Source organism: Salinisphaera sp. RV14 (genome assembly GCF_052044135.1).
Taxonomy (GTDB): domain Bacteria; phylum Pseudomonadota; class Gammaproteobacteria; order Nevskiales; family Salinisphaeraceae; genus Salinisphaera.
Window position 1 is genome coordinate 1 of sequence record NZ_JBQDYF010000005.1, and the last position, 57,671, is coordinate 57,671.

The 57,671-nt window shown below is 63.6% G+C and carries 48 protein-coding genes and 1 pseudogene (1 of these 49 running past the window's edge); 24 read left to right on the plus strand and 25 right to left on the minus strand.

From position 1 onward, the window contains the following. The 5 genes and pseudogenes from ACS8Y6_RS06800 to ACS8Y6_RS06820 all read right to left on the minus strand — a co-directional run. Positions 1 to 259, minus strand: a pseudogene (locus tag ACS8Y6_RS06800) (aldehyde dehydrogenase (NADP(+))); the annotation flags it as partial. A 151-nt stretch (positions 260 to 410) separates the two neighbouring features. After that, on the minus strand, positions 411 to 1,214 hold the full coding sequence (locus tag ACS8Y6_RS06805; protein WP_440855255.1) for an NAD-dependent epimerase/dehydratase family protein: 804 nt from the start codon (positions 1,212 to 1,214) through the stop codon (positions 411 to 413). A gap of 19 nt (positions 1,215 to 1,233) precedes the next feature. Next, positions 1,234 to 2,514, minus strand: coding sequence for a TRAP transporter large permease (locus tag ACS8Y6_RS06810; protein WP_440855332.1), 1,281 nt, complete (start codon positions 2,512 to 2,514; stop codon positions 1,234 to 1,236). After that, complete coding sequence (locus ACS8Y6_RS06815; RefSeq protein WP_440855256.1) at positions 2,514 to 3,113, minus strand: TRAP transporter small permease; 600 nt, start codon at positions 3,111 to 3,113, stop codon at positions 2,514 to 2,516. Before ACS8Y6_RS06815 ends, ACS8Y6_RS06810 begins: the two co-directional genes overlap by 1 nt. Before the next feature lie 9 nt (positions 3,114 to 3,122). After that, positions 3,123 to 4,115 carry a TRAP transporter substrate-binding protein gene (locus ACS8Y6_RS06820; RefSeq protein WP_440855257.1) on the minus strand — a complete coding sequence of 331 codons (993 nt, stop codon included), beginning with the start codon at positions 4,113 to 4,115 and terminating at the stop codon, positions 3,123 to 3,125. A 165-nt stretch (positions 4,116 to 4,280) separates the two neighbouring features. Here ACS8Y6_RS06820 and ACS8Y6_RS06825 point away from each other — a divergent pair, with 165 nt between their 5' ends. The 4 genes from ACS8Y6_RS06825 to ACS8Y6_RS06840 all read left to right on the plus strand — a co-directional run bounded on the left by ACS8Y6_RS06825 (position 4,281) and on the right by ACS8Y6_RS06840 (position 8,040). Continuing rightward, positions 4,281 to 5,042, plus strand: a complete 762-nt coding sequence (locus tag ACS8Y6_RS06825; protein WP_440855258.1) for a FadR/GntR family transcriptional regulator — start codon at positions 4,281 to 4,283, stop codon at positions 5,040 to 5,042. 90 nt (positions 5,043 to 5,132) lie between these two features. Then, the gene (gene kdgD, locus ACS8Y6_RS06830; RefSeq protein WP_440851680.1) at positions 5,133 to 6,035 is read left to right on the plus strand and encodes a 5-dehydro-4-deoxyglucarate dehydratase; all 903 of its coding nucleotides are present in this window, start codon (positions 5,133 to 5,135) and stop codon (positions 6,033 to 6,035) included. Then, positions 6,035 to 7,174 carry a mandelate racemase/muconate lactonizing enzyme family protein gene (locus tag ACS8Y6_RS06835; protein ID WP_440855259.1) on the plus strand — a complete coding sequence of 380 codons (1,140 nt, stop codon included), beginning with the start codon at positions 6,035 to 6,037 and terminating at the stop codon, positions 7,172 to 7,174. The genes kdgD and ACS8Y6_RS06835 overlap by 1 nt, the downstream gene beginning before the upstream one ends. Beyond that, entirely contained in the window at positions 7,174 to 8,040 is an 867-nt protein-coding gene (locus tag ACS8Y6_RS06840) for an amidohydrolase family protein (protein WP_440855260.1), read from the plus strand. The genes ACS8Y6_RS06835 and ACS8Y6_RS06840 overlap by 1 nt, the downstream gene beginning before the upstream one ends. Positions 8,041 to 8,046: 6 nt before the next feature. Here the strand turns inward: ACS8Y6_RS06840 and pyrF are convergent, their stop codons facing one another. The 6 genes from pyrF to ACS8Y6_RS06870 form a co-directional block, all read right to left on the minus strand. Beyond that, entirely contained in the window at positions 8,047 to 8,769 is a 723-nt protein-coding gene (gene pyrF / locus ACS8Y6_RS06845) for an orotidine-5'-phosphate decarboxylase (RefSeq protein WP_440855261.1), read from the minus strand. A 538-nt stretch (positions 8,770 to 9,307) separates the two neighbouring features. Beyond that, positions 9,308 to 10,567: an ABC transporter substrate-binding protein gene (locus ACS8Y6_RS06850; RefSeq protein ID WP_440855262.1), complete on the minus strand. Its 1,260-nt coding sequence runs from the start codon at positions 10,565 to 10,567 to the stop codon at positions 9,308 to 9,310. A 271-nt stretch (positions 10,568 to 10,838) separates the two neighbouring features. Continuing rightward, positions 10,839 to 12,311, minus strand: a complete 1,473-nt coding sequence (locus ACS8Y6_RS06855; RefSeq protein ID WP_440855263.1) for an ATP-binding cassette domain-containing protein — start codon at positions 12,309 to 12,311, stop codon at positions 10,839 to 10,841. Beyond that, positions 12,308 to 13,237: a branched-chain amino acid ABC transporter permease gene (locus tag ACS8Y6_RS06860; protein WP_440855264.1), complete on the minus strand. Its 930-nt coding sequence runs from the start codon at positions 13,235 to 13,237 to the stop codon at positions 12,308 to 12,310. The genes ACS8Y6_RS06855 and ACS8Y6_RS06860 overlap by 4 nt, the downstream gene beginning before the upstream one ends. A gap of 198 nt (positions 13,238 to 13,435) precedes the next feature. Further along, the gene (locus ACS8Y6_RS06865) at positions 13,436 to 14,350 is read right to left on the minus strand and encodes a branched-chain amino acid ABC transporter permease (protein WP_440849984.1); all 915 of its coding nucleotides are present in this window, start codon (positions 14,348 to 14,350) and stop codon (positions 13,436 to 13,438) included. Between the two features lie 153 nt (positions 14,351 to 14,503). Next, positions 14,504 to 15,676, minus strand: coding sequence for an ABC transporter substrate-binding protein (locus tag ACS8Y6_RS06870; protein WP_440849985.1), 1,173 nt, complete (start codon positions 15,674 to 15,676; stop codon positions 14,504 to 14,506). A gap of 541 nt (positions 15,677 to 16,217) precedes the next feature. Here ACS8Y6_RS06870 and ACS8Y6_RS06875 point away from each other — a divergent pair. The 3 genes from ACS8Y6_RS06875 to ACS8Y6_RS06885 all read left to right on the plus strand — a co-directional run bounded on the left by ACS8Y6_RS06875 (position 16,218) and on the right by ACS8Y6_RS06885 (position 19,026). Beyond that, positions 16,218 to 16,532 carry a hypothetical protein gene (locus ACS8Y6_RS06875; protein WP_440855265.1) on the plus strand — a complete coding sequence of 105 codons (315 nt, stop codon included), beginning with the start codon at positions 16,218 to 16,220 and terminating at the stop codon, positions 16,530 to 16,532. Positions 16,533 to 16,536: 4 nt separating this feature from the next. Continuing rightward, complete coding sequence (locus tag ACS8Y6_RS06880) at positions 16,537 to 17,304, plus strand: SDR family NAD(P)-dependent oxidoreductase (protein ID WP_440855266.1); 768 nt, start codon at positions 16,537 to 16,539, stop codon at positions 17,302 to 17,304. Between the two features lie 84 nt (positions 17,305 to 17,388). Beyond that, positions 17,389 to 19,026 carry an AMP-binding protein gene (locus ACS8Y6_RS06885; protein ID WP_440849988.1) on the plus strand — a complete coding sequence of 546 codons (1,638 nt, stop codon included), beginning with the start codon at positions 17,389 to 17,391 and terminating at the stop codon, positions 19,024 to 19,026. 327 nt (positions 19,027 to 19,353) lie between these two features. On the opposite strand, the gene ACS8Y6_RS06890 is transcribed toward ACS8Y6_RS06885, so the two are convergent. From ACS8Y6_RS06890 to pilM, 11 genes are all read right to left on the minus strand, one after another. Continuing rightward, a complete protein-coding gene (locus tag ACS8Y6_RS06890) occupies positions 19,354 to 19,485 on the minus strand; it encodes a hypothetical protein (protein ID WP_440855267.1) in 132 nt (43 codons plus the stop codon). 238 nt (positions 19,486 to 19,723) lie between these two features. Continuing rightward, positions 19,724 to 21,130 carry an FAD-dependent oxidoreductase gene (locus ACS8Y6_RS06895; protein WP_440855268.1) on the minus strand — a complete coding sequence of 469 codons (1,407 nt, stop codon included), beginning with the start codon at positions 21,128 to 21,130 and terminating at the stop codon, positions 19,724 to 19,726. Positions 21,131 to 21,182: 52 nt separating this feature from the next. Further along, positions 21,183 to 25,640 (minus strand): glutamate synthase large subunit, encoded by a 4,458-nt coding sequence (gene gltB, locus ACS8Y6_RS06900; RefSeq protein ID WP_440849990.1) that lies wholly within the window; start codon positions 25,638 to 25,640, stop codon positions 21,183 to 21,185. Positions 25,641 to 25,877: 237 nt separating this feature from the next. After that, positions 25,878 to 26,981: a 3-dehydroquinate synthase gene (gene aroB, locus ACS8Y6_RS06905; RefSeq protein ID WP_440855269.1), complete on the minus strand. Its 1,104-nt coding sequence runs from the start codon at positions 26,979 to 26,981 to the stop codon at positions 25,878 to 25,880. Further along, on the minus strand, positions 26,974 to 27,537 hold the full coding sequence (locus ACS8Y6_RS06910; protein WP_440855270.1) for an RDD family protein: 564 nt from the start codon (positions 27,535 to 27,537) through the stop codon (positions 26,974 to 26,976). The genes aroB and ACS8Y6_RS06910 overlap by 8 nt, the downstream gene beginning before the upstream one ends. After that, entirely contained in the window at positions 27,537 to 28,067 is a 531-nt protein-coding gene (gene aroK, locus ACS8Y6_RS06915) for a shikimate kinase AroK (protein WP_440849993.1), read from the minus strand. Before aroK ends, ACS8Y6_RS06910 begins: the two co-directional genes overlap by 1 nt. Before the next feature lie 535 nt (positions 28,068 to 28,602). Beyond that, positions 28,603 to 30,807: a type IV pilus secretin PilQ gene (pilQ, locus tag ACS8Y6_RS06920; protein WP_440855271.1), complete on the minus strand. Its 2,205-nt coding sequence runs from the start codon at positions 30,805 to 30,807 to the stop codon at positions 28,603 to 28,605. Positions 30,808 to 30,838: 31 nt separating this feature from the next. After that, a complete protein-coding gene (locus ACS8Y6_RS06925) occupies positions 30,839 to 31,369 on the minus strand; it encodes a pilus assembly protein PilP (RefSeq protein ID WP_440855272.1) in 531 nt (176 codons plus the stop codon). After that, positions 31,366 to 32,037 (minus strand): type 4a pilus biogenesis protein PilO, encoded by a 672-nt coding sequence (locus ACS8Y6_RS06930; protein ID WP_440849996.1) that lies wholly within the window; start codon positions 32,035 to 32,037, stop codon positions 31,366 to 31,368. The genes ACS8Y6_RS06925 and ACS8Y6_RS06930 overlap by 4 nt, the downstream gene beginning before the upstream one ends. Beyond that, complete coding sequence (locus ACS8Y6_RS06935) at positions 32,034 to 32,654, minus strand: PilN domain-containing protein (RefSeq protein WP_440849997.1); 621 nt, start codon at positions 32,652 to 32,654, stop codon at positions 32,034 to 32,036. Before ACS8Y6_RS06935 ends, ACS8Y6_RS06930 begins: the two co-directional genes overlap by 4 nt. Beyond that, the gene (gene pilM / locus ACS8Y6_RS06940) at positions 32,651 to 33,730 is read right to left on the minus strand and encodes a type IV pilus assembly protein PilM (RefSeq protein WP_440849998.1); all 1,080 of its coding nucleotides are present in this window, start codon (positions 33,728 to 33,730) and stop codon (positions 32,651 to 32,653) included. Before pilM ends, ACS8Y6_RS06935 begins: the two co-directional genes overlap by 4 nt. Before the next feature lie 368 nt (positions 33,731 to 34,098). Here pilM and ACS8Y6_RS06945 point away from each other — a divergent pair, with 368 nt between their 5' ends. The 14 genes from ACS8Y6_RS06945 to ACS8Y6_RS07010 all read left to right on the plus strand — a co-directional run bounded on the left by ACS8Y6_RS06945 (position 34,099) and on the right by ACS8Y6_RS07010 (position 51,065). Further along, complete coding sequence (locus ACS8Y6_RS06945; protein WP_440849999.1) at positions 34,099 to 36,486, plus strand: penicillin-binding protein 1A; 2,388 nt, start codon at positions 34,099 to 34,101, stop codon at positions 36,484 to 36,486. Between the two features lie 61 nt (positions 36,487 to 36,547). Further along, complete coding sequence (locus tag ACS8Y6_RS06950; RefSeq protein WP_440850000.1) at positions 36,548 to 37,180, plus strand: hypothetical protein; 633 nt, start codon at positions 36,548 to 36,550, stop codon at positions 37,178 to 37,180. Positions 37,181 to 37,679: 499 nt separating this feature from the next. Continuing rightward, positions 37,680 to 38,399 carry a GntR family transcriptional regulator gene (locus ACS8Y6_RS06955; protein WP_440850001.1) on the plus strand — a complete coding sequence of 240 codons (720 nt, stop codon included), beginning with the start codon at positions 37,680 to 37,682 and terminating at the stop codon, positions 38,397 to 38,399. 79 nt (positions 38,400 to 38,478) lie between these two features. After that, positions 38,479 to 39,471, plus strand: coding sequence for an ABC transporter substrate-binding protein (locus tag ACS8Y6_RS06960; protein WP_440850002.1), 993 nt, complete (start codon positions 38,479 to 38,481; stop codon positions 39,469 to 39,471). 5 nt (positions 39,472 to 39,476) lie between these two features. Beyond that, complete coding sequence (locus ACS8Y6_RS06965) at positions 39,477 to 40,364, plus strand: ABC transporter permease (RefSeq protein ID WP_440850003.1); 888 nt, start codon at positions 39,477 to 39,479, stop codon at positions 40,362 to 40,364. 29 nt (positions 40,365 to 40,393) lie between these two features. Then, positions 40,394 to 41,260: an ABC transporter ATP-binding protein gene (locus tag ACS8Y6_RS06970; RefSeq protein ID WP_440850004.1), complete on the plus strand. Its 867-nt coding sequence runs from the start codon at positions 40,394 to 40,396 to the stop codon at positions 41,258 to 41,260. Positions 41,261 to 41,346: 86 nt separating this feature from the next. Then, the gene (locus ACS8Y6_RS06975) at positions 41,347 to 42,345 is read left to right on the plus strand and encodes an ABC transporter substrate-binding protein (RefSeq protein ID WP_440850005.1); all 999 of its coding nucleotides are present in this window, start codon (positions 41,347 to 41,349) and stop codon (positions 42,343 to 42,345) included. A 21-nt stretch (positions 42,346 to 42,366) separates the two neighbouring features. Then, positions 42,367 to 43,041 (plus strand): cysteine hydrolase family protein, encoded by a 675-nt coding sequence (locus ACS8Y6_RS06980; protein WP_440850006.1) that lies wholly within the window; start codon positions 42,367 to 42,369, stop codon positions 43,039 to 43,041. Then, positions 43,041 to 43,772 carry an urea amidolyase associated protein UAAP1 gene (locus tag ACS8Y6_RS06985; RefSeq protein ID WP_440855273.1) on the plus strand — a complete coding sequence of 244 codons (732 nt, stop codon included), beginning with the start codon at positions 43,041 to 43,043 and terminating at the stop codon, positions 43,770 to 43,772. Before ACS8Y6_RS06980 ends, ACS8Y6_RS06985 begins: the two co-directional genes overlap by 1 nt. Positions 43,773 to 43,793: 21 nt before the next feature. After that, entirely contained in the window at positions 43,794 to 44,432 is a 639-nt protein-coding gene (locus ACS8Y6_RS06990) for an urea amidolyase associated protein UAAP2 (protein ID WP_440850008.1), read from the plus strand. Between the two features lie 246 nt (positions 44,433 to 44,678). Continuing rightward, on the plus strand, positions 44,679 to 48,296 hold the full coding sequence (gene uca / locus ACS8Y6_RS06995; protein WP_440855274.1) for an urea carboxylase: 3,618 nt from the start codon (positions 44,679 to 44,681) through the stop codon (positions 48,294 to 48,296). Further along, on the plus strand, positions 48,293 to 50,125 hold the full coding sequence (gene atzF / locus ACS8Y6_RS07000; RefSeq protein ID WP_440850010.1) for an allophanate hydrolase: 1,833 nt from the start codon (positions 48,293 to 48,295) through the stop codon (positions 50,123 to 50,125). The genes uca and atzF overlap by 4 nt, the downstream gene beginning before the upstream one ends. Further along, positions 50,125 to 50,385, plus strand: coding sequence for a hypothetical protein (locus ACS8Y6_RS07005; RefSeq protein ID WP_440850011.1), 261 nt, complete (start codon positions 50,125 to 50,127; stop codon positions 50,383 to 50,385). The genes atzF and ACS8Y6_RS07005 overlap by 1 nt, the downstream gene beginning before the upstream one ends. Beyond that, complete coding sequence (locus ACS8Y6_RS07010; protein ID WP_440850012.1) at positions 50,382 to 51,065, plus strand: hypothetical protein; 684 nt, start codon at positions 50,382 to 50,384, stop codon at positions 51,063 to 51,065. Before ACS8Y6_RS07005 ends, ACS8Y6_RS07010 begins: the two co-directional genes overlap by 4 nt. Before the next feature lie 111 nt (positions 51,066 to 51,176). On the opposite strand, the gene ACS8Y6_RS07015 is transcribed toward ACS8Y6_RS07010, so the two are convergent. Then, positions 51,177 to 51,959: an N-acyl homoserine lactonase family protein gene (locus ACS8Y6_RS07015; protein WP_440850013.1), complete on the minus strand. Its 783-nt coding sequence runs from the start codon at positions 51,957 to 51,959 to the stop codon at positions 51,177 to 51,179. A 518-nt stretch (positions 51,960 to 52,477) separates the two neighbouring features. On the opposite strand from ACS8Y6_RS07015, the gene ACS8Y6_RS07020 reads away from it, so the two are divergent. After that, positions 52,478 to 52,927, plus strand: a complete 450-nt coding sequence (locus ACS8Y6_RS07020) for a universal stress protein (RefSeq protein WP_440850014.1) — start codon at positions 52,478 to 52,480, stop codon at positions 52,925 to 52,927. A 28-nt stretch (positions 52,928 to 52,955) separates the two neighbouring features. Here the strand turns inward: ACS8Y6_RS07020 and cysQ are convergent, their stop codons facing one another. After that, positions 52,956 to 53,756, minus strand: coding sequence for a 3'(2'),5'-bisphosphate nucleotidase CysQ (gene cysQ, locus ACS8Y6_RS07025; RefSeq protein WP_440850015.1), 801 nt, complete (start codon positions 53,754 to 53,756; stop codon positions 52,956 to 52,958). A gap of 77 nt (positions 53,757 to 53,833) precedes the next feature. Continuing rightward, positions 53,834 to 55,150 (minus strand): DEAD/DEAH box helicase, encoded by a 1,317-nt coding sequence (locus tag ACS8Y6_RS07030; protein WP_440850016.1) that lies wholly within the window; start codon positions 55,148 to 55,150, stop codon positions 53,834 to 53,836. 603 nt (positions 55,151 to 55,753) lie between these two features. Here ACS8Y6_RS07030 and trxA point away from each other — a divergent pair. Further along, entirely contained in the window at positions 55,754 to 56,080 is a 327-nt protein-coding gene (gene trxA, locus ACS8Y6_RS07035; RefSeq protein ID WP_109992352.1) for a thioredoxin TrxA, read from the plus strand. Between the two features lie 453 nt (positions 56,081 to 56,533). Continuing rightward, positions 56,534 to 57,671 carry the 5' portion of a transcription termination factor Rho gene (rho, locus tag ACS8Y6_RS07040; RefSeq protein ID WP_440850040.1) on the plus strand. The gene runs 77 nt beyond the window's last position, so only the first 1,138 of its 1,215 coding nucleotides appear in the window; it begins with the start codon at positions 56,534 to 56,536; its stop codon lies off the right edge, out of view.

Below are 57,671 nucleotides of genomic sequence, written 5' to 3' on the forward strand. Positions count from 1 at the left end.
GAATGACCGTATCGCCGAGCGCTTCGATCTCGTCGGCACAGGCTTCGAGAAACGCTGCGCGGGTTTCCGGATCGGTGGTGGAGAAGGTATCGAAGGCGTCGTGCGCGGCTTCGGCAGCGGCGCTGACTTCCACGGATGTCGCTTCGAAGAAGTCCTGCTTGTAGGGGGTGTTGTCCTCGGCGGCCTTGCTCGACATCGGGGTCGAGCCGGCGGCCACGCGCGAGCCTTTGATGAACTGTTGGCCGGTGATCTCGGGCATGGAGAGCTCCTTTCTAGATCAAGACAATTAAGAACAGCGAAGACATTCCATCTGTCGCCATGGCGCGCCTTCGCTCCTTTGAGCCGTTAGCGGGTTGATGGTGACGATCACCATGTAATACAAGCGCTGGGCGTGTGTATGTTCAACACAATCAGTGGGTGTCTTCCGGATGGCCGGCGGCTGCGAAATCGCCACCCTGATAGACCACGGCAGGGTCGTCCGGATCTTGTGGGGCCGCCTCGGCAAGCACCGTATCCCGCCACCGGGCGGCGCTATGGCGTGGTCGCCAGCCCAGGAAATCCGCGGCCGAGTTGTCCCACCAGCGCTCGTCGTTGTCGGAGGCGCCATAGACGATGGTGTTGCCGAGCCGCGGGGCAGTGAAGGCGCGTTCGCACAGGTCCGCGAGATCCTCGGGCGCCAGCCAGGTCGCGAGCATGCGGGGGTTCTTCGGCTGCTCGAAACACGATCCGATCCGGATCGACAGACATTCCTGGCCGAACTTGTCGAAATACAGGCGGGCCAGGTTCTCGCCGAACGCCTTGGAGACGCCATAGAGCGAATCCGGCCGGGGCAGGCTTTGTGCGTCGAGTTTGTCTTCGCGCTTGTAGTAGCCGACCACATGATTGGAGCTGGCAAACACGATGCGCGGCCGGCCATGGGCACGGGCGGCTTCGAACAGGTTGTAGCCGCCCATGATGTTGGCATCGAGGATCTGGTCGAACGGCTTTTCGACCGAGATGCCGCCGAGATGGATGATGCCGTCGCAGCCGGCGATCAGTTCATCCACTGCCGCGCGGTCTGCCAGGTCACAGGCGGTAAAACTCTCGTGCTCGGCAATATCGTCGATGCCTTGACGGTCCGACAGCACCACATGGGTCGCGAACCGCGAAACGAGCGGCCGCAGAGCGGTGCCCACACCGCCGGCCGCGCCCGTCAACAGAAGCCGTTGCAGCATGGCTTGCTCCTTAGCGATTTCAATTCAGAAGATGCGGCAGCGTCATGGATATCGGTGCGATATAAGTCGTGAGCATGAGCGCTGCGAGGATGGCCAGATAGAATGGCCAGATCGTTTTGGCGGCTTGCTCGATGGGGATATCACCGATTGCACAGCCGACAAACAGGCAGGCGCCGACCGGTGGGGTGCACAGGCCGAGCCCCAGGTTCATCATCATCACCACGCCGAACTGGATCGGATCCATGCCGATATCGGTGACCACCGGGAGGAATATGGGGGTGCAGATGAGGATGAGCGCGGCCATGTCCATGATCATGCCCAGCACCAGCAGCATGAGGTTGAGCAACAGCAGGATCACATAAGGATTGCTCGACACCGAGGTCAGAAACGTCGCGAGATTGTCCGGTACGCGATATAGCGCCAGCAGATAGGCGAACGCCGAGGCGCAGCCGACCAGAATCATTACCAGCGAGGTTGTGCGCACTGCCTGGGCGACTGCTGTTTTAAACGCGCTCCAGGTCAGCTCGCGATATACGAGCAGCGTGACGACCAGCGCATAGATGGCGCCGAAAGCGCCGGATTCGGTCACCGTGAGTACGCCCGACAGCACGCCGCCGACGATGATCACTGCCGTGAGTAGACCCGGCAGCGACACGATGAAGCTCGTTAACAGCACCATCCAGCCGGGGAAAGGCTCCGAACCGTAGCCGCGCTTGACCGCAACCGCGTAGGCGGCCACCGCCAGGCACAGACACATCAGAATGCCCGGCACGATGCCGGCGATGAACAGCTTGCCCACTGATATGCCGCCGCCGGCGGCCACCACATAGAGCAGCATGTTGTGGCTTGGCGGGATCACTACGCCGGCGGTGGACGACGTCACCGTCACGTTGACCGCGTAGTCGGCGTCGTAGCCTTTTTCCTTCATCACTGGCATCAGGATCGAGCCGAGCGCCGAGGTATCGGCCACGGCCGAACCGGAAATACCGCCGAACAGCATCGAGGAGACGACGTCCACCATGCCGAGCCCACCGCGCATGCGGCCTACGGCGGCGGCTGCAAAGCGGACCAGCCGGTTGGCGATGCCGCCGTGCAGCATGAGTTCGCCAGCGAAGATAAAAAACGGTATTGCCAGCAACGAGAAACTCGCAATGCCCGACAGAATGCGCTGGAACGCGACGAACAGGGGTAGCCCTTCGTAGAGGAAGGTCGCGATAGAAGCAAGTCCGAGCGCGAAGGCTACGGGCGCGCCGGCGATCAAGCCGACAAAGAAAAGCCCGAAGAGAATGATCAGTCCCATCAGCGTGTCGCTCCCGGCCCGGCGAACAGGCGTTCGATGAAGTCGAAGATAGTGAACGCGACGATCAGGATGCCGCAGAGCACCAGCGGCGCGGCGCGCCACGCCGCCGTGACGCCGAGCATCGGCAGCTCGTGATTGGCATTCGTGAGCGTAAGAACCCAGCCCTGCCAGGCCATGATGGCGCCGAAGGCGATAACCATGAGGTCCGCCAGCACGTGCAAGGTATGTCGGGGCCAGTAAGGAAGCCCCTTGCGCACGAAGTCGATGCTCAGATGCGTGTGTCGATGCACGCCGGCCGCCGTGCCGAGGCAGACGATGTAGATGATCAGCAGCAATGAGAGCTGTTCGATCCAGGTCGGCGTGTTGTTGAGTATATAGCGTCCGTAAACCAGCCAGCCGAAACTGCCCACGATGAACACCAGGCCCATGCCGGCTGCCAGCATGCAGAGCCAGGCGATGCCGTCGAGAACCCGACGTACCGCCGCCAATACGGGCGGCGTGGGCGAATCCGGCGGCGACTTGCCGGCCGGCGGTTGCCGAATGCCGGCCGCCCTGGCGGCCGGCATATCGTGTTCATCAGTCGCGGGTAGCACGCTCATGGCCATCGTTCACTGCGTATTGCGAATCTTCTGCACCAGGCTCTTCTGCGCCGGGTGCGCCTTGTAGAACTTGGCGTAGACCGGCTTCATGGCGTCCTGGAACGGCTTAAGGTTCTTGATCTGGTTGATCCTGGCGCCGTGGTTCGCGACGTATTTCTTGGCTTCGTGCGAATCCTTGGCCCAGAGTCGGCGCTGTTCCTTGGCGGCCGCGATCGCGGCCTGGCGCACGATCTTCTGATCCTTGGCCGATAGCGCGTCCCAACTGGCCTTGGAGATACACAGACACTCCGGGACGATCAGGTGGTCGTCTTCCGAGTAATACTTCGCCACTTCGTAATGGTTGGTCTCCTTGTAGGACGGATAGTTGTTCTCGGCGCCATCGATCACCCCGTTCTTGAGCGCCTGGTAGACATCGCTGAACGGCATCGGCGTGGCGTTGCCGCCGAGGGCCGCAACCATGTCCACGTACAAGTCGTTGTCTTGTACGCGGATCTTCATGCCCTTCAGATCGGACGGCTTTCGGATCGGGTGTTTCGAGTTGTAGAAACTGCGTGCGCCGGAATCGAACCAGGACAGCACCACCAGGCCTTTTCTCTTCATGGCGGCGGCGAACCGGTCGCCGATCGGGCCATCCATGACGTGGTGCATCTGCTGCACACTGTTAAACAGGTAGGGTAGGGAGAGTACGTCGGTCTTGGGTACGTACTGGCCCATCGGACTCATGTTGAAGTTCGCGAAATTGATTGCGCCATTGCTGACCTGCTGAATGGCATCGGTTTGATCGCCCAGCACGGCGTTGTTGTATACCGTGGCCTGGATGTCGCCGTGTGTTTTCTTGGTGATTGTTTGGGCGAACTGCTTGAGCGCCACCGAGTTGGGATAGCCGGGGCTGTGGATGTTCCATCCGCGCCAGGTGGTGGCGGAGGCCGACGCGGCCAGCGATAGGCCAGCCACCAGACCGGCTGCGAGCAGAGTTCGGTGGGTGAGTGTACTCATTGTCATTATGCGGCTCCTTCCTCGGTGCGTGCCGATCACGGTTGTTGTAAGATGACAGAGCTACGGTGATCATACAATTAAGACGTTGGTCGAAAAGGCATGGTTTGCTGCGGATGGCTGGGCGGGAAAATCTGACAGTGGGACCGGCTCGAGCACCAAGGGGTGAATGACGTGAGTAATCCAGAAATCAGCGCGGATACGCCAAAAAAACGTGCGGCTGCACCATCGAAAAAGAAGAAGAACCGACGCAATCTCGTCGCCGAAGTCAGTGGTCGTCTGCGCGAGTTCATCGTTGGTGGCGACCTGCGGCCGGGCGACAAGCTGCCCAGCGAAGCGGGCCTGACGCGCGAATACAGCGTGAGCCGCACGGTGGTGCGGGAAGCTATCGCTTCACTGCGCGCCGATGGGCTGGTCGATGTCCGCCATGGCGTGGGCGTTTTCGTGCGCGAGCCCACCGAGCAGGGGCCTGGCTTCAAACCGGTGGATCGGGCGCGAATATCCTCGATGATCGAAGTGCTGGAATTGCGTTCGGCCATCGAGATCGAGGCCGCGGCGCTGGCCGCCGAGCGCCGCTCGCCGGCTCAGGAAGAGATTCTGTTCGAACGCTTCGACGATCTGAACCGTCTCATCGAAGCGGATCAGCCCACCGTCGCGGCCGATATGGCGCTGCACCTGGCGGTGGCGGACGCCACCAACAATCCGCGTTTTCGCGAATTTCTTACCCTCATGGGGGAGCATCTGATACCGCGTTCGGCGTTGCCCGAAAATGTCGAGGCTGCTGCGCCCGAGGGCTACATGGAGCAGATCCAGGCCGAGCATCTCGCCCTCATTCGGGCGGTGTCGGAACGCGATATCGACAGCGCCCGCGAAGCCATGCGGGCGCACCTCAAGGGTAGCCAGAATCGCTATCGGCGCCTGATTCGTGGCGCTTAGACCATGTGGTAATATCTCTTCAATTATGAGATAAGATGAGTTAGGGTCGGCGGTATCCACCACGCAATCGGAGCGGTACCGCCGAATCTTATGCAGCCCATTGAACTGAAGTCCGCGCTGGCCTCCGGCCTGCTTTCCTTCCCGGTCACGCCTTTCGATGCCGACGGCGACTTCGCGCCCGGGCCCTATGCCGAGCATATCGGCTGGTTGTCCGGCTTCGACGCGGCGACCCTGTTTGCCGCCGGAGGCACCGGGGAGTTCTTCTCGCTCGCGCCTGAGGAAATCCCGCAGATCGTGCGCGAGGCCAAGGCCGCGGCCGGTGACACGCCCATCGTGTCCGGCTGCGGCTATGGCACGCGCATGGCCGTATCGATTGCGCGCGAGGTCGAGGCCGCCGGAGCCGATGGTATTCTACTGTTGCCGCATTATCTGATCGGGGTCAGTCAGGCGGGCTTGATGGCGCATATCCAGACGATCTGCGAAGCCGTGGATGTCGGCGTGATCGTCTACAATCGCGGCAACTCGATCCTGCAGGCCGATACGCTCGAAGCCTTGTGCGAGCGCTGCCCGAATCTCATCGGGTTCAAGGATGGCTCCGGTGATATCGGTCTGGTCCGCGAGATCACGGCGCGACTCGGCGACCGGCTCACGTATCTGGGTGGCATGCCGACGGCGGAACTGTTCGCCGAGGCCTATCTGGGCGCCGGGGTCACGACCTATTCCTCGGCCGTGTTCAACTTTGTGCCGGAGCTGGCTCAGCGCTTCTACAACGCGCTGCGTGCCGGCGATCATGCGCAGACGACCGCCATCCTCAACGATTTCTTCTACCCCTTCGCTGCGATCCGCGACCGCAACGTGGGCTATGCGGTGTCGGCGATCAAGGCTGGCGTGCGCCGGGCTGGGTTCGATGCCGGACCCGTGCGGCCGCCGTTGACCGATCTCACCGAAGAGGAGAGCGAGATGATGGCTTCGCTCATTCGGAGTGCCGGCTGATGCGTGTCTCGGAGGTCCGCACGCACGGCCTGGATCACGGGCTGGCCGAACCATTCGAGAGCGCTTCCGGGCGCTTCGAGCGGCGCCAGCACTGTCTCGTCGAAGTGATCTGCGACGATGGTACGATCGGCTGGGGTGAGTGTCTCGGCCCGCCACGGGTGAACGCGGCGGCGGTCGAGGCATACGCCGCGTTGCTGATTGGGCGCGATCCGCTGGCTACCGACGTGCGTTGGCTGGAGCTTTATCACGCGCTGCGCGATCAGGGGCAGCGTGGCGTGACCGTGACCGCGCTGTCGGGCATCGATATCGCGCTCTGGGACATCAAGGGCAAGCACTTCGGCGTGCCGGTGTCCACGTTGATGGGCGGTCGTTTCCGCGACACGGTCCAGGCCTATGCCACAGGCGGCTTTCGTCCGGACGGCCCGGATCGCACCGCGGCCACCGCCGCGGAAACGGCACGTTATGTCGCGGAAGGCTTCGCTGCGGTCAAGATCAAGATCGGGTTTGGCTACGACGAGGATATGGCGACGATCGCCGCGGTACGCGAGGCGATCGGATCGGAGACCCGGCTGATGATCGACGCCAACCACGGTTACGATGCACTCGAGGCGATCGAAGTCGGGCGAGCTGCGGCGCGCTTCGACATCGACTGGTTCGAGGAGCCGGTGATCCCGGAAGAACCGGCGGTGTACGCCCGGGTGCGCGCAGCGCAGCCTTTGCCGTTGGCCGGCGGTGAAACCTGGCACGGTCGCCACGGCATGCGCCAGGCGCTGGAAGCCGGGGCGGTCGATATCCTGCAGCCGGATGTCTGCGGCACCGGCGGTTTCAGCGAAATGCGTCGTATCGTCGACATGGCCGGCCTGTATGGCGTGCGTGTCGTCCCGCACGTCTGGGGCAGCGGCATCGCACTGGCCGCCAGCCTGCATTGCCTGGCGACCATCCCGTTCGCGCCCCCGCGACCCAGCCCCCGGGCGCCGATACTGGAATTCGACCGCACCCCGAATCCGATTCGTCAGGCGGTCCTGCGCGCGCCGATCGAGCACGAGCAGGGGTGGGTTCGCGTGCCGGAGGGGCCCGGTCTTGGCATCGAGATCGATCGTGATGCGTTGACGCGCTATGTCCGGGCGGACGCCGATTGATGCGCGATATCCCGGTTAACACGCGCCCTCTCGATGGCCCGGCACCCCGGATCGATGTGCCCGAAGGCGCAACCGACTGTCACATCCATGTCTATCTCGAGGGTTACGCGTCGCAGCCCGGCGGGCCGCCGATCGCCGAACTGGCCACGCCCGACGATTATGCCGTGGTCCAGCGCCGCCTGGGCCTGGAACGGGTCGTCATCACCCAGTCCAATGCTTACCAGTTCGATAACGGCGCGACGATCGCGGGTCTGAAAGCCGTCGGCGCCGAAACCGCGCGCGGTGTGGTGGTCGTCGGGCCGGACACGACCGATGCCGAGCTGGCCGAATACCATGCACTCGGCGTGCGCGGGGCCCGTATCATGAATCTGCCGGGCGGTGCTGTGGGTATCGACGGCATGGCCGAAGTCGAAGCCCGTATCCGCGGATGGGGTTGGCATTTGATGGTGCAGTTCGACGGCCGCGAGATCGAGCGCCACCGGCCGGCGCTGGAAGCGACCCAGGTCGACTACATCATCGACCACACCGGCAAGTTCCTGGCGCCGGTATCGGCCGATGATCCACGCGTGGATACTCTGCTGCGGCTGATCGATCGCGGCAATGCCTGGTTCAAGATCGCCGGCCTGTACGAAACCAGCCGTGTCGGTGCGCCGGATTTCGCCGATGTCGCGCCGATCGCGCGCCGTGTGATCGCGCATGCGCCGGAGCGCGTGATCTGGGGCTCGAACTGGCCGCATGTCGGCGTCGCGCGTGCGGATTACCCGGACGATGCCGTCCTGCTCGACAATCTGGCGGATATGGCCGACGAGGCGACGCGCCGGCGCATCCTGGTCGATAATCCGGCCGCGCTCTACGGCTTTGCCTGAGCCGACTCAGCTGCGCGCGAGCACCGCGGCGGCGATTTCTTCCTGAATGGCCGCGGCCGCCGCCGCAGGATCCGTCGCCTGCCGGATCGGGCGCCCCACCACTAGATAATCGGCCCCGGCCGCGATGGCTCGGGCCGGTGTCATCACGCGTTTCTGGTCGTCCGGCGGGGCCTCGTTGTCCACGGGACGGATGCCTGGTGTGACCGTGATCAGCGTCTCCGGGGCCTCGGCGCGCAAGCGCTCCAGTTCGAGGCCCGAGGAAACGATGCCGTCGCAGCCGGCTTCCAGTGCGCGCCGGGCGCGGGAAAGCACGAGCTCGTCGATATCGCAGTCGAATCCCAGATCGGTCATGTCGCCGCGATCCAGGCTGGTGAGCGCGGTCACCGCCAGGATCTTCGCGTTGCCTTTGCGCGCCGCGCCGGCCGCTTCCATGATGCCCTGGTTGCCGTGAACGGTAATGAAGTCCACATCGCGAGCATCCAGCCGGGCGACCGCGGCCGCCACGGTGGCCGGGACATCGAACAGTTTTACGTCCACGAAGACCTTCTTGCCGCGCGTCTTCAACCAGTCGACCAGCTCGAAATAGCCCGGCGACATCGCCAGTTCCAGGCCGACCTTGTAGAAGGTGACCGTGTCGCCCAAGGTTGCGACCAACGCGCGGGCCGCATCGGTGTCGGGCACGTCGAGGGCGAAAATGAGGCGGTCGCGGTTATCCGAAATATGCGTCATGGGCTCGGGTCGGTGAACTGGTGATGGCGGGTTTGTCGCGGTTGCGCGCCCATTGTAAAGCGGCGGGCGCGGAGTTCGCAGGTACGCTATCACCCGGCACAGAAATAGCCGAAAAATCAGATGGTTTCAACGCCGTGAAAAACGAAAGCCGGCGCATGTCCGTTTTTTGTGTTGATGACTTCGCGGCCCATGGCCGTGGCGGGCAGGCATGCGCATACTCGCGTTATTGATCCGGCATGAAGGTGTTTTCATGCCGGATCAGTAGTTAACGAGTAACGCAGCTGAATATTGCCGCGGTGGTCGCAGGGGTCGTGCGCGTATTAATGTGTCATGCGCGGCCGGTTAGCGCCCATCAAGCACGAATCCAGGCGCGTGACGGGATCGAGGTTCAGGCGATCGGCCGTGGAAGGTCGTGATTGCCATTATCGCTCTGAAGCGGATGCGCGGCCACGCGCCCGGCGTTGTACCTACGGGGGGTGTTGACCCACGCCTGTGTGCCGGGTCCTATCCGGGTTTGTTAGCCGCGTTCGTGTTTCTGTCACGAACCCGAGCCGGCAGGCTCGGGCACGAACTTCGGCAGTTCGACTTTGCCGTCTGCGACACTGGCCGGCCAGATCACGACCGGATTGCCATGCTGCCACTGAATCGCGATGCCGGATACATATTTCTTGCCGAATCTGAGACCGTGGACAAACTTCGCGTCGCGGCCGAGGAACTGCTCGCGGCCCTGCGTGCCGACGTAATCGGTTTTTTCCAAAGATTTGACCAAGGCGTCGGCGTTCGTCGTGCCGGCCCGCTCAATTGCGTTCTTGAGGATGAACAGGGTGTCGTAGGTCGAATAAGACGTGTAAGAAGGCGACGTGCCAAAGGCTTTTTCGAACTTGTTCGCAAACGGGATCGTCTTGGGTGTGATCGCGGCCTTGTCTGACGCCACCGTGCCGGTGATTACGCCTTCCGTGGCACCGTTGGTATCTTTCCAGAAACTGCTTGATCCGGCCTGTGAGCTCCAGCCGGCAAACAGAAACGGGTTTTGCCCGCTGTGCCATTGCACGGTGGGCCGGGTGCCGGCATGGGCCATGCCTGTAATCATGACGCCTGCGTTATGTTTTTCGATGCGGTTGAAGATCGGGCTGAAATTACTGGTATCGCCGCTGAAACGCACGTGATCGACCATCTTGAGGCCGGCTTTCGGTAGGCATTTCATATACTCTTTATCCAGCGGTTTGGTCCAGGCAAAGTCCTCGCTTACCACTGCGGCACGCTTGTAGCCCAATTTTTTAGACAGGATGTCTTTTGCGTAACCGCAAACCACCCGGGCGCCGGTATTGGAATTGAACGTGGTACGAAACACATACTTGTAACGCGCGTAGTTGTTGTGAATTCGTTCGTTGACCTTGGTGCTCCAGGCGCCAGTGATGATGAACGGCTCCTTGAGTCGGGCTGCCCAGGGTTCCTGGGCCAGTGCGACCTCACTAATAAATGTGCCCACCACAGCGACCGCGTGATCCTGTTTGACCGCCCGTTGAAACGCCCGCACGCCATCGGACGCGGACGAATGGTTGTCCATGGTGATCAGCTTTATGGGTCTGCCGTTGATCCCGCCTGCCGCGTTGATCTTCTGGGCAGCCAATTGCGCGCCCTGGATAATCCCCTTGCCGTTGATGGTGGACTGCGCGGCAATCACCGCTATGGGGATGGGTTGGGGCGAATCGGCGCACGCCGCGCCCGCCGGCAGAAGCATGGCGGCGGATAAACCGGCCGCGAGAATACGTTGACCGGGTCGATTGGAACACATCATTGATATCTCCTCTGATTGTTTTTATCCTGGCTTTCTCATCGTATAACGCTCGTGGCTAATCAGATTAAAATGATTTCTGGCGTCGTGATGGCCCGGACCCGGGTCAAAGCGCTGATCCGGCTTTATGACTGATCGCATTCGTCGTCTTTTTCTTCTGATTTCACGGGAAATATTGCTCCGGCGAGAGTCGTCCATTCGGCAGGCCTTCGAAATAGCGCCCGTAAAACCCATTGGCACCGCGGTCGGCGCGCTCATTCATGCTGAACCCAGACTAAATATAGCTTTCTCCCACTTCGCTCTCGAAGGCTTCGGTGTCACCGCGCCAGCTGATGACGCCATTCTCCAGCAGAAAAATTCGCTCGGAATGACGCAGCGCAAAATGCAGGTTCTGCTCGGCAAGCAGGATGGTCGTATTGAAACGCGTGCGCAGCGTTTCCAGGGCGTCCGAAATCGAGTCCATGATCAGCGGCGCCAGCCCGAGCGTGGGTTCGTCGAGTATCAACAGCTGGGGTCGGAGCATCAGGCCACGGGCGATCGTCAGCATCTGCTGTTCGCCGCCGCTGAGTGTGTTGGCGAGCTGCCAGCGGCGCTCCGCGAGCCGCGGAAACAGCTCGAAAACCTCTCCCAGCGTCTCCTGTTTGGCCTTTCGATCGAGATAAAAGCCACCCAGTTCGAGGTTTTCTTCGACCGACATGTAGCGAAACAGCTTGCGGTCCTCAGGGCAGTGAGCGATTCCACTCCGGCTGATTGAAGCCGACGACCGGCCCTTGATCGAGCTGCCTTGCCACAGCACATCGCCCTGGTAGTCGACAAAACCGGTGATCGCGTTGAACAGACTGGTTTTGCCGGCGCCGTTCAGGCCCACCACCGAAACGAACTCGCCCTTGGCAACGTCGATGTAGACCTCTTGCAGGGCTTCGGCCTTTCCGTATCGAACCCCGTCGATGCGCGTGCTCAGCAAAGGCGGGGCGTCGGCGCGCGGCGCCTCGGTCCGCTTGTGTCCGGTACGGTCTTCCATTGCGGTGCCAAGGAAGACTTCGCGGACTTTGGCGTCGCGCATGACTTCGTCGGCGGTGCCTTCGGCGATCCGGGCGCCTTGATGCATGGCGACGACCCGATCCACCAGGCCGGCAACCGCTTTGACATTGTGGTCGACGAGCACGATGCCGCGTTCCGGACTCTGGAACTCGCGAATGAACGTGATGAACTGCCGGACTTCGGCGGGCGCGAGACCGGCGAACGGTTCATCGAGCAACAGAACGCGCGGTTCGAGCGCGAGCGCCTTGGCAAATTCCAGCCGGCGCAGTTCCGAAAACGACAGCTGATCGGCCGTGACGTCGGCGACCCGGGATAGCCCGACCCAGTCGGCGACTTCCCGTGCACGTCGGGTCAGCGCGGGTCGCGGCAGGCAGTCGAGAAGGCCGCCGCTCAGCAGGGCGAGTTTGATGTTTTGGATCGTGGTCTGGCGCTTGAGCGGGCGGGAATGCTGGAAGACCATGGCCAGCCCATGGGCCGCCGATTGATACAGTCGCACTTTCCTGACGTCGCGCCCTTGGCACCGGATATGCCCGTCGTCCGCACGCTGGACGCCCATCAGCAGGCTTAGCGTGGTCGATTTACCCGAACCGTTCGGGCCGATCAGGCCGAGGATCTCACCCGCATCCACTGAAAACGATAGCTTGTTGACGGCCTGAACGCCGCCGAACCGCTTGCTTAAATCAGATACCTCAAGTATCGCAGTCACGTGCCGCGCCGTCCCAGTCGATGAATGAGTCCGATGAAGCCGTCCGGAAACGACAGCAGAATAATCAGGGCGACCAGCGCCACGACCACGTTGTTCAATTGGCCGAGCGGGCGCAGTATCTCGTTGGCGACGATGATGAAGATCGCCCCGATGGCAGGCCCGATGATGGAACGCCGCCCGCCGAGAATGGTCGAGATAATCACCTGCAGCGTGACCGAAACCGCGACCACGGTGGATATCGACACGGTGCCGAAATAGAAGATCATCATGGCGCCCGCCCAGCCCGAGATGAACGCGCTGAGGATGAATCCGACAATCTTGTACTTGACGATATTGATCCCGAGTGCCTGGGTCGCGATCGGATCCTGGCCGCTGGCCTCCAGTATCAGGCCGATGGATGAACGGCCGATCAAAAACAGGACCAGTCCGCTGATCAGCATGAAGATCAGTGCATCGTAGTAGTTCACCCAAGCGCTCAGCGAAAGCAGACCCGGGACACCGAGTCCCACTTCGCCGCCGGTGACACTGGAGAAGGTGACAATCAGTTTTTCGAGTATGAGCGCCGCGACGAGCGTGATCACGCCGAAGTAAGGCCCGCGCAACCGCAACGCCGGTGCCACCATCAACAATCCGGCAACCACTGCAGCGAACGCGCCAAGCGCGATGCAGGACCACACGCCGAGGTCGGTGTGGACGTTCAGCAGGGCGCTGGCGTAGGCGCCGACGCCGATGAAAAAGGTCGGGCCGAAGTTCACCTCGCCGGAATAACCGAACAGCAGATCCCAAGACATCGCAAAACCGGTGAAGATATAAGCGATGGTGAGGACGCCGAGGATGTAATAAGAAGACTCGTACGGCAGCAGGGCGAGTACGACGAGCACGGCCAGCATGATCCAGAATTGAAACGAACGAAGATATGAAGTCATATCGAATCACCCGGTCCGGCTAACGAGGCACCCGGCGTTTGCGTGAATAGGCGTGATAACCGGGCGGCATCGGGGTTCACCGGGCATTTTCGAATAGGGAATAGCATCGAAGCCTCCGAGCGCGTGGGGCGCGGCTTGCGTGCAATCCAGAGGCAAACAAGGGAAGTGCGATTCATGTGACAAAATCCGCGCGGGTGCTCATCGCCGGCCGAACAGCCCCTGGGGCCGTAGCAGCAAGACCACGACCAAAAGAAAAAGCGCCGGCAGTTCGGTGATCGAGGAAGAAATCAGATAGGCCGTCAGCGTGCCGATGAAACCGATGATGTAGGCGGCGACCAACGAACCGAGTACGTTGCCCAGGCCACCGAGAATAACGATCGTGAAGGCCAGCGCGGTCATTGTGGGTATCGCATCCGGGCTGGCGCCCAGGAACGAGGCCAGCAGCACGCCGGAAATGCCGGTCAGCAGGCCATATAATCCCCAGACAACCAGATTGACGAACATCAGCTCGACGCCGATCAGACCCAGCGCGGCCGGCGTCATCGACGCCGCGAGCAACGCCTTGCCAAGCCGTGTCCTGTTGATGAAGAACCAGACCATGCCGATGATGAGCCAGGCAATCAGGCCGATGAGAAGCTCGTTGATGGATGTGGTGACCCCAAACGGATGAACCACTCCGGTGGCGAGCGCCGGTGTCGTCACCGGGTTCGATCCGAACAGGTAGCCGAACACCCCTTGTACGATGATCCCGGTGAGCAGGGTCGCGGTGAGGATGAACACTTCTTTTTCTTCATCCGGTATCCGTCGAGAACGCTCGATCGGCCGCACGACGGCGAAGTAGAGGATATAGGCCGACGCAATCGAGGCAGCGATACCGGCCAGGCTGCCGCTCCAGAGATCGAACCCCAGGCTCTGGATCGTAAACCAGGCCACAAAGGCCGCAATCACCAAGTGCGCGCCGTGCGCGAGATTCAAAACGCCGGACACACCAAATATGAGAGTGAATCCCACTGCGCCCAGCGCATAGATCGCGCTGATCACAATGCCGTTGATGATGATCTCAGCGGCTAGATGTGCCAAATGCCAATCTCCTGTCAGTTCGCCTGCGCGCACGAATGCGAATAAATCACACCAAGCGTTCACGTGCCGGTGTCAATAAACGATCGGAATACGGGATGTGCCGGGTCGGATGCGACGCAGCGCTCCGAGGTCGAAATGCCGGGACCGGCGCATAGGCGCCGGTCCCGGGCCGTCTGATATGCGATATCAGGAAGCCGGATTCACGAATGACGGTATTTTGACCGGTTTGGCCACCGCCGCCGGCCACACCGGCACTTGTTTGCCGTCCTGCCACTGGAATAGCACGCCCGTCGTCAATCCCGGGCCGAACTGCAGGTCGTGCGTGTACTGCGACTGCTTGCCGTAGAACTTGATATGGCCAATCGTGCCCGTGGTATCGGTCTGCTCCAACGCCGAAACCATCTTGTCCGGATCGGTCGAATGCGACGCCTCGATCGCATTCTTGAGCAGATAGAGCGCATCGTAGGTGGTATAACCGGTGTAGCCGGGAAAATTGTGGAATTTCGCGTGATAGGCTTGCGTAAACGGCTCCGTCTTGTCCGAAAGGGCCGCGCCGGGCACCGCGCTCGACTGCGAGATCACGCCCTGGGCCGCGCCGTTGCTTTTCTGCCAGAAGCTCGAACTGCCTGCCTGTGCGTTCACGCCCACCAGAAGCGCGGGTACCTGCCGCTGTGACCACTGAATGGTCGGTCGCAAACCGGTATGCGCCCAGCCGGTCAGGATGAGAGGCACTTTTTTGTTTTCAATCTGGTTGAATATCGGGCCGAAGTCGTTGGTATCGGGCGAATAGCGAACTTCCTTGACGATCTTGACGTTGGTCTGGGATTGCAGGTTCTGCTTCCACGTTTGGCCGAGCGGAACGGTCCAGGCGGAGTCTTCGGCCATAATCGCAGCGCGCTTGAACCCTTTGGGGGCAAGGCTGTGGTGGATGAAATCAATCACCGACTCGGCCATGAAGTGCGCATTAAGCTTGTCGCGAAACACGTATTTGTATTCGCTGTAGTGGTTGTGCACGCGCTGGGTGATCTTCGGACTGGCGGCGCCGGTGACGATGAACGGCATCTTCAGGCGTGCCGACCACGGCTCCATCGACAGGGCGACTTCGCTGATGAACGTGCCCACCATCGCGACCGTATGATCGCGATTGGCGGCGCGTTGCATGGCACGAACGCCGTCCGAGGCGGATTTATGGTCGTCATAAAAGAAAAGCTTGATCTGCCGGCCGTCGATGCCCCCCGCCGCATTGATATGCTCGGCCGCCAGCTTGGCGCCGTTGACGATTGACTTGCCTTCCAGTGTTTCCTGCGGCGCCACGACGCCGATGTTGATGGGCTGAGCTGCACTGGCCAGTGCCGGCATGATCGCTAGCAGACAACCGGCGGCGAAAAGGCACCGCAAACGCCGGTATGCCTGGCCTGGCCATGTTCTGATCGAGTTCGTTTCCATCGTGTTTCCCCGGACGTAGAAGAACTCGAAGATACTCGAATATAGCGAGGGAGAAACATGTATGCGGCATATATCAAACTAAAGTAGCAGCGCCCAATCCAGACAGTGCCACTTTGAATGGTCCCGGGAATACCGGAGATTGCCTCTGTTGCGCGTAGGGACCCTGAGACAGGGCAAGCTTTGTTTATCGTGATTCCGCGTATCCGTGGCGATGCCAACCGGGGGAAGTGTCAGTGGAATCAAGAGGGCGGCCCGACCCTCCGGGACAAGCCGGTCATGGTCGGTAGATCGCGCCGTGACAAGCCTTTGTCGGCCCGGTTGCAGCGCGTCTTGCCAAAACCGGCGCGCGGCCCGCCGCTGGTCCGCCAGGGGCGCTGGCTTGTCGATGCATCTTGAAGGCGGCGCCTTGACTGCTGGCCACGAGCGCTCGAATGTCTGCTATAGATGTCAGACTGTGGTGCATACACCGATCGGCCAGGCCTATCGCGCCATAGGCAATGCGGTGCAGGTTTTATTCGGCGATGGCTCGGCGGCCGGTAAGGCGTCGGTGGACTACCCGATCGGCCATCGACGGCGGCGCGCCGAGCGCATCCCGGACTTGAAGAAGAGGTTCGAAGCCGATCTTGCGTTGAAGATCGCGCCGACGAAGGTGGCCCGTATCCACGAGATCCTGGCCGATCGATCAGGCCCGGGCCCGATTTCACCGACCTGTCTCTGGCCTGGCGGGGCGGCGCTGACGTCGATCGTTTGTTTGAACGTCAACGAGTAGTGGCATGAGAGAGTATTTCAGTCTTGAAAATCGCGTGGCCGTGGTGACCGGAGCCGGCGGCGGCCTGGGCAGCAGCTTTGCCGAGATTCTGGCCGATGCCGGTGCCCGCGTTGCATTGTGCGGCCGCCGGCGTGCGCCGTTGGAGAAAACCGCTGAAGCCATCGATGCCGTCGGCGGTCGCGCGGCGATCGTGCCCCTGGATGTCACGGACACGGGTTCGATAAAGACGGGCTTTGACAGCATAGAAGCCCAGCTGGGTGTCGTCGATATCGCGGTATGCAACGCGGGTGTGGCTAAACCGTCGCTGGCGCTCGATATGAGTGAAGCAGATTGGAGCAGTACGATCGAGGTCAACCTGAGCGGCTGCTGGCGAATCGCGCAGGAATCGGCCCGACGGCTCAAGGCTGCCGGGCAGGGTGGCGCGATCATCAACGTGAGTTCGATTCTCGGTCATCGGGTGGCGCCGGCCCTGGCGGCCTACGCTGCCTCCAAGGGCGCGCTGGAACAGCTTACCCGGGCTCTCGCACTGGAGTGGGCGCGGGACAATATTCGTGTCAACGCATTAGCGCCCGGTTATATTGAAACCGACATGAATCGTGAATTCTTCGAGTCCGAGCCGGGACAGAAGATGATCCGACGCATACCGCAGAAACGACTGGGGCAGCCCCACGAGCTGGCGGCTCCCTTGCTGTTACTCGCTTCGGACGCCGGCTCCTACATGACGGGATCGACCCTGGTCGTTGACGGCGGGCACTTGCAGTCGTCGCTGTAACAAGGATGCCGGCACTGATAAAAATTCCGCGAGCGGCCGTTCGCAAGACCATGGTCGACTGGTGACAACAATACGGAGGAGACCATGGCCCAAGCCGACTATGACCGGCTAGACCGTAGTTCGGCCAACCACATCCCATTGTCGCCACTGAGCTTTTTACGGCGTTCGGCGGTGGTTTATGGCGACCGCGATGCTGTCATCGACAGCGACATGACGTTGACTTATGCCGAATTCGATCGCCGTTGTCGCCGCTTGGCCAGCGCCTTGGCGGAACGCGGCATCAAACGGGGCGATACGGTGGCGATCCTGTGTCGCAATACGCATGAAATGCTCGAAGCGCGCTATGCCGTGCCGATGCTCGGGGCGGTGCTCAATCCATTGAATACGCGTCAGGATCCACCATCGGTCGCTACCATGCTGGCGCACGGCAAGGCGACGACATTGATCTGCGATCATGTTTTTGCCGAAATCGTCCTGCATATGCGGAATATCCTGGACCGCGAAATGCCCGAGGTCATCGTGGTCGACAGTCACGGCACACCCGCGGGATCGCTGGTCGGGGAACGCTTCGAGGATCTGATCGCAGCCGGCGATCCGGCCTTCGAACCGCCCGGCGTGGCTAATGAGTGGGATGCGCTGACGCTGTTGTACACCTCGGGCACGACAGGCGCCCCCAAGGGTGTCGTGTATCACCATCGCGGCGCTTATCTGGCCGCCATGGCCAATGCCATGGCCTTTCACATGGGCCCGGACTCGGTCTTTCTTTGGACTCTGCCGATGTTCCATTGTGACGGCTGGGGATATGTCTGGGCCACAACCGCGGCCGGCGCGACCCATGTCTGTCTCGAGAGCGTTGATGCGGCCTTGATTCATGAACGCATGGAAACGCACGGGGTCACCCATCTCTGCGGCGCCCCGGTTGTGCTCAACAGTCTGCTGACCGATTTCGAGAATCGCGGTCTGAGTCTGTCGACAAGAGCGGATTTCGCGCTGGGTGGGGCGGCGCCGCCGGCTGCGGTGATCGATCGTGCCCGGCGACTGGGCTTCGACATCACCCATCTCTATGGATTGACCGAGACCTACGGCCCCTCGACGCTATGTGTCTGGCAACCCGCCTGGGAGCAACTGGACGCCAAGGCACGTGCCGCGCGCATGGCGCGTCAGGGGGTGGCCAACTTCGCGATCGAAGACGTCGCCGTACTCGATGAGGCCGGTAAACCGGTGGCTGACGACGGCGAGACCATCGGCGAGTTGTGCCTGCGCGGGCACACCGTGATGAAGGGATATCTCAACAACCCCGAAGAAACCGATGCTGCCTTCGCCGATGGCTGGTTCCATACCGGGGATTTGGCGGTGCGGCATGCCGACGGCTACGTCGAGATCAAGGATCGGGCCAAGGACATCATTATCTCCGGTGGCGAGAATATTTCTAGTCTCGAGATCGAGAGCGTGCTCTACGAGCATCCGGCGGTGGCCGAGGTTGCCGTGGTTGCCGAACCGCATCCGCACTGGGGCGAACGGCCGTGCGCTTTTGTCACCCTGGTCGAGGGTGCCGAAAGCCGCGTGGACGAGGCTGCACTGATCGGCTTCTGCCGTGAGCGCATGGCCCATTTCAAGGTGCCGGGTCGCGTGGTGTTCGGCGGATTACCGCGTACGGCAACGGGCAAGGTGCGGAAAAGCGCGCTGCGCGATAGCGTCTGTTCCGGCGATATGGATTCGTGAAGAGCGAAACACATAGGCGCCTTGATGTTCGAATGGATACATCGAGACGGCTCAGGCCGTGTCGTCACGAAATATCGAGCCATAAGCAAAGGCAGGCGACTCGGGCTTGGGCCAGGAACCACGAGCGTCGTTTGGCGTAGCGTATGGCGCGGTCACGCCCATCGGTCAAACTTATGCCAACGGTTATAACTATGGATCGTTGCAGGCCCGGTTACGACGGGTATCGGGTTTAATACGCCCGGCCTCGACCAACAGGGCCTGCCACGCTTGGCACGCACACGCGATAATGTCGTCGGTGGCTTGGAAGACGCGGTTGCTCGGGTACGTCTAGCGTAGATGCTGCCACACGTTTTCGGCCGGATTCAGCTCCGGCGTTGCCGGCAGGATGCAACCCATCGACAGCTTGCCCGGGATCTCGCGCTTGGCGGTCGTGTGCCCGCCGGCCGGGTCCATACGCACGATGGCGTGGGTGTGCCGAGGTAGCGCCGATTCTGACCAAGTGATAGGGCATGGTCCGGGTGTTGACGACGGGCAACACCAGCGCAGCACCGGCATCGAGCGCCACTCCGGCAAACATGCGCGATAATATCCCGGCGCAGTCATTGTGGGCCGGGCGGCCCGAGCCTGCAGAGTGATCGGGCGCCACGGGGGTACGGATTCTGGCCCAAAAGGGGGCTACAGTCATCGCGTATTCCGGTCAGACCTCAAGATAATCCAGAATGCCCTTGGCCGCTTCGCGGCCCTCGAACACGGCGGTGACGACTAGATCGGAGCCGCGCACCATGTCGCCACCGGCGAAGATCTTCGGGTTGGTGGTCTGGTGCTTGAAGCGGCCCTGCTCGGGCGCGATCACCCGGCCGCCGTCATCGCATTCGATCTCGTGGGTGTCGAACCAGTCCTGCGGGTTGGGGCGGAAGCCGAAGGCGATGACCACACGATCCGCCTCGATGACTTCCTCGGTGCCGGGCACGGGCTCGGGTCGGCGTCGGCCGCGCTCGTCCGGTTCGCCGAGCTGAGTCGTGACCATCTTGATGCCTTCGACATGGGCGTCGCCCACGATTTCGACCGGCTGGCGATTGAACAGGAACTGCACGCCTTCTTCCTTGGCGTTTTCCACCTCGCGGGCGGAGCCGGGCATGTTCTCTTCGTCGCGCCGGTAGGCACAGATGACTTCCTTGGCGCCCTGGCGAATGGACGTGCGATTGCAATCCATCGCGGTGTCGCCGCCGCCGAGCACGACCACGCGCTGGCCTTTCATGTCGACGAAGGGATGCTCGCCCTTGACGCCGATCTCGCGATTGATGTTGCCGACCAGGAACGGCAGGGCCTCGTACACACCTTTCAGGTCCTCGCCGGGGAAGCCGCCCTTCATGTAGGTGTAGGTGCCCATGCCCATGAACACGGCGTCGTATTCTTCCATCAATTGTTCGATGCTGATGTCGCGGCCGATTTCGACGCCGAGCCGGAATTCCACACCCATGCCTTCCATGACTTCGCGGCGGGTTTCCACGACGTCCTTTTCCAGCTTGAACGGCGGAATGCCGAAGGTGAGCAGGCCGCCGATGCGCGGGTACTTGTCGAACACCACGGCCTTGACGCCGCCGCGCACGAGAATATCCGCTGCACCGAGGCCGGCCGGGCCGGCGCCGATCACGGCGACCTTCTTGTCGGTCCAGACCACGTTGGAGACGTCCGGCCGCCAGCCCTGCTTGAAGGCCTCGTCGGTGATGTATTTCTCGACCGAGCCGATGGTAATGGCGCCGATGCCGTCGTTCATCGTGCAGGCGCCTTCACACAGGCGGTCCTGCGGGCAGATACGGCCGCAGATCTCGGGCAGGGTGTTGGTGGCGTGCGACAGCTCGGCCGCCTCGAACAGATTGCCCTCGTTGACCATCTTGAGCCAGTTGGGGATGTAGTTGTGCACGGGGCACTTCCACTCGCAATACGGGTTGCCGCAGGAAATGCAGCGCCCGGCCTGCTGCGAGGCGGTCTCCTTGTCGAACTGGCCGTAGATCTCGGCGAATTCGTGAATGCGTACGGGCACGGCCACCTTGGCCGGGTCCTGACGCGGTACGTCGAGAAATTGAAGATTGTTCTTTGCCATCGATGTCTCTTGTCGCGATGCGGGATCGGGCCGCGGCCCATGACCGACTGAACTAGGCCGCGCGGGTGAGCGTGTCGAGAATGGTCTCCACGCTTTCCGCCTTGGGCTTGACCAGCCAGAACTGGCCGACGTAGTCGCGGAAGTCCTCCAGGATTTCCGCGCCCCAGGCGCTGCCGGTGGCGTCCACGTAAGCCTCGATGAGCTGATACAGATAGTGGCGATGAGCCTCCATGTTCTCGGATACCACGCGGTGGATATCGATCAGCTCGTGGTTGTAGCGGTCGACGAATTCGCGCTTTTCGTCCAGCACGTAGGCCGCGCCGCCGGTCATGCCGGCGCCGAAGTTGACGCCGGTGCCGCCGAGCACGACCACGCAGCCGCCGGTCATGTATTCGCAGCCGTGATCGCCCACGCCCTCGACCACCGCGGTGGCCCCCGAGTTGCGCACGCCGAAGCGCTCGCCGGCCTGGCCGGCCGCATACAGCGTGCCGCCGGTGGCACCGTACAGGCAGGTATTGCCGATGATTGCCGCCTCGCGCGCCACGAAATCGGAATTTTCCGGCGGACGGATGATGATGCGGCCGCCGGCCATGCCCTTGGCGACATAGTCGTTGGCGTCGCCGGTGAGCTGCAGATGCAGCCCGCCGGCGTTCCACACACCGAAGCTCTGGCCGGCGGTACCGGTGAGCGCCAGCGTGATGGGCGCATCCTCCATGCCGAGATTGCCGTGGCGGGACGCGATCTCGCCCGACACCCGCGCGCCGATGGAGCGATCGCTGTTGCGCACGTCATATTCGAACCGGCCGCCCGACTTGTTCTCGATCGCGTCCAGCGTGTCCGCGACCATGCGCTCGGCCAACTCGCCCTTGTCGAAGGGTTCGTTGTGCGGCGAGACACAGTACATTGGCTTGTCGTCGGCCAGCCCGCCCTTGGACAGCAGCGGTTTCAGGTTCAGGCCGGCCTGTTTGGAGGTCTCGCCGGGCAGGATTTCCAGCAGATCGGTACGCCCGATCAGATCCTCCAGCCTTTTCACGCCGATCGAGGCCATGATCTCGCGGGTGTCCTGGGCGATGAAGCGGAAGAAGTTCTGCACCATTTCCGGGATGCCGATGAAATAGCGCTCGCGCAGTGTCTCATTCTGCGTGGCAACACCCGTCGCGCAGTTGTTCAGATGACACACGCGCAGGTACTTGCAGCCGAGGGCCACCATCGGGCCGGTGCCGAAGCCGAAGGATTCGGCCCCCAGGATCGCCGCCTTGATCACGTCCAGCCCGGTCTTGAGACCGCCGTCGGTCTGCACCCGGACCTTCTCGCGCAGGTCGTTGGCGCGCAGGGTCTGGTGGGTTTCCGACAGGCCCAGTTCCCACGGCGTGCCGGCATAGCGCACGGACGTCAGCGGCGAGGCGCCCGTGCCGCCGTCATAGCCGGAGATGGTGATCAGGTCGGCGTAGGCCTTGGCCACGCCGGCCGCGATCGTGCCCACGCCGGGTCCGGCCACCAGCTTGACCGAGACCAGCGCCTTCGGATTGACCTGCTTGAGGTCGAAGATCAGCTGGGCCAGGTCCTCGATCGAGTAGATGTCGTGGTGTGGCGGCGGGCTGATCAACGCCACGCCGGGCCGCGAATAACGCAGCCGGGCGATCATCTCGTTGACCTTGTGGCCGGGCAGCTGGCCGCCTTCGCCGGGCTTGGCGCCCTGGGCGATCTTGATCTGCAGCACTTCGGCGTTGACCAGGTAATGCGGCGTGACGCCGAACCGGCCGGAGGCCACCTGCTTGATCTTGGACATCTTGTCGGTGCCGAAGCGGGCCGAATCCTCGCCACCTTCGCCGGAGTTCGAGCGCCCGCCCATGCGGTTCATGCCCTGGGCCAGCGACTCGTGCGCCTCGGGCGACAGGGCGCCCAGACTCATGCCGGCGGAATCGAAGCGTGGCGTGATGTCCTCGATCGACTCGACTTCGTCGATGTCGATTGGCGCCAGGTCATCGCGCAGGCCGAGCAGATCGCGCAGCACGGCGACCGGCCGGCCCTGCACCACGCGGGCGTATTCCTGGTACTTGGCGTACTCGCCGGACGACACGGCTTCGTGCAGCGTGGCGATCACGTCCGGGTTGTAGCAGTGGTATTCCTGGCCGTAGACGAACTTGAGGATGCCGCCCTGGTCGATCGCGATACGCGTGTTCCAGGCGTGCTCGGCCAGATGCGCGGCATCGGCCTGCAGATGCGCGAAGCTTGCCCCGCCGATACGCGAAACCGTACCCGAAAAGCACAGATCCACGACCTCGTCGGCCAGGCCCACGATCTCGAACAGCTGGGCACCGCGGTAGCTGGTGACCGTGGAGATGCCCATCTTGGACATGATCTTGTACAGGCCTTTATTGATGCCCTTGCGATACGAGGCGCACAGTTCGTCGGCGTCGCGATCGTGGATCTGGCCGACCTGTACCAGATCGTTCAGGCATTCGTAGGCCAGATACGGATGGATCGCGGTTGCGCCGTAGCCGATCAGGCAGGCGAAATGATGGGCATCGCGTGCCGTGGCCGTATCCACGACGAGGTTGGCGTCGCAGCGCAGGTTCTCGCGGGTCAGGCGGTGATGCACCGCGCCGGTGGCCAGCAGCGCCTGGATCGGCAGCTGCCCTTGTTCGACGTTGCGATCGGTGAGCACGATGATGGTCTTGCCGCCGCGGACCTCGTCGACCACGCGATCGCACAGCGCCTCGATCGCCTCGCGCAGATCGTCGTTGGCCGGATAGGTCAGATCCAGCGTGACGTTCGCATAGTCTTCATCCTCGACCGACAGCAGGCGCCGGAACTTGCCGGTGGACAGCACCGGCGAATCGACCACCAGCCGCTTGGCGCGGGCCTCGGATTCGTCGAAGACATTCAGTTCGCGGCCGAAGCAGGTCTCCAGACTCATCACGATACGCTCGCGCAGCGGATCGATCGGCGGATTGGTGACCTGGGCGAACTGCTGGCGGAAATAATCGAAGACCACGCGGTCCACACGGGACAGCACCGGGAACGGTGTGTCGTCGCCCATCGAGCCGGTGGCTTCCTGGCCGGCCTCGGCCAGCGGGCGCAATACCTGATCGCGCTCTTCGAAGGTCACATGGAACAGTTTTTCCAGCGATTTGAGGCGTGGGCGCTCCATCCAGGCTTCGTCGCGCGTATCGGTCAGGCGCGACTCGAGGATACGGGAATGCTTTTTCAGCCACTGCTTGTACGGCGCGCGGCCGGCAAGGCGCGCATCGATGTCGCGCGGGTTGAGCAGCTCGCCGTTATCGGTATCGATCGCCAGCATGTCGCCGGGCTTGAGCCGGCCCTTGGTGACCACGTCCTCGGGCTTGTAGTCCCACACGCCGATCTCGGAGGCCAGCGTGATGTGGCGATCCTTGGTAATCACGTAGCGCGCCGGGCGCAGGCCATTGCGGTCCATGGCGCAGGCGGCATAGCGGCCGTCGGTGAGCACGATGCCCGCCGGGCCGTCCCAGGGCTCCATGTGCATGGAGTTGTATTCGTAGAAGGCACGCATGTCGGCCGACATATAGTCGACGTTCTGCCAGGCCGGCGGCATCAGCAGGCGCATGGCATAGAAAATGTCCATGCCGCCGGCGAGCAGGATCTCGAGCATGTTGTCGAGGCTGCAGGAATCCGAGCCGTCCATGGACACCAGCGGCAGGATGGATTCCAGATCCGGCAGGTCCTTGGAGGCGAATTTGGAGGCCCTGGCGGTGGACCAGTTGCGATTGCCGGTGATGGTGTTGATCTCGCCGTTGTGGGCGAGATACCGGAACGGCTGCGCCAGACGCCACTGTGGCAGCGTGTTGGTCGAAAAACGCTGGTGGAACACGCACAGCGAGGTCTCCAGCCGTTCGTCGGCCAGGTCCTGGTAGAACACGGTGAGATAGCTCGGCATCACCATGCCCTTGAACGAGAACACGCGGGCCGAGAGCGACGGCACGTAGAACGTATCGTCATCGGGCAGGGCGTTCTCGGTGCGCCGGCGGGCGATGATCAGCCGGGTCTCGAACACGTCGCGGTCCATGTCCGCGGGCGCATTGACGAAGATCTGCTCGAAGCGGGGCAGGGTTTCCAGCGCCTCGGCGCCACAGGCCGATTCGGCATCGATCGGCACCTCACGCCAGCCGGCGACCATCAGGCCGGCCGCTTCCAGCTGTTTTTCCAGCTCGGCCCTGGCGGCGCCGGCGGTGTCCTCGTCCAGGCTCAGGAACACAATGCCGCTGGCATAGTGTTCGCCGAGTTCGATGCCGGCTTCGTCGGCGACGGTGCGCAGAAACGAATCGGGCTTCTTGATCAGCAGCCCACAGCCGTCGCCGGTCTTGCCGTCGGCCGCGACCGCCCCACGATGGGTCAGGCGCTCCAGCGCGCCGATCGCGGTATCGACCAGCCAATGGCTGGGCTTGTCGTCCATATGGGCGATCAGGCCGAAGCCGCAGGCGTCTTTTTCGAACTCCGGTGAATAGAGTCCGCCTTCAAGTTTGTGCATAGTCCATTCCCTCGGATGGGCTACAGCCCGGAAAGCCGGGCGCAATTGCGCCGGACCGGCCGGACCTGGAAGTCGTCGCAGCGCAGGCCGCGGCCCGCCAGGCGGGTTACGCAACGGGGGAGCGCGGTTTCGGCAGCAACGGGCGGCGCCAGTCTTCTGGCGCGCGAGCGGTGGAACCGCTGAATTCAATATAAAAGGCCAGCGGGCGACAATCAATCGCCGAACGCTGTCAAGACCTCAGGCGGCCAGATAATGGTGCAGTGTATCGTCCAGCGCCGCACCATAGTTTTCGTAAATCACAGCCTGTCCGATATCGGTCAGCAGCACCAGGCGCAGCGCGCCGGCGGTGACTTTCTTGTCGCGCTGCATCAGGTCGAGAATGCGCCCGGCCGAGGTCTCGCGCGGCGGGGTAGTCGGCAGGCCGGCGGCGGCGATCACCGTTTCGATGCGCGCGACCTGCGCTGCGCTCAGCCAGCCGAGCCGCCGCGACGTGTCGGCCGCCATGCACATGCCCGCGGCCACGGCCTCGCCATGCAGCCAGGCGCCGTAACCGAGTTCGGTCTCGAGCGCGTGACCATAGGTATGGCCGAGATTGAGCAGGGCGCGCTGGCCGGCTTCGCGCTCGTCGGCTACCACCACCTCCGCCTTGTTGGCGCAGGAGCGACGGATGATCTCGGTGATCAGCGCCGGCTCGCGCGCGTTGATGCCGGCCATGTTCGCCTCCAGCCAGTCGAAGAAGCCGGCGTCGCGGATCAGGCCGTACTTGATGACCTCGGCCATGCCGGCGGCGAATTCTCGGGCGGGCAGAGTGGCGAGCACGTCGATGTCGGCCAGCACGCGCTTCGGTTGGTGGAAGGCGCCAATCATGTTCTTGCCCAGGCGATGATTCACGCCGGTCTTGCCACCGACCGAGGAATCGACCTGGGCCAGTAGCGTGGTCGGCACCTGGACGAAATCGATGCCGCGCTGGTAGATCGCGGCGGCGAATCCGGCCAGATCGCCGATGACGCCGCCGCCGAGGGCGACGACGGTCGCGTCGCGCCCGTAGCCGTGGGCCAGCAGGTGCTCGGCAATCGTGTCGAGCGTGGCCATCGATTTATGGGCTTCGCCGTCGGGTAGAATCAGCGTATCGACCGCGTGCCCGGCGTCACGCAATGCGGCCTCGACCGGTTCGCGGTAATGGCGCGCGATCGTGTCGTTGGTCACGATGAGCACCCGCGGCCCGCGGATCGCCCCGTCGTAGGCGGCGGCCCGGCCGATCAGCCCGGGGCCGATGAGGATGTCGTAGGCACGGCTATCGAGTTCGACGCGCAGGGTGCTCGCGGCAGGGGTATCACTCATTGTTCCATCCGGTCTGGGGGTTCGAGGCGTCATCGGCGGCTTCGAATCGAACGGGCTCGACCGTGCGCCGCCGACGCACGACCACGCTGCCGGCGATTTTGTCGTGCCAGCCCTGTTTGCGCGAATCAATGCCCACCCAGATCAGGCCGAGGCCGAACGGCAGGGTGGAGACGTAGTAGCCCAGATAGCGCCGGATCGATTGCCCGGGGCGCAGGCGCTCACCGGTGTCGGCATCGACCACGCGGGCGCCGATCGCCATCTTGCCGGGCGTGGCCTCGCGGGTCAGCCAGAAGATGACGACGACGACCGCCGGCAATAGCCAGTACAGAACCACATGCAGCGGCCCGGGCGGTGCCAGGGCGAGCGCGTCGAAGTTGATGCGTCCGGAAGCGGTGAACAGCTGCGGGGCCGCGCGGCTTGCGCGCGCGGCTCCGGGAATCAGCGACAGCAGAGGGAAGACCAGAAGCAGCAGCAGCGCGCTATCGATGATCGACGCCCATACGCGGATCCAGAATCCGGCATAGATCCACGCGCTGCCGGTTTCCGGCTGCCTCATCAGGCCGTGCCGATGGCTTCCAGCTGCTCGACGATTTCGCGGGCGAGCTTGCGCGCCTGTTGATCGCCGGTGGTGACCACGACGTCCGCGATCGAGCGATACAGCGGGTCGCGAACTTCCATGAGCTGGGTGAGCGTGGCTTCCATATCCTCGCTGCCCGCCAGCAGGGGCCGGCTGTTGGACTTGCGCGTGCGCGCAAGCTGTTGCTCCAGCGAGGTCTCGAGATAGACCACGACGCCGCGGGCGGACAATAGATCGCGCGTGCTCGGGTCAAGCACGGCGCCGCCGCCCGTGGCCATGACGGTGTTGGGCTGTTCCGACAATTCCGCGATCATGTCACGTTCGCGCTTGCGGAAACCTTCTTCACCTTCCATGTCGAAGATGAAGGAGATGTCCACGCCGGTGCGCTTTTCGACTTCCTGATCGGAGTCGACGAACGTCATGCCCTTGAGCTCGGCGATACGCCGGCCCACCGTGGTTTTGCCGGCCCCCATGGGGCCGACCAGATAGATGTTCGGGTTTACTGCCATGTACTCGTTACAAGTAGTTGAATACGAAAGCCACGACCACGGGCCTTAACCCGTGTTCGGATCGTAGGTCGTCGCGCATACGCCGTCCATGCCGAACGGGCTGTCCTGGCCCGGAGGATCGTCGGAGCTGGTGCTGACGTCTGCTGCGGCAGCCGGCACAATAAAAAGCGTTCCGTGTCGTGTCGCTGCCCTGCACGGAGGCCGTGGCACGCAAGCGTACTTTAACCCAACCGAAGACGCTTTTTGGATAGGTTATATCAATTTCGGTCGTGCCGTCGTCGTTCGGACCGGCGGGACGCGGCACGCTCGCGACAGCGCCGACAGTGAGTGTGCCATTTTCGGCCAAGTCTTCGCCACTATTCGGCACCCTTGCGCCAGGCGCGGTTGCGGGTGCGGCCGAAATGATTCTCGATCCGTGGCAGGCGCACAACGATCCGATGTGTTCGTCGCGGTCGGCGGTGGTCGCAATGCCGAATCGGTCGCTTGCATGCCTGCGCCGGCGGCCCGGCCACCGGCGACCCGGGCGTGGCCGGGCTCAGTGGCTGTCCGCCGTCAGATTGTTCTGCAGTATCTTCGGTGTAACGAACACGAGCAGTTCCTGCTTGTTGCGCTGACGCGAATGGTTCTTGAACAGGGCGCCCAGCAGCGGGACCTTGCTCACGAACGGGACATCGCCCGTGGTGTCGCGATTCGTCTGTTCGAAAATGCCGCCGAGCACCACGGTATCGCCGTTATCAACCAGGACCTGGGTGGTGAGGCTTCGGGTGTCGATCGACGGCACCGAGCCGCCCTGGGAGGTCGGGACGTATTTGCCGACCGAATCCTGGGTGACCTTCAGGTTCATGATGACTTTCTTGTTCGGCGTGATCTTGGGCGTGACATCGAGGCTGAGCACCGCTTTCTTGAACTGGACGCTGGTGCCCTGGTTGCTGCCCACGGTGCCGGACTGATAAGGGATTTCCTGGCCCTGTTCGATGTTCGCTTCCTGGCCGTCGGCGGTGATGATGCGCGGTGAGGAGATGATCTCGCCGTTATCCTCCGACTCCATGGCCGACAGCTGCAGATTGAGGCTGAAAGTATCGGAGATGATGCTGGCCGAGAGGAGGCTCGTGGCACTGGTTGCCGGCAGACTGACCGAATAGCCGCCGTTATTGGCACCGTAGGCACTGCTCAACGAGCCAGAACTCTGGGCACTCAGTGCGTTATTGAGCTTGGAGTTGTTGACGCCGGTCTGGGAAATACCCAGGCTGCGGGTGAAATCGCGGTTGGCGATCACGATGCGTGATTCGATCAGCACCTGGCGCACGGGGATGTCGAGGCGATCGATCAGGCTGCGGATCTGGTCGAGTTTTTCGCGTGTATCGGTGACCAGCAGACTGTTGGTGCGATCGTCGACCGTGACATGGCCGCGCGGCGAAAGCAGGGACTGGTTGTTGCCCGAACCGCTGGCGTTAGCCGACGGTGCGGCGTTGCCGCCGCCCGAAGACCCCGTGGCGTGCGGCGCCGCGGTATCGGATTTCAGGATGTTGGCGATGTCCGAGGCGCGGGCGTAGTTGATCTGGATGATCTCGGAATGCAGCGGGGCGAGGTTGTTGGTCGCCTCGCGGGCGGCGGCCTTGGCTTTTTCGCGATTGGCGATCTCGGTCAGCGGCGCGACCGTGATCACATTGTTATTGCGCGTCATGCCCAGGCCCTTGGCATTGAGAATGATATCCAGTGCCTGATCCCAGGGGACGTCGTCGAGCTGCAGGGCAATGGTGCCGGATACGCTATCCGAGACCACCATGTTCACGTTGGCCACGTCGGCAATGATCTGCAGCACCGAGCGGATTTTGATGTTCTGGAACGACAGCGAGATCTTTTTGCCGTTGTACTGTGGGTGGGTCTGCTCGCGCTGTTTCTTCTGGGCGTTGGTGAGCGGCTGCAGTTCGATGTAGAGATGATTGCCGGTCTGATAGGCCAGCCGCTGGAATTGCGCGCCCTTGGCCGGGGTGATGACGATGCGCGTGTTGCCGGAGCGCGACATGGCGTCGACCGTGCGAACGGGCGTGGCGAAATCGGTGACGTCGAGGCGCCTGGCCAGATGTGCGGGCAGCTGGATACCGCGCAGACGTGCCACGATCTTGCCGTCCTTTCGCGTGATGTCGACCGGTGCGTTGGTGCCGTTGAGCGTGATCTCGATACGGCCGGCGCCCTGATCGCCGCGCCGGAAGTCGATGTTCTTGATCGCCGAGGCCGGCCCCGAAGGCGAGCCGGTACCATGCTCGGCGCCCGAGGCACCGGGCGAGGCGGTCTGCGCGGCCGGTGCCTGCGCCGGGCCGCCGAGGTGGACGATCAGCTCGTCGCCCTGGCGCTGGATGTGATAGTTGACCATCTGCGTGAGTTCGACCACCACGCGGGTCTTGCCATCGGCGGCCGCGGCGGTGACCGCCTGGACCGGGCCCTCGGCGATGCGCTGATAGCGTTTGTCGAGCGCGAGTGTGGTATGGGGCAGGTCGATGGATAGACGCGCCGGATTCTCGACCGTGAACACTGACGGCGCCGGCGCCGGCCCGGACAGCTTGAAGCGAAGGCTGACCTGATCGCCGCTGCCGGCCGCGGTACTGATCGATTGCAGCGCGAGCGACCCGGCTGCGGGGGCGGCCATGGCGCCGACGGGCGCCAGCAGCGCCAGGCACGCGGCGACCAGCAGGGCGAGCAGCAGGGCGAGCACTGGCAGGGGGCGGGATCGGTGGGTCATTGGCTTCATGGCTGGTCGAAATCCCCAGGATTCATTGCTGCGGCGGCGCGAGCGTCGCGCCTTGCTTGGTGTAGCCGCCGTTGCCGTCGGGCACGATCTCGGTGAGCGTGACGCCCGCCGGACTGATCGTGTCGACCCGGCCGTAGTGGCGTCCCATGTGGTCGCCGGGGGCGACACGATGCACCACTTGGTCGGGGGCGGCGATCAGGGCGTAGGTCACGCCGTTGCTGGTGATGGTGCCCACCATGCGCAGGGCATCCAGTGGGAACTGTTCGAGCGGATCAAGCGGCCGGTCGAGATTCGGGCGCACGCCATTATTGTTGGCGGGCGCGTGGTTGTTCGGCGCGGCGAACGGTGACCGGCGACCTGCCGGTTTATAGGTGTAGGGCTTGTAGCTGGCTATTTTCGGCATGGGCTTGACCGGCGGCGCCGGTCGCGCCTTGATGCGGGCAACGAAGCTGGCCAGGTCGTCCGTGTTCGATCCACAGGCGCCCAGCACGGCGCACAGGCCGATGACCCCGGCCCAGCGTGCGGCGCGATGCATGGATCGAAACCCCGTCACGACTTGCCCTTCCCGTCTTTGCCGTGAGCCTGCGTGCCGGTAGTGTCGCCGAGATAGCGATAAGTGCTGGCGGTCAGGCTCATGCGCAGCGGGCCCTTGCCCTGCTCACTCTGCGCGGCCTGTCCGCTGCTCTTGCCGACCGGCCGGATGTGCACGTTGCTGATGGTCACGATACGCGGCAGCGCGGCGACATCGGAGACGAACGTGGCGAAATGGTGGAAGTCGCCGGTGACGATCAGGTCGTTCGGCAGTACGGCGTAGAAATCCTTGGTCACTTCGGGTTCGGGCTTGAACAATTCCTCGTCGAGGCCGTTGGCCGAGCGGGTCTGTGAGACGTCGCGCAGCAGGCTTGGTACCTCGGTCTTGCTTGGCAGCTGGGCCAGCAGATTGCCGAACTCGGTCTGCATGGTGGCCAGCTGATCACGATAGGCCCCGAGGTTGGCCACCATCGCCTGCTTGACACGGAACGATTCCTTGAGCTGGCGTTCCTGGTGCCGGGCATCGGCCAGCGCATCGCGCTTGGGCAGCACGAAGTACCAGGCCGCGATCAGCATGATCACGAGCGAGACCGCGGAGATTGCCAGGCCATAGGCCCAGGTCGGCCAGCTGCCGATATTGTTCTGGTCGAGGCTGCGCAGCTCGTCGATGTATTCGCGAAGCGGCCTCATGAGGCATGCCCGCTGCCGGCGGCGTCGCCCGACGTGGCGTTCTGCGTCTGATCGGGCGAGGTGCTATCGACCTTGAGCGTGAAATCCGCCCGGCGCTTGCCGTGGCTGTCATCGCGCTTGATCACGATCAGCCGGGGATTGGTGAACCAGGGCGAATTGTCCAGGTTGGTCATGTACTCCGACACGCGCGCGTTGGATTCGGCCACGCCGTCGAGCGTGGTGGTCGCGCCCTTCTCGTCCAGCCCGGTCAGATAGACGCCATCGGGAATGGTCGCGGTCAGTTGATCGAAGTAGTGGACGATGGCCGAGCGCGAGCGCTGCAACTCGCCGATCACCTGCATGCGGTTGATCAGGTCCTCGCGGGTCTTTTTCAGTTCGCGGATCTCGGCGAGCTGCTTGTCGGCGGTCGCGATCTGTTGCTGCAGATAGTGGTCGCGCGCCTGCTGCGCATCGATCAGATGGTCGTAGTAGAGCACCGGCAATATCCCGACCACGATGACGGTGGCCACGGCGGCGCCCACGAGCTGCGCGATGAAGCGCTTGCGCTTGTATTCGCGCTGCTCGGCCCGCCAGTCCAGCAGATTGATGCGTACAGCCAGGGTCTGCGGATGGCTCATACGGCACCTCGCAGAGCCAGCCCGGCAGCGACCATCAGGCTCGGGGCGTCGGTATCGACGTGATTGCGGCGCGCCGCCGCGCTCGCCAGCATGCCGTCGAGCGGATTGCCCAGGCTCACGGGCCAGGGCAACAATTGCACCAGCGCGTCGTGCAGGCCGGGGTAGAGCGTGGGCGCGCCGACCAGAACGACGTGATCAATCGGTTCGTCGCCCCCGCTGGAGGCGGACTGGTAGAAGGTCAGCGTGCGGTCGATGTGCACCGCCAGCTGTTCGGCGAATTCACGCACGTTCTCGGCGATATCCGGTGCGTTGATCCGGCCGGTACGCAGCTGGGCTCGCAGGGCATCGAAGTCCGGCGTTTCGTAGCGTTCCATCAGGGCGGCGTCGAGCGCGGCCCCGCCAAAACCGATTTCGCGAGCGTACAGGCTAAGGCCTTGGTGCTGGATGGTCAGGCGTGTGGTATCGGGCCCGATGTCGAACACGGCCACGCTGTCGGCATCCGACACACCCGCGATCCGGCGCAACAGCAGCGTGCAGGCATTCTGCAGCGCGTATTCCTCGACATCCACGAGCTGCACCCGCATGTGAGCCATCTCGATCGCGGCGGTGCGCATCTCGATATTGTCGCGCCGGCAGGCGACCAGCAGCACACGGTTGAACTGGGCGTTATCCGGATCGGGCTCGAGCACCTGGAAATCCAGATTCACCTCTTCGATGGGGTGCGGGATATGGTGCTCCGCGTCGAAGTGGATCTGTTGTTCCATCTCGGCGTCGTCGATGCTGGCCGGCATCAGAATGGTCTTGCTGATCACCGATGGCCCGGACACCGCGATCGCCGCATCGCGCGTCCGGCTGCCGCTGCGCTCGAGGGCACGCAGGGTCGCGCGTGCGACGGCTTCGGCGTCGAGGATCTGGAAGTTGCGGATCGCCCCTTCAGGCATCGCCTCGCTGGCATAGGCCAATACCCGGAACTCGTCGCCGGTGCGATCCAGCTCGAGCAGCTTGACCCGCGTGGCGCTGATATCGACCCCCATCAGCCCGCGGCGGCGCCGTATTGGATTCGTCAATCTCCCCATGTGCCGCTTTCCCTGCCGGCCGCGTTCCTGGCGTGACGCATACCGAGATTACCCCCGCGGCCACTATACCCGACCGGCACGGACTGACAACGTTGAAAATATGATAAAGCGTTGAATCGCCGAAAAATGCCGACGAACGGCGCGTCATGGCGTGTCGAAATTTCTTACGGAATGCGCGTGGCGCTCGCCTGATGGGTGCGACCGATGCCTGGGCGCGGCGCCGGCTCGCGGGGTGGCGTCAGCCGTGGCCGCCGGATACCGTGCGCCAGAGTGTCGGGTTCGGCGGTCGCTGTGTGCGACAGCCGTCGCGTCCGGCCGGTATGATGCGCAGTTCGATGTGCTGGAAGTGCCCGTAGGTTGGCGACTCGATGAAGAAAAGATCACGCGGCGTCCGCGTCGTCATAGTGCTGCTGGCCGGGCTGCTGTCGGCGATTACGCTGGCGGTCTGTGTGGTTGCGGGGGTGTATCTGTATTTCGGCCCGCAGCTGCCCGATGCCGGTGATATCGGCCAGGCCCAGTTCAATGAGCCGCTACGGGTCTATACCGCCGACCACAAACTGATTGGCGAATACGGCACCGAGCGCCGCAAGCCGGTGACCTACGACCAGATCCCCAGCCAGCAGGTGAACGCCTTCGTCGCCGCCGAGGACGATCGCTTCTGGCAACACCCGGGGATCGACTATCAGGGCATGATGCGCGCGGTGATCCATCTGATCACGACCGGCCGCAAGACCCAGGGCGGCTCGACCATCACCATGCAGCTCGCCCGCAATCTGTATCTTTCCGATGCCAAGACCTACACCCGTAAGATCAAGGAGATGATTCTGGCGTTGCGGATCGAGTCGAAGCTGACCAAGAAGCAGATCATGGAGTTGTATCTCAACAAGATCTATCTCGGCGAGCGCGCTTACGGCATTGGCGCGGCGGCACAGGTTTACTACAACAAGCCGCTGGACAAGCTCAATCTGTCGCAGCAGGCCATGTTGGCCGGTCTGCCGAAAGCGCCCTCGGCGTTCAACCCGATTGCCAATCCCAAGCGGGCCAAGGAGCGCCGCGATTATGTCCTGCGGCGTATGCACGCCCTCGGTTTCATCGATGCCGCGGCCTGGAAGCGGGCCCGGAATGCACCGGTCACCGCCGGCGAAGGCAGCGGTGAGAAGAACCCGATGCGCTACGAGGCGCGCTACGTGGCCGAGATGGTGCGCCAGGACATGGTGGCGCGCTACGGCGACAAGGCCTACACCGGCGGCTACAGCGTGACCACGACCATCCGCAGCAAGCGCCAGCAGGCGGCCGACCACGCCTTGCGCAAGGATCTGCTGGCCTACGATGCGCGTCATGCCTGGCACGGCCCGGAAAAGACGCTGGATGCTTCCACCGTGGATGATCCGAAAGCACTGCAGGATGCGCTCGACAATATGGTCACGCGCGGCGGGCTGATTCCGGCGGTGGTCCTGTCCACCGACGGCCAGCGGATCCGCCTGATCACCGACCAGTACGGCAAGGTCAGCATCGGCGCCGACCAGATTCCGTGGCTGCATGGGCACAAGGCCGCGAGTACGCTGGTCAAAAAAGGCGATGTGGTGCGTCTGGCGTATACCGGCTCGAAGGATAAGGACAAGCAGTGGACGCTGGCCGAGATTCCCAACGTCCAGGGCGCCCTGGTGGCGATGAACCCCCACACCGGTGGTGTCGAGGCGCTGGTCGGTGGCTTCGACTTCGGGCTGTCGAAATTCAATCGCGCGGTGCAGGCGCGGCGCCAGCCGGGCTCGTCGTTCAAGCCGTTCCTGTATTCCGCCGCGCTGGCCAACGGTTTTACCGCGGCGACGATCGTCAACGATGCGCCCGTGGTGTATCAGGGCTCGGGGGTCGATGACTCGTGGCGCCCGAACAACTACTCCAAGACGATTCACGGGCCCACACGGCTCCGCGAAGGTCTGGTGCATTCGCTGAACCTGGTCTCGATCCGCGTGCTGCGCCGCATCGGCGTGAGCACGGCCATCGACTACATCAGCAAGTTCGGCCTGCCGGCCGACCAGATGCCGCACAACCTGTCGCTCGCGCTCGGCAGCGCGACCTTCTCGCCGCTGCAGATGGCCGGCGGTTTCTCGGTGTTCGCCAACGAGGGCTTCCGGGTCAAGCCGCACTACATCAGCCAGATCACCGACGGGCGGGGCCAGGTCGTCTTCCAGGCCAAGCCGAAGGTCGCCTGCGACAGTGTCGACCATTGCCCGGCGCTGGATCAGACCACCGGGGCCGATGACGCATCGCGGCTGGCGCCGCGGGTCATCCCGGCCGACAACGCCTATATCATCGGCGACATGATGCGGGACGTGATCCGGCACGGCACCGGTCGCGGCGCGCTCAAGCTCGGCCGCAAGGACCTCTCCGGCAAGACCGGCACCACCAACAAGCAGATCGATGCCTGGTTCTCGGGCTTCAATGCCAATCTCGTGACCGTGACCTGGGTCGGCTTCGACAAGCTCACGCCGATGGGCCATGCCGAAACCGGGGCGCACGCGGCGCTGCCGATGTGGACCGATTTCATGGGCACGGTGCTGGCGGGCAAGCCCGAGGCGATCCCGCCCAGGCCCGACGATATTGAAACCGTGCAGATCAATCCCCAGACCGGCCAGCGCGCACTCAACGGCGGCGGCATTCCGGAGATCTTCCGCAAGGGCCACGCACCGACCGTGGAGGAGGCCCGTCATTCGGGCAAGCACGATTCGAGCAACGAAGTTCAGCAGCTGTTCTGATCGAAGACGGCGACCCTATCGAGCGATGTCGCCGCCTTCGTCGATTCATTTGGAGGCGATCATGGCCAGTGCCCGCAAGCAAGCCGCGCAGCGTCAGCAGTTGGCGCAGGTGGCCGCCCGTCTGATGGCCGAACAGGGCATTCGCGACTTCCGCGTCGCCAAGCACAAGGCGGCCCATCAGATGGGGATCGACGTTCGCCAGTCGATTCTGCCCAAGAACAGCGAGATCGAGGCCGCGCTGGCCGAGCATCAGCGCCTGTTCTCCGCCGAGGACCAGCCCGCCGAGCTGGCCGACATGCGGCGCGCGGCGTTGTCGGCCATGCGGCTTCTGGCCGATTTCAAGCCGCGACTGGTGGGCGATGTCTTGTCCGGGCTGGCAAACGCCCATTCGGACATCCAGCTGCATGTTTTCGCCGAACATTCGGAAAGCTTCGACCTGTTTCTGCAAGGGCGGGGCATTCCCTTCGAGATCGCCGAACGTCGTTATCGGTTCGCCGAGGGGCATCGGTTCTACCCGGCATTCCGCTTCGTTGCCGGCGAGCACCGCTTCGAGGCCACGCTGTTTTCCGCTACCGAGATTCGCGAGGCCCCGAGAAGCCTGGTCGACGGCGCGCCGATGGATCGGGCCAATGTCAACCGTCTGATCGAATTGATCGACCAGGCCGAGTTCGAGCGACGCCTCGCCAGTCTCTAACCCGACGCGCTCATTGGCCGGACATGATGGCCTGTGAAGCAATAAACAATGTAATCGTCGGCGAGTGACGGTCGCATGCACCGTCCGGTGGCGCACCCGGCCGTAGACACACAGCCGGCGCGGCATGGATAGGCCGTTATCGGCGTTTTGACGGCCAGGCGCCCCCTCCACGAATCGAGGCAAGGCACGATTGTTTGATTCTGTCGGCGGCGGCTGCGGGATCCCGTTCCACGGCTTGAATGGGGTCGAGTAGCCGCGCCCTGTGTCCCGGCCGCGGAGCCGTTGCCTGCTCTGCAGACATCACCCCCTGACGGCTTCTCCGGAATGGCCGGCCATGCCAGCGGACTGCGCTTCGACAAAGTGCATGCAATCTGGCGGCGCCCCAATTCGGCGCAAATGCCGCAAGATTGGCGGTTTTATCGTCCCTGTGACCGTTATCAGCCGTGTGGCACGCCGTGTGCATGCAATTCAGCACGATTGAATTTGCGCCTCTTGCCCCATGTCGTCATCGCATTCGGACGAAAACCTGTCGCCGAGTCGGTCCCTGCGGACCGGTCAGGCGGTGGACGACATGGTGGCGGTGTTGTCGGAAGAAATCGTGTCGGGCCAATGGCCGCCGGGCAGCCGGCTGCCGGCCCAGCACATCGCGCGCCGTTTCTCGGTGTCGCGAACGCCGGTTCGGGAAGCGCTGAGTCAGCTCTGTGCCATGGGGTTGGCTGAAAGCCGGCCCCACCGCGGTGTGATCACCGCACAGATATCGCAGAGCGGCCTGCTCGCCATGTTCGAAGCCATGGCGGAATTGGAAGCGTGTTGTGCACGATTGAGTGCGCAGCGCATGACGCTCGCCGAACGCCACCAGTTGAGTGCGATGCATGAAGGCTCGCGCGATTTGCGGATAGCCACGCGCTCGGACGAATACGCTGCCTTCAACGACGAGTTCCACTCGTTCATCTATCAAGGCTCGAAAAGCGATTATTTGATCGAGTTGACGCTGTCGACCCGCGCCCGACTGGCGCCTTTTCGTCATACCCAGTTTCGGGTCGCGCGACGGCCGGCGCATTCCTTCGCCGAACACAGCGAGATTGTTGCGGCGATCTCCGCGGGGGATGCCGAGCGAGCCGCCGAGGCCGTGCGCCGGCATGTTCTGTCGGTCGCCCACGTATCGAGCGACTACGTCGCCGCCCGCTCCCGGACCCGGGAGTCGCCATGCGCGGATTGAGCACGGACCGATCCGGCGCGCGGGCTGATCCCTCTTTTTTCGAAACTGTCACGACTGTCTTCTTTCCCAGGAGCGCATGATGAGAAAACTATTCAGGTACATGCTGATCGTCCTGACCCTCGGTATCGGTCTGCAGGTCGCCGCGCCGGCGATGGCCAAGGGGCCGATCACCATCGGCATCAGCGACTGGCCGGGCTGGGTGGCCTGGTATATCGCCGAGCAGAAAGGCTATTTCAAGAAGTACGGCGCCAACGTGAAGCTGGTCTGGTTTCCGTCGTACATCGATTCGGTCCAGGCGCTGGCCGCCGACAAGCTGGACGCCAACAGCCAAGCGCTGATCGACACGCTCGCGCCGATCGAGAAGGGCGCCCCGCTCAAGGTCGTGCTGGTGACCGACAACTCCGCCGGCAACGATGCGTTCATGGCCAAGCCCGGCATCACGAGTCTCAAGCAGCTCAAGGGCAAGACCGTCGCCTTCGAGCGTTATTCGATCGAGAACTATCTGGCCTATACCGCGTTCAAGCGGCAAGGGCTGAACATCGACGACAGCAATATCGTGAGCATGACCACCGGCAGTGCGGCCTCGGCGCTGATGGCCGGGCGGGTCTCGGCAGCCGGTGTGTGGAACCCCTGGATCAACCGCATCCAGCAGCACGGCAAGGGGCATGCCTTGTTCACCAGCGCGTCGGCCCCGGGTCTCATTCCGGACTTGCTGGTGGCACAGCAGAAGTCCCTCAAGGCCAATCCCGAGCAATACAAGGCCATCGCCCAGGCCTGGTTCGCGGTCGTCCGGTTCATCAAGACGCATCCGCAAGAAGCCGCCGCGATCATGGCGCCGCATGTCGATCTGAAGCCCAAGGAATACGAGTTGTCGCTCAAGGGCACTCGTTTCTTCGGCGAAAGACTCAATCAGACGGCCATGCATGAAAGCGATGCCCCGGAGTCGCTGTATACCAGCACCCGGGATACCGCGGCGTTCCTGATGAAGTCCGGCAAGCTGGCCAAACAGCCTAATCCGGCTTCATTCATCGATGCGAGCGTGGTCAATCAGGCCATCGCCTCGCAGGACTGAATGCCATGAAGAGCGAGGCGGTTGCCCAGGCGCCGGCAGCGCATGCCGGCACCGACAAGCCTTTTGCAGGGGATCGCGCGGTGACAGCGGCCGGGGCGCGGCCGGCGGTTCGCCGTCGCCCGCGGCTCCGGCTGCAACAGTCGATTCCGCGCAAGCTGTACGTCACGTTGTCGATACTGGGTTTCGTGGTGCCGCTGGTGGTATGGGAACTGCTGTCGCGCAGCGGCCTGATCGACAGCATGTTCCTGCCGACGCCGGCAGACGTGGTCGAGCAGGCCTGGGCCTGGGCGCACGGTTCGCTCGCGCAGGACACCTGGGCCAGCATCCTTCGGGTAACGAGCGGTTTCGTACTGGCCGCCTGTCTGGGGGTGCCGCTCGGCGTGTTCATCGGCTCGTTCAAGGCCGTGGAAGGCTTCTTCCAGCCGATCAACGATTTCGTGCGCTACATGCCGGCGGCCGCCTTCATTCCGCTGATGATTCTCTGGGTCGGCATTGGTGAAGGCTCGAAGATCGCGATCATCTTCATCGGTGTCTTCTTCCAGATCATCGTGATGGTGGCGGACGTGGTCCGGCAGGTGCCCGGCAGCTGGCTTGAAGCCTCGTACACGCTGGGGGCAACCCGGGGCGAGGCACTGCGACTGGTGATCTGGCGCGGCAGCCTGCCGCCGCTGATCAACATCCTGCGCGTGAACATGGGCTGGGCCTGGACCTATCTGGTGGTGGCCGAAATGGTGGCGGCGAACAAGGGGCTGGGGTACGCGATCCTGCAGGCCCAAAGGTTCATGAACACCGCCACCATCTTCGCCGGGATTCTGATCATCGGCGTAATCGGCCTGCTGTTCGACCTGTTCTTCCGTCAGCTGCACCGGCGGCTGTTCCCCTGGCTGCACTGAACGCGCCCACGCATCCGAAGGAATCCGAGATGAGCGATCAAGTACTGCACATCGAATCCGTGGAGAAACGCTACCCCGACGGCCACGGCGGCATGCAGACCGTGCTCGACGATATTTCGCTGCGCGTCGAGCCGGGCGAGTTCGTCACCGTGATCGGGGCCTCGGGCTGCGGCAAATCGACCCTGCTGCGCCTGGTGGCCGGGCTCGAGCATGCCCAGGGCGGCGTCATCCGGCTGGGCGATCGAGTGGTCGATCAGCCGGGGGCCGATCGCGGCATGGTGTTTCAGCACTACACGCTGTTTCCCTGGCTCACGGTCAAGCAGAACGTGATGTTTTCGCTGGAACTCGGCGCCAACATGCGGGCGATCGAAACCGAAAGCGAGCTCTCGGGGCTGGTGGATCGCGCCTATGCGCTGATCGAGATGATGGGGCTGGACGACCGTCGCGATCATTATCCCAATCAACTCTCCGGCGGGATGCAGCAACGCGTGGCGATCGCCCGCGCGCTGTTGTCACGTCCGCGGGTGCTGCTCATGGACGAGCCCTTCGGCGCGCTGGATGCCCAGACCCGCGAGGTCATGCACGACCTGATCCTGCAGCTGTTCGCCGTGGAGCCGACCACCGTGATGTTCGTTACCCACGATGTAGAAGAAGCCGCCTATCTGGGCGATCGGGTGGTCGTGCTGGCGCCGCATCCCGGCCGGATCGACGGTATCCATGACATGGCCTGGGGCCGTGAGCGCGAGCCGGCGCTCAAGCTCGATCCGGAATTCACCCAGGTCAAGGGGCAGCTGACCGAGCGGATCCGGGCGACTTCCGGCATGGAGGCCGACCACAAACTGATCGAGCGCATGACCGCGCTCGGCCGCCGTATGCAAGGCCGCGGCGCCCGCTGATCCGCGACGTCCCACGTGTTTCGAATTGCCCTGTTTGCGTATCCGGCCGTTCAACGCGGCCCTGTCTTGAGAACTGGAGATCGATCATGAAACGGAACCCATCGTGCCGTGCTCGTTGCGGCCTTATCGCCATCCTCACACTGGTCGCCGTGTCACTGGCCGGACCGGTGCTGGCGGCGCAACCGCTCAAGCTTGGCGTGGTCAACTGGATCGGCTACGGGCCGCTCTACGTGGCCGATGCCAAGGGCTATTTCAAGGCCGAGGGGGTGCCGGTTCAACTCGTCACCTTCAGCGATAATGCCACCATGCCTTCGGCTGTGGCGGGAGGCGCGGTGGACAGCGCGACGCTGACCTACGACCAGGTCATCAATGCCGACGCGAAAGGCCGCACGCTGCAGGTCGTGATGCCGATCGACTACTCGGACGGCGCCGATGCCATCGTCGCGGCCCGGTCGATCACGAAGATCGCACAGCTCAAGGGCCAGAAGGTGGCCTTCAATCCGCTGTCACCGTCTGCGTTCCTGCTCGACTACGCGCTCGAACAGAACGGGTTGAAGCCGGGCGATATCCAGCCCGTATCGATGACGCCCGACGATGTACCCAGCGCCATGCTCGGCGGCTCGATCAAGGTCGGCGTGACCTACGAGCCCAGCGTGTCGCGTATCGTCGACCACGGCAAGGGCTTCCACGTGCTGTATTCCTCGCATCAGGCCCCGGGCCTGATCACCGATGTGCTGGTGTTCAAGAAAAGCTACATCGCGGCGCATCGCGATCAGATCAAGGCCGTGATCCGGGCTTACCTCAAGGGCCTGGATTTCATGCAGTCGCACCCGCAGGACGCCGCGGCCATCATCGGCAAGCAGCTGCGGCTCGATACCGATCAGGTGGCCGCCCAGCTCAAGGGCGTGAAGAACCTGCCACTGGACCAGATGCCGGCGACCTTCGCTCCGGGCTCCAGCAGCCAGTCGTTCTATGTCAGCGGCAAGGTCATCAGCCAGGTTCTGCTGCGCAAGAAGCAGATCGAGGCGGCGCCGAAGATCGCGGACACGATCGATCCGGGCATCGTGCAATCGCTGTCCCGCTGATCGGTCGATCGCCGAATCGCCATGAGTCGAGCACTACTCGTCATCGATATGCAGCGCGATTTCTGCGAGGCCGGCGGCTATGCGGTCGCCTGCGGGCTGGATATCGCGCTGCTGAGGCAGCCGATCGATCCGATCGCCCGATTGATCGCGGCCGCACGCGAGCATGACATCGCCGTGATCTACACCCGGGAGGGCCATCGCCCGGATCTGACCGACTGTCATCCGGCGAAGCTCGCACGCAGCGCGGCTTGTGGGGCGGCGATCGGTGCGCGCGCAAACCTCGGGCGCTATCTGGTGCGCGGCGAGCCCGGGCATGCCGTCGTGCCCGAGCTGGCCCCGGCCGCCGGCGATCCGATCGTCGACAAACCCGGCTACGGCGCTTTCTACCAGACCGATCTCGAGCTGTTGCTGCAAGCCCGGGGCACGACCCATCTGTATGTCACCGGCGTGACCACCGATATCTGCGTGCACTCGACCCTGCGCGAGGCCATTGATCGCGGCTATGAATGCGTGACCGTCGCCGATGCCTGCGCGGCGGCTGATGCGTCCATTCATGCCGCGGCGCTGGGCCTGATCGAGGGCCCGGAGGGGCCGATTCTCGGCCGGGTACGCGATAGCGCGACGGTGCTGGCCGGTTGGGGCCAGAGGCTGCCACCCGCCGCTTTGAACCATGCCAATCGAGGAGCCCACACCTGATGCCAAGCCAAACCATCGATTACGAAACCCATCTGCCGGGTGGCCAGCACTGGTCACTGCGGCTGCGCCGCGGGACCACGATGCGTCTGACGGCCGCCGAGGCCGGCGCCAATGTCGGGTTGTTGATGTACAACCCGGAGAACCTGCTGGAACGGCTGAACCTGCCGGACACCCTCAAGTGCCAGCACACCTTCAAGCTGACCCGTGGCCACTGCCTGTATTCCGATATGGGCCGGATCTTTGCCTCGATCATCGCCGACGATCTCGGCTGGCACGACAGCGTCGGCGGCAATCTGAATGCCGGGCACATGGTGGCCAAGGGCTGGCAGCCGGTCAGCTTTCAGGCCGCGCTCAACGACCGGACCCAGACCGGCCACGACAGTTTCCTGATCGAACTGGCCAAATACGGCCTCGGCGCGCGTGATCTGGCGGCCAATCTGAATCTGTTCTCCAAGGTGGTGGCCGACGATACCGGGCGGCTGAGCTATGTGCCCGATCATTGTCCGGCCGGGGCCGCGGCCACCCTGCGTTTCGAGATGGACATGCTGGTGGCCCTGCATACCTGCCCGCATCCGCTCGATCCCAGCGCCGACTATCCCAGGCGCGGCGTGGATATCGCGCTGGGCACCGCGCCGCCGCCGGACGAAAACGATGTCTGTTGGGCGCATTGCGCCGAGAACGCCCGCGGTTTCGCCAACAATCGCCTGTATCACCTCGGCGCCCCGCGCTAGACAGGATTCGAGGAGTTCATCATGACCATCGCGAGTGCCCGGCGTGTCGAAAACGCCGTTACCCGCCATCTGATCGATGCCGGCGATCATTACATCGGCCCGGTCAAGGCCGGCCAGACGATTCGCATCGTCGATGTCGACGGCAACGAAGCCGCCGACACGCTGTTCTTCAATGCCGACAATCCGTCCGAGCGCTATAGCTGCATGGATACGCTCCGCGAGCAGGGCCAAGTCTATCTGACCACCGGCAGCGAACTGCGCTCGACTCTCAATAACGTGATGCTGACCATCACCGCCGATACGGTCGGACGCCACGACACGCTCGGCGGCGCCTGTGCCAGTGAATCGAACACGGTCCGCTACGACCTGGAAAAACGGCATATGCATTCCTGTCGCGACAACTGGATGCTGGCCATCGCCAATCATCCGGAATACGGCATCGACAAACGCGATATCGCGCACAACATCAATTTCTTCATGAACGTGCCGGTGACCGCCGATGGCGAGCTGTACTTCGACGACGGCATCTCCGGGCCCGGCAAGTATGTGGAAATGGTCGCCGCCATGGATGTGGTGGTGCTGATTTCCAACTGCCCGCAGCTCAACAACCCTTGCAGCGGTTTCAATCCCACACCGCTGGAAATGTTGATCTGGGATTGATCCGAATACAGACCAACCTAGTCCGCCAATGAACGCGCATTAAACGCAAATAGGAAAAGATTATCTTATCTGCAGGTTACGCAGATTTTCACAGATTAAAAACATGGTGTTTTCTTCCTTAATCTGCGAAATCTGCGGATAGATGCCTTTTTCGCGTTCATTTGCGGACCATTGAAAAGCTGCCGTGGGACGACTCATGGCGTTGCGAACTTCCGCGGGACGACCCGCGCCTAGCGAAATCGAGCCATGTTCAACAAAGTTCTGATCGCCAACCGCGGCGCCATCGCCACCCGCATCCAGCGCAGTCTGCGCGCGGCCGGCGTCGGCTCGGTCGCGGTCTATGCCGAGGCCGACCGCGATGCGCCGTTCGTGCAGGCCGCCGACGAGGCCTATTCGCTCGGCGCGGGCAGCGCGGCTGAGACCTATCTCGACCGCGACAAGCTGCTCGCCATCGCGGCCGAGGCCGGCGCCGAGGCGATCCATCCGGGCTATGGCTTTCTGTCGGAAAACGAAGACTTCATTGCGGCCTGCGAGGCCGCGGGTCTGGTCTTCCTTGGCCCCACAGCCGAGCAGGTCCGCGCTTTCGGCCTCAAGCACGAGGCGCGCCGCTTGGCCGAAGCCGCGGGCGTGCCTCTGGTGCCGGGTTCGGGGCTGCTGGACGATGTCGAGACAGCCCAACGCGAAGCGGCCCGAGTCGGCTATCCGGTCATGCTCAAGTCCACGGCCGGAGGCGGCGGGATCGGCATGCAGGTCTGCGAAGACGAGGCCGGGCTGGTAAAGGCCTTCGACTCTGTCCGTGGCCTCGGGCAGCGCAATTTCGGCGATGCCGGGGTATTCGTCGAGGCCTATATCGCGCGGGCGCGGCATCTGGAAGTCCAGATCTTCGGCGATGGGCAGGGCACGGTCATCGCCCTCGGCGAGCGCGACTGTTCCACCCAGCGTCGCAATCAGAAAGTGATCGAGGAATGCCCGGCGCCGGCGCTGAGTGAGACGGTACGCCGCGAGTTGCATGCCACGGCCATCGCCCTCGGCGAGTCGGTGAACTATCGTAGCGCCGGCACCGTGGAATTCATCTACGATGCGGCCCGCGAGGCCTTCTTTTTCCTCGAGGTCAATACCCGCCTGCAGGTCGAGCACGGCGTCACCGAAGCGGTCTGGGGCGTGGATATCGTCGACTGGATGCTGCGGCTCGGCGCTGGCGAGACCCTCGATCTGGCCGCGCTGACCCGCGATCTGACGCCCACCGGGCATGCCATCCAGGCCCGGCTGTATGCCGAGGATCCGCATCATGATTTTCGGCCGAGCGCCGGCTTGTTGACGGAAGTCGAGTTTCCCGAGGCCAGCGATCTGCGCATCGATCATTCGATCGAGGCCGGGCTGGAAATCTCGCCGTTGTTCGACCCGATGCTGGCCAAGGTAATCGTGCATCGCACCGACCGCGACAGCGCGCGGGCACGGCTGGCCGAGGTGCTGGAAGCCAGTCGGGTCTACGGCATCGAAACCAACCGCAGCTGGCTGGCGCATGTGCTGCGCGATACGCGCTTCGCCGAGGCGGCTATCCATACCCGCTGGTTGACCGCTCTCGACTGGTCGCCGCCGACCTTCGAGGTGCTCGACGCCGGCCCGTTGACCACGATCCAGGACATACCCGGCCGGCTCGGCCACTGGGACGTGGGCGTGCCGCCTTCCGGGCCGTTCGATGATTTCTCGTTCGCGCTCGGCAATCGGCTGCTGGGTAATCCAGCCGATGCCGCCGGGCTCGAGATCACGCTCGCCGGGCCGACCCTGCGCTTCAATCGGGCAACCCAGCTCGTGCTGGCCGGCGCGGCGATCGAGGCGCGCCTGGACGACGTCGAAATCGAGGCCTGGCAGGTGATCGATGTACCGGCCGGCGCCACGCTCGCGCTCGGCCGTGTTCAAGGCGGGGCGCGCTGCAATCTGCTGATAGCCGGTGGCATCGACTGCCCGCGCTATCTCGGCTCGCGAGCCACCTTCACCCTCGGCCAGTTCGGCGGTCACGCGGGGCGTGCCCTGCGTACCGGCGATACGCTGCCGTTGACGGCGGTCGATCCGGTGCCGGCTCGTCGCCTCGAACCCGAATTGCGCCCGGCCTTCGGCACGGCCGGCGATGGCGCCCGGCACTGGGAGATCGCCGTGCTGTACGGCCCGCACGGGGCGCCGGATTTCTTTACCGAAGCCGATATCGACACGATTTTTGGCCATGACTGGGAAGTGCATTTCAATTCCAGCCGGACCGGTATCCGTCTGATCGGTCCGCGGCCGGAATGGGCGCGCGAGACCGGCGGCGAGGCCGGCCTGCACCCGTCGAACATCCACGACAATGCTTACGCCTTTGGCACCCTCGATTTCACGGGTGACATGCCGGTCATACTCGGCCCCGACGGGCCGTCCCTCGGCGGCTTCGTCTGCCCGGCCACGACCGTGCGCGCCGAGCGCTGGAAACTCGGTCAACTGGCCGCCGGCGATACGGTGCGGTTCGTGCCGGTTTCGCTGGAGACGGCCCGGGCGCTCGAGGCACGCCAGCGCGCCGTGATCGAGACGTTTGCCGCGACGGCCGAGCCGAAGCGAGTCGTCGATCGCGGGACGCCGATACTGCGCAAACTCGATGCCGCTACCGCGGGCGAAAAGCTGGTCTACCGCCGTGCCGGCGACGATTTCCTGCTGATCGAATTCGGCGAGATGACGCTGGATATCGCGCTGCGTTTTCGGGCCCACGCCTGGATGCTTTGGCTGCAGGCGCATCCGATCGAGGGCATGGCCGAACTCACGCCGGGCATCCGTTCGCTGCAGATCCACTACGATCCCAATCGGCTGACGCTGCCGGCGCTGCTGGCCCATCTCGAGGCCGCCGAGCGCGAGCTGCGCGAAGTCGAGGATCTGGAAGTGGAATCGCGGCTGGTGCATCTGCCGCTGTCCTGGGACGATCCGGCCTGTCACGAGGCGATCGAGAAATACCAGCGCAGCGTGCGCCCGGATGCGCCCTGGTGCCCGAGCAACCTGGATTTCATCCGGCGCATCAACGGCCTGGACAGCGAGGCCGAGATCCGCGACATCCTGTTCAATGCCCGCTATCTGGTCATGGGCCTGGGCGATGTCTACCTGGGCGCGCCGGTCGCAACCCCGCTGGATCCGCGCCAGCGCCTGGTCACCACCAAATACAACCCGGCCCGGACCTGGACCGCCGAGAACTCGGTCGGTATCGGCGGCGCTTATCTCTGCGTGTACGGCATGGAAGGCCCGGGCGGCTATCAGTTCGTCGGCCGCACCCTGCAGATGTGGAATCGCTATCGCGAAACCCGGTATTTCGACAAGCCCTGGCTGCTGCGCTTCTTCGATCAGCTGTCGTTCTACGAAGTGACGCACGACGAGCTGATGGCGGTCCGGACCGAATTCCTGCACGGGCGCTTCGATCTTGAGACCGAAACCGTGCGTTTCTCGCTGGCCGAGTACGAGCGCAATCTGGCCGGCACCGAGGAAGCGATCACGGCCTTCCAGGAAAAACGCGAGGCCGCGTTCGCCGAGGAAATGGCGCGCTGGCGGGCCAACGGCCAGTTCACTTTCGAAGATCATGTGCCGGAGACCAGCGAAACCGCCGAGCTGGCGGCCCACGAAGCAGCCGTCGACAGCCCGGTGGCGGGCAGTTTGTGGAAGCTCAAGGTCGCGGTGGGCGACGAGGTCGCCGAGGGCCAGGTCGTGGCCCTGGTGGAATCGATGAAAATGGAAGTTGAGATCGTGTCCCGCGGCCCCGGTCGGATCGCGCGTCTGCCGATCGCCGAGGGCGGGGCAGTCACTGCCGGCCAGCCGGTGGTGATTCTCGACGCCAACACGGGGGCCTCGGCATGAAAGGACGTGACCTGACCCGGCATACGCTGCATGCCGCCTATCGCAGCGGCGAACTCACGCCGAGAACGCTGGTGGCCGAGCTTCTGCCCGATGCCGCCGGGCGCGGCGCCGATCCGACCTGGATTCGGCGGTTGAGCGCCGATGAGCTCGAGCCCTATCTGGCCGCGCTCGACGATGAATCGCCGGAGACAAAGCCGCTCTACGGTCTGCCATTCGCGATCAAGGACAATATCGATCTGGCTGGTATTCCCACCACCGCTGGCTGCCCGGCATTTGCCTATGTACCCGAGCGGCATGCCTTCGTCGTCGAACAGCTGATCGAGGCCGGCGCAATCCCGCTCGGCAAGACCAATCTGGATCAGTTTGCCACCGGCCTGGTCGGCGAGCGCGCCCCGGCCGAATACGGCGTGCCGGGCAATGCCTTCGATCCCGACTATATCCCGGGCGGCTCCAGCAGCGGTTCGGCGGTGGCCACCGCGGCCGGCCAGGTCAGCTTTGCGCTGGGTACCGACACGGCCGGCTCCGGTCGCGTTCCGGCCTGTTTCAACAATCTGTTCGGCCTGAAGCCGACCGTGGGCTTGTTGAGCAATCGCGGCGTGGTGCCGGCCTGTCGTAGCATCGATACCGTCAGTCTGTTCGCGCTGACCGCCGACGATGCTGGGGCGATTCTCGATGTTGCGGCGGTCTTCGATGCCGACTGCGCCGAGGCGCGCCACCACGATTTCGCCGTCGCCGGACAGCGCTATGGTCAGGCGCCGGCGTCATTTCATTTCGGCGTGCCGCGGCGCGATCAATGGCAGACCGATGCCGCTTATACCCGCTGCATGGAGACAGCGATCGGTGAACTGCGCGCGCTCGGTGGCGAACCGGTCGAGATCGACTGCAGTCCGATGCTGGCGGCCGCACAGCTGCTTTATGGTGGGCCGTGGGTCGCCGAACGCTACCACGCGGTGCGAACGCTGATCGAGCGCGAGCCCGAGGCGTTGCATCCGGTCACTCGCCAGGTTATCGAAGGCGGCCGGACGCCGAGCGCGCTGGATGTCTTCGACGCCGGTTATCGCCTGGCCGAGTACAAGCGTGCGGCCGATCGTCTGCTGGCCACGGTGGATGTGATGCTGGCGCCGACGACCGTGACGCATCCGAGCAAGGCCGAGGTGGCCGCCGAGCCGGTGGCAATCAATACCCAGCTCGGTACGTGGACCAATTTCATGAACCTGCTCGATTACAGTGCACTAGCCGTGCCGGTCGCGATCGGCGACAACGGGCGCCCGGGCGGGGTGACGCTGTTCGGCCCGGCGTTTGCCGATCTGTCGTTGTTGAGCCTGGCACGCGCGGTGGAAGCTCGGCTGGCCCTGCCGCTCGGCGCGACCGGCCGAGCGCGCCCGGCGCTGCCGGCGTTGTCGCCGGCGAGCGATGGCACGCTCGAAATCGCGGTTTGCGGCGCTCATCTCGACGGGTTGCCCCTGAACCATCAGTTGGTGGAGCGCGGCGGCAAGCGTACGGCGATCACCAAAACCGCGCCCCGTTATCGATTGTTCGCGCTCACCGCCGACCGGCCGCCGCGCCCGGCGCTGATCGAGGATGCCGAGACGGGCCGTGCGATCGCCGTCGAATTGTGGCGGCTGCCCATGGCCAGCCTCGGCAGCTTCCTTGCCGGTATTCCAGCGCCCCTCGGTCTGGGCCGCATCGAACTCGTAGACGGCCGCTCGGTGACCGGTTTCATCTGTGCCGCCGGGGCCCTGCCGTCCCAGGGTGATGTCATCGAAATTACAACGTACGGCGGTTGGCGTGGCTGGCTGGCATCCCGGACCGGGCAGGAGGCGTGCTGATGAATTCCGGACAACTCGCCGGCTTCACGACCGTTCCCATCGCCGGCATCGCCGATTTGTTCAGTGGCGCTCCCGAGGCCCGCGCGGAGGCGTTTGCATGCGCCGCGCGGGATGGGGCAGCGAACGGTGAATCGCGGCAGGCCGGCGCGCACCTCCACGCTCGCGCCATCCGGATCTTCAACCCTCGGCAGGCGCGCCAGGCGCGTGGCGGGAGCACGGCGACCTCTGGCCGCTACGCGCGCCGTAGCGGCGTTTCGTGAGCGCGGTCCCGGCGCGCTATCGGGGCCTGTGGCGACGGCGGCGTTATGTCGAGCCGGCCGCGGGCCGTGCATTGCTGGAGGATACGGCGACCGCGGTGTATTGGCTGCAGACGGCCTGCTGGCATGCCGATCTCCGGATACCGGTGGATAGCCCGGATTTTACCGGCATCCATAGCCTCGCCGGCTGTGATCGTGCGCGGCTGGCCTGGATTGCCGGGCTGACGGCCTTTGCCGGGCGTACCATCGTCGAGGGCCGTTTCTGTACCTGGCACCGGCTGGTGGATATGGCGCCGGGGCTGGACAAGGACATCGGCGCGATGCGGTTTCTATCCGACCGTCTGCTCGAGGAACGCCATCCGGACGGCCGCTATCTTGAATGCTGGGAGAAGGTGGCGTCGGGTGATGCCGCGAGCGAGAGAGTCCGTCTGGACGAAACCGGCCTCCCGGTCTGGTTGCAGCAGGGAGCGCACGCGTTCCTGATCCGGCCCCGCCCGCCGCTGGCCGCCGATCACGAGCTTCTGGCATCACCCGACGAACTGTCGACCGCAGCGCTTGCCGAGCGGGCGGCCACCGAGATCAGTTACGTCGGCCGTGCGGCCGAGGGATGGCGCATCGAGCGTTCGACCCATCCGTGGCGCATCGGACAACTCTGTGAAGCGCCGAACGTCGCCGGACCATGAGCCGGGTGAGAATGGCCGGTGCGATGCGGCGCCCTTGAGACAGGTGCCCGAGAAAAATGACAGTTGGCGTACGGGGTTCGCAGCTCGAGATTCCGGTGCCAGTCGACCGGATTATTCACGGAAGCCCGGAAAGGGCGGCAGCGTGCGATAGAAATCGAAGTCGTGATTGGGCCAGAGATCGGCGCCCTCGCGGGTTGCCAGCCGCTTGAGCCGTCGGATGCTGTCGACGGCCTGGGTTTCGCGATCCTGCCAGCAGGAGCCGGGCGCGATCTCGTCGTCCAGGTTTTCCATCAGATCCGCGGCGTCCCCGCACAGGATGACCGGCGGCCCCTTGGGCAGTTCGATGAACAAGGACATGTGGCCAGCGGTATGGCCCGGCGTCTCGATGGCCTGGATGCCGGGGGCCGGCGAGTATTCCGTCGGCTGGATATGCCAGTTGTCGCGATCGGCGATTTCATCGGCGAAGATACCGCTGACCTCGCCGGTGTCCGCCGCCGCGACTTCCTCGTGATGAATATGTACCTCGCAGCCGGGCACATCGCACAGCCCGCCGGCATGGTCGAAGTGCAGATGGCTGAGGAAAACCAGATCGATATCGGCTACCGTCAGATCGAGGCGGCGAAGATACTCGGGGATGCGCTGGGTCTGCGACATCTCGGGCACTTCGAAGGTCGGCCGCATCGGTTCCAGATAACGCGCGCGCAGTTCCGGCGTCGCGATCTTGTGATAGTCACAGCCGACATCGAACAGGATGCGGCCGTTCGGCGTTTCGATCAGATAAGCCAGGATGGGGGCATCGATGTAGATCCCGCGTCCGCGTCCACGCGTGGATACGGTCTTTTCGTAACGATGGGTGGCCGTCAGCAGTGGCCGGATGCGTAATGCGCCTGTCATGGGGTCTGATCTCCAGGGGGGCAATGCAGAGGTCGAGGGGGGGTGACGATGAGTGGCGGCAACACGGCCTGTTGTTGACGGCAACCGACGGGTAACCGAGCGGTTTCCGGGTCAGTCGGCGGTTTTCGTCGATGTCTTCCGGGCTTCGAACATCTTCGAAACAGGACCGGGGCCCATGCAGCGAATTCGTCTACGGGCAGTTTGACTATAGATGATCCAGACAACGATCGGTACCGAAGCCGGCGCGATAAAACGACTGTCGCCATCGGGCCCCATCGGTGTCATGCCCGCACCGCTCGGCGGGTGGCGAGTCGGCGCGGGTGATGCTCGCGGGATCGGAGGCCCGGCAGATCGGCTCCATCGATGGCACGGCGCAATCCGTTGCCGTTCGGTCCCGGATCGAAACGACGGCTGCCGCCAGCCGGCCCAACTCGGGGTAAACACAACGGGTAAATGACGAGAGGGGCCGGAGCGTGGTATCAAACAGTTACAGACTTGATGGTTCGCCGGGGGGCCTTATGCAGAACTTCGATACCATTCTTCTGGCCTATGACGGCAGCGAACAGGGACGGATCGCCTTGCGTCGGTCGCTGCCGCTGCTCGGGGCGGGCGAGGTCCGGACACATCTGCTGGCCGTGGTGCCGTTGACGGGCGCGGTGGCCGCCGCCGAGGGCTTTTATACCGAAAGCATGTACGAGTCCGAGCGTGAGCGGGTGGAGAATATCCTGGCCGAGGGGGTGGAGATGCTCAAGGCCAAGGGGATCGACGCCCAGGGTTATGTGCGGGTGGGCGAGCCTGCCCATCAGATCGCGAAACTGGCGAGTGAGCTCGCCGTGGATCTGGTGATCGTGGGGCATCAGCGGCGCGGGGTGCTCGCACGCTGGTGGCAGGGCTCGGTCGGGGCCTCGTTGCTCGACCGGCTCGACTGCAGCCTGCTGATCGCCCAGGACCCGTCAATCGAAACCTGATGATGGTCGGATTTCGTACCGCGCGGCCCTATTTGGGAACGTAGGCGAGCCAGTTGTGGCTCGCGTCGCCGTAGGCGATGAACCAGTCGTTGAGCAGGCTGTCGGTTTCGTTGTAGCGCAATGGCCGGCCGCGGGCATCGGTGACCTGGCCGCCGGCGGCCTTGAGCACGGCGTGGCCGGCTGCGGTATCCCATTCGCTGGTGGGGCCGAGCCGCGGATAGAAATCGGCCGCGCCCTCCGCGATGACGCAGAATTTCAGCGATGAGCCCATGCTCACGGGTTCGTAGTCGTCCATGTCGGCCAGCAGGCGTTCGATGGCGTCCGAGCGATGCGAGCGCGACACCAGGATGCGCGGTTTCTCCATGCGGGCCGGGCTGACCCGGATAGGCTGGATTGCGCCGTCGCCCTCGCGCCGGAACGCGCCGAGGCCGTTCGCGCCGAACCACAGCGTATCGAGGGCCGGCGCATACACCGCGCCCAATACCGGCCGGCCGTCCTGGATCAGCGCGATATTGATGGTGAACTGGTCGTTGCGATTGACGAACTCCTTGGTGCCGTCCAGCGGATCGACCAGCCAGTACTCGCGCCATTCCGAGCGCGTGTCGTAGTCGATGTCGGCGCCTTCCTCGGACAGCTGGGGCGTGTCCGGCGTCAGGGCCGACAATTCGGCCGCGATCACGCGGTGTGCGGCGAGATCGGCCTGGGTCAGCGGGCTGTCGTCGTCCTTGGTGATGACGTCGAAATCGCTGCGGTAGATCGGCAACGTCCTGGCGCCGGCCTCGACGGCGATGCGACAGACGGCGTCAAGCAGTTCGCGGGTGATCTCCATGGCCTAGGCAGTTACGTTCGCAGTAAAACATCGCATCATACCGGCCTTGCGATCGGGCACAAGCTGTATGCGGACAATCAGCGGCCGCCCGGGGATCGCCGATTGCCGTTACCGCCGCGCCGCCGGTTGTTGCCGCCGCCGCGCGGCTTGCGCTTGCGCTGCGGCGCGCGGGTGTAATCGCGCACGAACGCGTCCTCGGTCGGCATCTCGGCATCGATCTTGTGCTCGATGTAGGCCTCGATATCGGGCAGCGAGTAGACGTACTCCTCGCAGGCGAAGGAGATGGCCTGCCCGGTGTTGCCGGCCCGTGCCGTACGGCCGATGCGATGGACGTAGTCCTGGGCGTCCTGCGGCAGGTCGAAGTTGATCACATGCGACACATCCGGGATGTGCAGGCCGCGGGCCGCGACGTCGGTGGCGACCATGATCGGGAGCTGGCCGGTCTTGAATTCCTCCAGCAGGCGCAGCCGCTTGTTCTGTGCCACGTCGCCGGACAGGGTCGCCGCGTTGAAGCCATTGGCGATCAGCGTGTCCTGAATGCGCTCGGCCATGCGCTTGGTATTGATGAAGATCAGCGTCCGCCCGTCGCCGATGCGCCGCAGGATGCCGATCAGCAGTGCGAGCTTGTCGTCCTTGGAGACGTGATAGAGCTTCTGCTCGATGGCCCCGATATTGACTGTTTCGGTATCGGTGCGCACCAGCTTCGGATCGTTCATGTGCTCGTAGGCGAGCTCGAGGACGCGATGCGACAGGGTGGCCGAGAACAGCAGGTTCTGGCGCCGCCCGGGGGGCGGCATCTTGCGTAACATGTAGCGGATATCGTCGATGAAGCCGAGGTCGAACATGCGATCGGCCTCGTCCAGCACGGCGACTTCGATCGCCTTGAGCGTGTAGATCTTCTGCTTGTAATAGTCGATCAGACGGCCCGGCGTGCCGATCAGGATATCCACGCCCGCCGCGATCGCCTCGCGCTGGGTGTCATAGCCCGTTCCGCCATAACAGACCACGCATTTGAGGCCTGTGTCGGCGGCCAGCGGCAACGCATCCTGATAGATCTGGTCGGCCAGCTCGCGCGTCGGCGCCAGAATCAGGGCTCGGGGCTGTGCCGCGCCGGAGGGGGCCTGCTCGCTGGGTTCCGGCGCCTGCCGGATCAGCCGGTCGAGGGTCGCCAGCAGGAAAGCGGCGGTCTTGCCGGTGCCGGTATGCGCCTGGCCGGCAATGTCGACGCCGGCGAGCGCCAGCGGCAGGGTCTCGGCCTGGATCGGGGTGGCATGGGTAAAGCCGCGCGTGTTCAGACCCGATACAATGCTGTCATGCAGGCCGAGTGCGTCGAGGCGGGTCTCGGTGACCAGCTTGCGCGGGGTGGCGTCGTCGACTGTTTCGGTATCGCTCATTGAATTCTCGTCGCGCCGGGGTCGGCGGTTTAAGGGCTGTTGGAAGTTCCGTTCGCGCCCGCATCCACGTCGGTGAAACGGCAGGCCCTGATGCTGCGGACACAGTGTAGTTGGCCCGCACAGGCGCCGCGCAACGATGCATTGCGGGTGTATCGGCGTTGTCCGGCGGCGTCGTGTCCGCTTGCAAACAAGCGGTGCCACAACGCCGCGGGACCGGCATCGCGCGCGGTGCGACCATGCTCGGCCGCCCGCGCCACGCCGGGCAGGATCGGCGCCCGCGGCGCGGATCTCGTACGAAACATGAACAGGCCCCGGGAAAAGGGTTGAAAAAATGCTTGAGATTAGCTCCAATACAAGCGAAGATTATGCATGCAGCGAACCGTTGCATGCTCGAGTTGCATCAACTCGCTTTCCGGCGCTTGTTTTGTGCAACCCGCACTATAACAGTTTGTGGCCGTGACGACCGGGTCGCAGGACTTCCTTCGCAGGCTTGCAAACTTTTCCCGCGCCCTTAGTTAGGTGTTTGAGGCTTTGCTCCTTCGACGGATCGAAAGCCGATCAACCCGATTCCATATTTGTCCTGCTCGGATGTGAGGACGCTCCATGAGTGAAAATATCGTCAAAGTCAGTGACGACAGCTTCGAAAACGACGTGCTGTCGGCCAAGGGCCCTGTCCTGGTCGATTACTGGGCCGAGTGGTGCGGTCCGTGCAAGCAGATCGCCCCGGTGCTCGACGAGCTCGCCGATCAGTACGAAGGCAAGCTGACGATCGCCAAGCTTAACGTCGACGAAAACCCCGACACCCCGCCGCGCTATGGCATTCGCGGTATTCCGACCCTGATGCTGTTCAAGGACGGCGAAGTGGCCGGCACCAAGGTCGGCGCTGTGTCCAAGAGCCAGCTTGCCGAATTCGTCGATCAGCATATCTAGTCTGATTCGACCCGCGTGCCGCCGAGGGCGATTGGCGGCACGCATCGAACATCCATCCTTGAATCGTTGCCCGACCCGGCGACGACATATCCCGAACGAGCGTATATAACCGTGTCCGAAGAAACTGTTGAAGAACGCCAGTCCAAGGATTCCACCCCTTCGAATAACAACAATGGTGGTCCCGGCGGCAACGGCAACGGCGGCGGCAACAACAACCGTCGAGGCCGGCGCCGCAAGAACAGCAATGGCGGCGGCTCTGGTAACAACAATAATAATAACAATAACAAGAAGAGCAGTAGCGGGAATCGCGGTCGGTCCGGCGGTAACAAGGGGCCGAACAATCCACCCAACGAGGACATCGACGAGGCGGAATTCGAAGCCTACGCCGGTGTCGCCGGGGATGGACCGATTCTCAATCTGACCGAACTCAAGCGCAAGACGGCCGCCGAGTTGATGGAGATGGCCCAGGACATGGACCTGGACAATATCTCGCGGCTGCGCAAGCAGGACCTCATCTTCGCCATGCTCAAGGCGCATGCCAGGTCCGGTGAGCGCATCTACGGCGACGGCGTACTCGAGATCCTGTCCGATGGCTTCGGCTTTCTGCGCTCGAACGAGTCGTCCTACATGGCCGGCCCGGACGATATCTATGTCTCGCCCAGCCAGATCCGGCGCTTTTCGTTGCGTACGGGCGACAACATCCGAGGGCGTATTCGGCCGCCGAAGGAATCGGAGCGCTACTTCGCGCTGCTCAAGGTCGATGACATCAACGAGGACCCGCCCGAGAAATCCAAGGGCAAGGTGCTGTTCGAGAACCTGACGCCGCTGTTCCCGACCGAACGGCTGCACATGGAACTCGGCAACGGTTCGACCGAAGACATCACCGCGCGCACCATCGACCTGGTCGCGCCCTTCGGCAAGGGCCAGCGCGGCCTGATCGTCTCGCCGCCCAAGGCCGGCAAGACGATGATGATGCAGAACATCGCCCAGTCGATCGCGCATAATCATCCGGACTGTCATCTCATCGTGCTGCTGATCGACGAGCGGCCCGAGGAAGTGACCGAGATGGAGCGCGGCGTGCGCGGCGAAGTGGTGTCGTCGACCTTCGACGAGCCGGCCTCCCGCCATGTCCAGGTCGCCGACATGGTGATCGAGAAGGCCAAGCGTCTGGTCGAGCACAAGAAGGATGTCGTGATCCTGCTCGACTCCATCACCCGTCTGGCCCGGGCCTACAACACGGTGGCACCGTCGTCCGGCAAGGTGCTCACGGGTGGTGTGGACGCCAACGCGCTGCAGAAGCCCAAGCGCTTCTTCGGTGCCGCGCGTAACGTGGAAGAGGGCGGCAGCCTGACCATCATGGCCACCGCTCTGATCGAGACCGGCTCCAAGATGGACGAAGTCATCTACGAGGAGTTCAAGGGCACCGGCAACATGGAGATCCATCTGGATCGGCGTATCGCCGAGAAGCGGATCTACCCGGCCATTCACGTCAATCGGTCCGGCACGCGCCGCGAAGAGAAGATGGTCCCGCAGGACGAGTTGCAGCGCATGTGGGTGCTGCGCAAGCTCCTGCATGGCATGGACGACCTGG

Excerpts from the sequence above, each read along its gene's own strand:
- ACS8Y6_RS06895 (WP_440855268.1), bottom strand. The coding sequence starts at position 21,130 with ATGGCAAAGAACAATCTTCAATTTCTCGACGTACCGCGTCAGGACCCG.
- ACS8Y6_RS06950 (WP_440850000.1), top strand. The coding sequence starts at position 36,548 with ATGGCCAGTGCCCGCAAGCAAGCCGCGCAGCGTCAGCAGTTGGCGCAG.
- ACS8Y6_RS06815 (WP_440855256.1), bottom strand. The coding sequence starts at position 3,113 with ATGAGCGTGCTACCCGCGACTGATGAACACGATATGCCGGCCGCCAGG.
- ACS8Y6_RS06860 (WP_440855264.1), bottom strand. The coding sequence starts at position 13,237 with ATGACTTCATATCTTCGTTCGTTTCAATTCTGGATCATGCTGGCCGTG.
- kdgD (WP_440851680.1), top strand. The coding sequence starts at position 5,133 with ATGCAGCCCATTGAACTGAAGTCCGCGCTGGCCTCCGGCCTGCTTTCC.
- pilM (WP_440849998.1), bottom strand. The coding sequence starts at position 33,730 with ATGGGGAGATTGACGAATCCAATACGGCGCCGCCGCGGGCTGATGGGG.
- ACS8Y6_RS06835 (WP_440855259.1), top strand. The coding sequence starts at position 6,035 with ATGCGTGTCTCGGAGGTCCGCACGCACGGCCTGGATCACGGGCTGGCC.
- ACS8Y6_RS06880 (WP_440855266.1), top strand. The coding sequence starts at position 16,537 with ATGAGAGAGTATTTCAGTCTTGAAAATCGCGTGGCCGTGGTGACCGGA.
- ACS8Y6_RS06955 (WP_440850001.1), top strand. The coding sequence starts at position 37,680 with ATGTCGTCATCGCATTCGGACGAAAACCTGTCGCCGAGTCGGTCCCTG.
- ACS8Y6_RS06970 (WP_440850004.1), top strand. The coding sequence starts at position 40,394 with ATGAGCGATCAAGTACTGCACATCGAATCCGTGGAGAAACGCTACCCC.
- ACS8Y6_RS06805 (WP_440855255.1), bottom strand. The coding sequence starts at position 1,214 with ATGCTGCAACGGCTTCTGTTGACGGGCGCGGCCGGCGGTGTGGGCACC.
- ACS8Y6_RS06870 (WP_440849985.1), bottom strand. The coding sequence starts at position 15,676 with ATGCCGGCACTGGCCAGTGCAGCTCAGCCCATCAACATCGGCGTCGTG.
- pyrF (WP_440855261.1), bottom strand. The coding sequence starts at position 8,769 with ATGACGCATATTTCGGATAACCGCGACCGCCTCATTTTCGCCCTCGAC.
- uca (WP_440855274.1), top strand. The coding sequence starts at position 44,679 with ATGTTCAACAAAGTTCTGATCGCCAACCGCGGCGCCATCGCCACCCGC.
- ACS8Y6_RS06810 (WP_440855332.1), bottom strand. The coding sequence starts at position 2,514 with ATGGGACTGATCATTCTCTTCGGGCTTTTCTTTGTCGGCTTGATCGCC.
- aroK (WP_440849993.1), bottom strand. The coding sequence starts at position 28,067 with ATGGCAGTAAACCCGAACATCTATCTGGTCGGCCCCATGGGGGCCGGC.
- ACS8Y6_RS06975 (WP_440850005.1), top strand. The coding sequence starts at position 41,347 with ATGAAACGGAACCCATCGTGCCGTGCTCGTTGCGGCCTTATCGCCATC.
- ACS8Y6_RS06885 (WP_440849988.1), top strand. The coding sequence starts at position 17,389 with ATGGCCCAAGCCGACTATGACCGGCTAGACCGTAGTTCGGCCAACCAC.
- aroB (WP_440855269.1), bottom strand. The coding sequence starts at position 26,981 with ATGAGTGATACCCCTGCCGCGAGCACCCTGCGCGTCGAACTCGATAGC.
- cysQ (WP_440850015.1), bottom strand. The coding sequence starts at position 53,756 with ATGGAGATCACCCGCGAACTGCTTGACGCCGTCTGTCGCATCGCCGTC.
- ACS8Y6_RS06985 (WP_440855273.1), top strand. The coding sequence starts at position 43,041 with ATGCCAAGCCAAACCATCGATTACGAAACCCATCTGCCGGGTGGCCAG.
- ACS8Y6_RS06960 (WP_440850002.1), top strand. The coding sequence starts at position 38,479 with ATGAGAAAACTATTCAGGTACATGCTGATCGTCCTGACCCTCGGTATC.
- ACS8Y6_RS06990 (WP_440850008.1), top strand. The coding sequence starts at position 43,794 with ATGACCATCGCGAGTGCCCGGCGTGTCGAAAACGCCGTTACCCGCCAT.
- ACS8Y6_RS07015 (WP_440850013.1), bottom strand. The coding sequence starts at position 51,959 with ATGACAGGCGCATTACGCATCCGGCCACTGCTGACGGCCACCCATCGT.
- ACS8Y6_RS06980 (WP_440850006.1), top strand. The coding sequence starts at position 42,367 with ATGAGTCGAGCACTACTCGTCATCGATATGCAGCGCGATTTCTGCGAG.
- ACS8Y6_RS06945 (WP_440849999.1), top strand. The coding sequence starts at position 34,099 with ATGAAGAAAAGATCACGCGGCGTCCGCGTCGTCATAGTGCTGCTGGCC.
- ACS8Y6_RS06850 (WP_440855262.1), bottom strand. The coding sequence starts at position 10,567 with ATGATGTGTTCCAATCGACCCGGTCAACGTATTCTCGCGGCCGGTTTA.
- ACS8Y6_RS07005 (WP_440850011.1), top strand. The coding sequence starts at position 50,125 with ATGAATTCCGGACAACTCGCCGGCTTCACGACCGTTCCCATCGCCGGC.
- atzF (WP_440850010.1), top strand. The coding sequence starts at position 48,293 with ATGAAAGGACGTGACCTGACCCGGCATACGCTGCATGCCGCCTATCGC.
- gltB (WP_440849990.1), bottom strand. The coding sequence starts at position 25,640 with ATGCACAAACTTGAAGGCGGACTCTATTCACCGGAGTTCGAAAAAGAC.
- ACS8Y6_RS06840 (WP_440855260.1), top strand. The coding sequence starts at position 7,174 with ATGCGCGATATCCCGGTTAACACGCGCCCTCTCGATGGCCCGGCACCC.
- ACS8Y6_RS07030 (WP_440850016.1), bottom strand. The coding sequence starts at position 55,150 with ATGAGCGATACCGAAACAGTCGACGACGCCACCCCGCGCAAGCTGGTC.
- trxA (WP_109992352.1), top strand. The coding sequence starts at position 55,754 with ATGAGTGAAAATATCGTCAAAGTCAGTGACGACAGCTTCGAAAACGAC.
- ACS8Y6_RS06930 (WP_440849996.1), bottom strand. The coding sequence starts at position 32,037 with ATGAGGCCGCTTCGCGAATACATCGACGAGCTGCGCAGCCTCGACCAG.
- pilQ (WP_440855271.1), bottom strand. The coding sequence starts at position 30,807 with ATGACCCACCGATCCCGCCCCCTGCCAGTGCTCGCCCTGCTGCTCGCC.
- ACS8Y6_RS07020 (WP_440850014.1), top strand. The coding sequence starts at position 52,478 with ATGCAGAACTTCGATACCATTCTTCTGGCCTATGACGGCAGCGAACAG.
- ACS8Y6_RS06910 (WP_440855270.1), bottom strand. The coding sequence starts at position 27,537 with ATGAGGCAGCCGGAAACCGGCAGCGCGTGGATCTATGCCGGATTCTGG.
- ACS8Y6_RS06965 (WP_440850003.1), top strand. The coding sequence starts at position 39,477 with ATGAAGAGCGAGGCGGTTGCCCAGGCGCCGGCAGCGCATGCCGGCACC.
- ACS8Y6_RS06820 (WP_440855257.1), bottom strand. The coding sequence starts at position 4,115 with ATGACAATGAGTACACTCACCCACCGAACTCTGCTCGCAGCCGGTCTG.
- ACS8Y6_RS06935 (WP_440849997.1), bottom strand. The coding sequence starts at position 32,654 with ATGAGCCATCCGCAGACCCTGGCTGTACGCATCAATCTGCTGGACTGG.